Origin of the sequence: Vibrio sp. 1151_11 (assembly GCF_029478525.1) — a bacterium.
Classification (GTDB): Bacteria; Pseudomonadota; Gammaproteobacteria; order Enterobacterales; family Vibrionaceae; genus Vibrio; species Vibrio anguillarum.
Map to the genome: position 1 here is coordinate 1 of NZ_SHMN01000019.1, position 57,671 is coordinate 57,671.

Annotated in this window: 49 protein-coding genes (1 of these 49 running past the window's edge); 34 read left to right on the top strand and 15 right to left on the bottom strand. The window is 43.9% G+C overall.

What is annotated here, in order from left to right:
• From EXZ60_RS13650 to nagE, 3 genes are all read right to left on the bottom strand, one after another.
• The coding region (locus EXZ60_RS13650; protein WP_277435849.1) for a FimV/HubP family polar landmark protein at positions 1-3,337 on the bottom strand (3,337 nt) is incomplete at its 3' end.
• Positions 3,338-3,563: 226 nt separating this feature from the next.
• Entirely contained in the window at positions 3,564-5,234 is a 1,671-nt protein-coding gene (gene glnS, locus EXZ60_RS13655; RefSeq protein WP_088732089.1) for a glutamine--tRNA ligase, read from the bottom strand.
• A 328-nt stretch (positions 5,235-5,562) separates the two neighbouring features.
• The gene (gene nagE, locus EXZ60_RS13660; protein ID WP_277435850.1) at positions 5,563-7,050 is read right to left on the bottom strand and encodes an N-acetylglucosamine-specific PTS transporter subunit IIBC; all 1,488 of its coding nucleotides are present in this window, start codon (positions 7,048-7,050) and stop codon (positions 5,563-5,565) included.
• Positions 7,051-7,539: 489 nt separating this feature from the next.
• Here nagE and nagA point away from each other — a divergent pair, with 489 nt between their 5' ends.
• From nagA to asnB, 4 genes are all read left to right on the top strand, one after another.
• Complete coding sequence (gene nagA, locus EXZ60_RS13665) at positions 7,540-8,676, top strand: N-acetylglucosamine-6-phosphate deacetylase (protein WP_277435851.1); 1,137 nt, start codon at positions 7,540-7,542, stop codon at positions 8,674-8,676.
• A gap of 2 nt (positions 8,677-8,678) precedes the next feature.
• Positions 8,679-9,893, top strand: coding sequence for an ROK family protein (locus EXZ60_RS13670; RefSeq protein ID WP_026028126.1), 1,215 nt, complete (start codon positions 8,679-8,681; stop codon positions 9,891-9,893).
• 99 nt (positions 9,894-9,992) lie between these two features.
• Positions 9,993-11,579: a cation:proton antiporter family protein gene (locus EXZ60_RS13675; protein ID WP_019282279.1), complete on the top strand. Its 1,587-nt coding sequence runs from the start codon at positions 9,993-9,995 to the stop codon at positions 11,577-11,579.
• 272 nt (positions 11,580-11,851) lie between these two features.
• Positions 11,852-13,516: an asparagine synthase B gene (asnB, locus tag EXZ60_RS13680; RefSeq protein ID WP_017045499.1), complete on the top strand. Its 1,665-nt coding sequence runs from the start codon at positions 11,852-11,854 to the stop codon at positions 13,514-13,516.
• Positions 13,517-13,597: 81 nt separating this feature from the next.
• On the opposite strand, the gene rfaH is transcribed toward asnB, so the two are convergent.
• On the bottom strand, positions 13,598-14,098 hold the full coding sequence (gene rfaH, locus EXZ60_RS13685; RefSeq protein ID WP_013857303.1) for a transcription/translation regulatory transformer protein RfaH: 501 nt from the start codon (positions 14,096-14,098) through the stop codon (positions 13,598-13,600).
• 307 nt (positions 14,099-14,405) lie between these two features.
• On the opposite strand from rfaH, the gene EXZ60_RS13690 reads away from it, so the two are divergent.
• The gene (locus tag EXZ60_RS13690) at positions 14,406-15,794 is read left to right on the top strand and encodes a peptide MFS transporter (protein ID WP_094150907.1); all 1,389 of its coding nucleotides are present in this window, start codon (positions 14,406-14,408) and stop codon (positions 15,792-15,794) included.
• A 91-nt stretch (positions 15,795-15,885) separates the two neighbouring features.
• On the opposite strand, the gene hemH is transcribed toward EXZ60_RS13690, so the two are convergent.
• The 3 genes from hemH to htpG form a co-directional block, all read right to left on the bottom strand.
• Positions 15,886-16,851 carry a ferrochelatase gene (gene hemH / locus EXZ60_RS13695; RefSeq protein ID WP_094146926.1) on the bottom strand — a complete coding sequence of 322 codons (966 nt, stop codon included), beginning with the start codon at positions 16,849-16,851 and terminating at the stop codon, positions 15,886-15,888.
• 115 nt (positions 16,852-16,966) lie between these two features.
• A complete protein-coding gene (gene adk, locus EXZ60_RS13700) occupies positions 16,967-17,611 on the bottom strand; it encodes an adenylate kinase (protein WP_208891630.1) in 645 nt (214 codons plus the stop codon).
• Positions 17,612-17,929: 318 nt separating this feature from the next.
• Complete coding sequence (htpG, locus tag EXZ60_RS13705; RefSeq protein WP_013857307.1) at positions 17,930-19,837, bottom strand: molecular chaperone HtpG; 1,908 nt, start codon at positions 19,835-19,837, stop codon at positions 17,930-17,932.
• 258 nt (positions 19,838-20,095) lie between these two features.
• Here htpG and EXZ60_RS13710 point away from each other — a divergent pair, with 258 nt between their 5' ends.
• From EXZ60_RS13710 to EXZ60_RS13720, 3 genes are all read left to right on the top strand, one after another.
• Positions 20,096-20,962 (top strand): transcriptional regulator, encoded by an 867-nt coding sequence (locus EXZ60_RS13710; RefSeq protein WP_096036207.1) that lies wholly within the window; start codon positions 20,096-20,098, stop codon positions 20,960-20,962.
• Positions 20,937-21,488 (top strand): regulatory protein ToxS, encoded by a 552-nt coding sequence (locus EXZ60_RS13715; protein ID WP_013857309.1) that lies wholly within the window; start codon positions 20,937-20,939, stop codon positions 21,486-21,488. Before EXZ60_RS13710 ends, EXZ60_RS13715 begins: the two co-directional genes overlap by 26 nt.
• Before the next feature lie 83 nt (positions 21,489-21,571).
• Positions 21,572-21,850 (top strand): SelT/SelW/SelH family protein, encoded by a 279-nt coding sequence (locus EXZ60_RS13720; protein WP_017045494.1) that lies wholly within the window; start codon positions 21,572-21,574, stop codon positions 21,848-21,850.
• Positions 21,851-21,867: 17 nt separating this feature from the next.
• On the opposite strand, the gene yfcE is transcribed toward EXZ60_RS13720, so the two are convergent.
• The gene (gene yfcE / locus EXZ60_RS13725) at positions 21,868-22,425 is read right to left on the bottom strand and encodes a phosphodiesterase (protein ID WP_208891632.1); all 558 of its coding nucleotides are present in this window, start codon (positions 22,423-22,425) and stop codon (positions 21,868-21,870) included.
• 228 nt (positions 22,426-22,653) lie between these two features.
• Here yfcE and EXZ60_RS13730 point away from each other — a divergent pair, with 228 nt between their 5' ends.
• The 4 genes from EXZ60_RS13730 to EXZ60_RS13745 all read left to right on the top strand — a co-directional run bounded on the left by EXZ60_RS13730 (position 22,654) and on the right by EXZ60_RS13745 (position 26,520).
• Entirely contained in the window at positions 22,654-23,568 is a 915-nt protein-coding gene (locus tag EXZ60_RS13730; protein ID WP_088728727.1) for a TIGR01777 family oxidoreductase, read from the top strand.
• A gap of 399 nt (positions 23,569-23,967) precedes the next feature.
• Positions 23,968-24,822, top strand: coding sequence for a co-chaperone YbbN (locus EXZ60_RS13735; protein WP_170888609.1), 855 nt, complete (start codon positions 23,968-23,970; stop codon positions 24,820-24,822).
• A 308-nt stretch (positions 24,823-25,130) separates the two neighbouring features.
• Positions 25,131-26,054, top strand: a complete 924-nt coding sequence (locus tag EXZ60_RS13740; protein WP_013857314.1) for an SPFH domain-containing protein — start codon at positions 25,131-25,133, stop codon at positions 26,052-26,054.
• A gap of 7 nt (positions 26,055-26,061) precedes the next feature.
• Positions 26,062-26,520 carry an NfeD family protein gene (locus EXZ60_RS13745; RefSeq protein WP_064624783.1) on the top strand — a complete coding sequence of 153 codons (459 nt, stop codon included), beginning with the start codon at positions 26,062-26,064 and terminating at the stop codon, positions 26,518-26,520.
• Between the two features lie 130 nt (positions 26,521-26,650).
• Here the strand turns inward: EXZ60_RS13745 and cueR are convergent, their stop codons facing one another.
• The 5 genes from cueR to zipA all read right to left on the bottom strand — a co-directional run bounded on the left by cueR (position 26,651) and on the right by zipA (position 32,464).
• Positions 26,651-27,070 (bottom strand): Cu(I)-responsive transcriptional regulator, encoded by a 420-nt coding sequence (gene cueR, locus EXZ60_RS13750; protein ID WP_222715753.1) that lies wholly within the window; start codon positions 27,068-27,070, stop codon positions 26,651-26,653.
• A 66-nt stretch (positions 27,071-27,136) separates the two neighbouring features.
• Positions 27,137-27,940 carry a hypothetical protein gene (locus tag EXZ60_RS13755; protein WP_026028953.1) on the bottom strand — a complete coding sequence of 268 codons (804 nt, stop codon included), beginning with the start codon at positions 27,938-27,940 and terminating at the stop codon, positions 27,137-27,139.
• 75 nt (positions 27,941-28,015) lie between these two features.
• A complete protein-coding gene (gene chiP / locus EXZ60_RS13760) occupies positions 28,016-29,059 on the bottom strand; it encodes a chitoporin (protein ID WP_017045465.1) in 1,044 nt (347 codons plus the stop codon).
• Positions 29,060-29,563: 504 nt separating this feature from the next.
• Complete coding sequence (gene ligA / locus EXZ60_RS13765; protein WP_277435852.1) at positions 29,564-31,579, bottom strand: NAD-dependent DNA ligase LigA; 2,016 nt, start codon at positions 31,577-31,579, stop codon at positions 29,564-29,566.
• Positions 31,580-31,639: 60 nt separating this feature from the next.
• Complete coding sequence (zipA, locus tag EXZ60_RS13770; protein ID WP_019282600.1) at positions 31,640-32,464, bottom strand: cell division protein ZipA; 825 nt, start codon at positions 32,462-32,464, stop codon at positions 31,640-31,642.
• Between the two features lie 230 nt (positions 32,465-32,694).
• Here zipA and cysZ point away from each other — a divergent pair, with 230 nt between their 5' ends.
• The 5 genes from cysZ (at position 32,695) to crr (ending at position 37,608) form a co-directional block, all read left to right on the top strand.
• Complete coding sequence (gene cysZ / locus EXZ60_RS13775) at positions 32,695-33,447, top strand: sulfate transporter CysZ (protein ID WP_013857322.1); 753 nt, start codon at positions 32,695-32,697, stop codon at positions 33,445-33,447.
• Positions 33,448-33,604: 157 nt separating this feature from the next.
• Positions 33,605-34,573 (top strand): cysteine synthase A, encoded by a 969-nt coding sequence (gene cysK, locus EXZ60_RS13780; protein WP_194574526.1) that lies wholly within the window; start codon positions 33,605-33,607, stop codon positions 34,571-34,573.
• Positions 34,574-34,871: 298 nt separating this feature from the next.
• Positions 34,872-35,129: an HPr family phosphocarrier protein gene (locus tag EXZ60_RS13785; RefSeq protein WP_026027491.1), complete on the top strand. Its 258-nt coding sequence runs from the start codon at positions 34,872-34,874 to the stop codon at positions 35,127-35,129.
• Between the two features lie 138 nt (positions 35,130-35,267).
• On the top strand, positions 35,268-36,992 hold the full coding sequence (gene ptsI / locus EXZ60_RS13790) for a phosphoenolpyruvate-protein phosphotransferase PtsI (protein ID WP_013857325.1): 1,725 nt from the start codon (positions 35,268-35,270) through the stop codon (positions 36,990-36,992).
• 106 nt (positions 36,993-37,098) lie between these two features.
• Positions 37,099-37,608, top strand: a complete 510-nt coding sequence (crr, locus tag EXZ60_RS13795) for a PTS glucose transporter subunit IIA (RefSeq protein ID WP_010317358.1) — start codon at positions 37,099-37,101, stop codon at positions 37,606-37,608.
• A gap of 79 nt (positions 37,609-37,687) precedes the next feature.
• Here the strand turns inward: crr and EXZ60_RS13800 are convergent, their stop codons facing one another.
• Entirely contained in the window at positions 37,688-38,839 is a 1,152-nt protein-coding gene (locus EXZ60_RS13800) for a 2-octaprenyl-3-methyl-6-methoxy-1,4-benzoquinol hydroxylase (RefSeq protein WP_277435853.1), read from the bottom strand.
• Between the two features lie 257 nt (positions 38,840-39,096).
• Between EXZ60_RS13800 and miaB the strand changes: the two genes are divergently transcribed.
• From miaB to lnt, 5 genes are all read left to right on the top strand, one after another.
• Complete coding sequence (gene miaB / locus EXZ60_RS13805) at positions 39,097-40,521, top strand: tRNA (N6-isopentenyl adenosine(37)-C2)-methylthiotransferase MiaB (RefSeq protein ID WP_013857327.1); 1,425 nt, start codon at positions 39,097-39,099, stop codon at positions 40,519-40,521.
• Between the two features lie 70 nt (positions 40,522-40,591).
• Positions 40,592-41,692 (top strand): PhoH family protein, encoded by a 1,101-nt coding sequence (locus EXZ60_RS13810; RefSeq protein ID WP_017045820.1) that lies wholly within the window; start codon positions 40,592-40,594, stop codon positions 41,690-41,692.
• A complete protein-coding gene (gene ybeY / locus EXZ60_RS13815; RefSeq protein ID WP_017043445.1) occupies positions 41,692-42,156 on the top strand; it encodes an rRNA maturation RNase YbeY in 465 nt (154 codons plus the stop codon). The genes EXZ60_RS13810 and ybeY overlap by 1 nt, the downstream gene beginning before the upstream one ends.
• 85 nt (positions 42,157-42,241) lie before the next feature.
• On the top strand, positions 42,242-43,117 hold the full coding sequence (gene corC / locus EXZ60_RS13820; protein ID WP_010317353.1) for a CNNM family magnesium/cobalt transport protein CorC: 876 nt from the start codon (positions 42,242-42,244) through the stop codon (positions 43,115-43,117).
• 33 nt (positions 43,118-43,150) lie between these two features.
• On the top strand, positions 43,151-44,671 hold the full coding sequence (lnt, locus tag EXZ60_RS13825; protein ID WP_277435854.1) for an apolipoprotein N-acyltransferase: 1,521 nt from the start codon (positions 43,151-43,153) through the stop codon (positions 44,669-44,671).
• 51 nt (positions 44,672-44,722) lie between these two features.
• Here the strand turns inward: lnt and EXZ60_RS13830 are convergent, their stop codons facing one another.
• Entirely contained in the window at positions 44,723-45,193 is a 471-nt protein-coding gene (locus tag EXZ60_RS13830; protein ID WP_029388304.1) for a zinc ribbon-containing protein, read from the bottom strand.
• Between the two features lie 122 nt (positions 45,194-45,315).
• On the opposite strand from EXZ60_RS13830, the gene leuS reads away from it, so the two are divergent.
• The 12 genes from leuS to lipA form a co-directional block, all read left to right on the top strand.
• A complete protein-coding gene (leuS, locus tag EXZ60_RS13835; protein ID WP_277435855.1) occupies positions 45,316-47,889 on the top strand; it encodes a leucine--tRNA ligase in 2,574 nt (857 codons plus the stop codon).
• A gap of 136 nt (positions 47,890-48,025) precedes the next feature.
• Positions 48,026-48,652, top strand: a complete 627-nt coding sequence (lptE, locus tag EXZ60_RS13840; protein WP_277435856.1) for an LPS assembly lipoprotein LptE — start codon at positions 48,026-48,028, stop codon at positions 48,650-48,652.
• Positions 48,653-48,661: 9 nt separating this feature from the next.
• Positions 48,662-49,687, top strand: a complete 1,026-nt coding sequence (gene holA / locus EXZ60_RS13845; protein WP_017045824.1) for a DNA polymerase III subunit delta — start codon at positions 48,662-48,664, stop codon at positions 49,685-49,687.
• Between the two features lie 62 nt (positions 49,688-49,749).
• Positions 49,750-50,067, top strand: a complete 318-nt coding sequence (rsfS, locus tag EXZ60_RS13850; protein WP_013857335.1) for a ribosome silencing factor — start codon at positions 49,750-49,752, stop codon at positions 50,065-50,067.
• 3 nt (positions 50,068-50,070) lie between these two features.
• On the top strand, positions 50,071-50,541 hold the full coding sequence (gene rlmH / locus EXZ60_RS13855) for a 23S rRNA (pseudouridine(1915)-N(3))-methyltransferase RlmH (protein WP_013857336.1): 471 nt from the start codon (positions 50,071-50,073) through the stop codon (positions 50,539-50,541).
• A 6-nt stretch (positions 50,542-50,547) separates the two neighbouring features.
• Entirely contained in the window at positions 50,548-52,428 is a 1,881-nt protein-coding gene (mrdA, locus tag EXZ60_RS13860) for a penicillin-binding protein 2 (RefSeq protein ID WP_013857337.1), read from the top strand.
• On the top strand, positions 52,428-53,549 hold the full coding sequence (gene rodA / locus EXZ60_RS13865; RefSeq protein ID WP_013857338.1) for a rod shape-determining protein RodA: 1,122 nt from the start codon (positions 52,428-52,430) through the stop codon (positions 53,547-53,549). Before mrdA ends, rodA begins: the two co-directional genes overlap by 1 nt.
• A 2-nt stretch (positions 53,550-53,551) precedes the next feature.
• Entirely contained in the window at positions 53,552-54,334 is a 783-nt protein-coding gene (locus EXZ60_RS13870) for a septal ring lytic transglycosylase RlpA family protein (protein WP_017045827.1), read from the top strand.
• A 92-nt stretch (positions 54,335-54,426) separates the two neighbouring features.
• Positions 54,427-55,605, top strand: coding sequence for a serine hydrolase (locus tag EXZ60_RS13875; RefSeq protein WP_088728720.1), 1,179 nt, complete (start codon positions 54,427-54,429; stop codon positions 55,603-55,605).
• 119 nt (positions 55,606-55,724) lie between these two features.
• Complete coding sequence (gene ybeD, locus EXZ60_RS13880; protein WP_010317329.1) at positions 55,725-56,003, top strand: DUF493 family protein YbeD; 279 nt, start codon at positions 55,725-55,727, stop codon at positions 56,001-56,003.
• A gap of 213 nt (positions 56,004-56,216) precedes the next feature.
• Positions 56,217-56,870, top strand: coding sequence for a lipoyl(octanoyl) transferase LipB (lipB, locus tag EXZ60_RS13885; protein ID WP_094124943.1), 654 nt, complete (start codon positions 56,217-56,219; stop codon positions 56,868-56,870).
• Between the two features lie 5 nt (positions 56,871-56,875).
• Positions 56,876-57,671: the 5' portion of a lipoyl synthase gene (gene lipA, locus EXZ60_RS13890; RefSeq protein ID WP_013857343.1), read on the top strand. Its footprint extends 173 nt past the window's final position; 796 of the gene's 969 nt are visible here — the first part of the coding sequence; the start codon lies at positions 56,876-56,878; its stop codon lies beyond the right edge, outside the window.

The window sequence follows — 57,671 nt, forward strand, 5'->3', positions numbered from 1 at the left end:
CGGCTATCGCATCCGCTAGCGCGTCTTCTTCTGTGTACTCTGGCAGCTCAAGATCCGTAAGGTCGCTCTCGTCTTCCTTTTCTTCTAGAGAAGGCTCACTAATTGAAGCAAGTGCATCTTCTTCACTGAATTCAGGTAAGGATTGCTCGTCAATCGCTTCAAAACTTTCTTGAGCAACAGGCTCTGACGCCGCTTCTTGAGGCTCGGCTATCGCATCCGCTAGCGCGTCTTCTTCTGTGTACTCTGGCAGCTCAAGATCCGTAAGGTCGCTCTCGTCTTCCTTTTCTTCTAGAGAAGGCTCACTAATTGAAGCAAGTGCATCTTCTTCACTAAATTCAGGTAAGGCTTGCTCGTCAATCGCTTCAAAACTTTCTTGAGCAACAGGCTCTGACGCTGCTTCTTGAGGCTCGGCTATCGCATCCACCAGCGCGTCTTCTTCTGTGTACTCTGGCAGCTCAAGATCCGTAAGGTCGCTCTCGTCTTCCTTTTCTTCTAGGGGAGGCTCGTTGATTGAAGCAAGTGCATCTTCTTCACTAAATTCAGGTAAGGCTTGCTCGTCAATCGCTTCAAAACTTTCTTGAGCAACAGGCTCTGACGCCGCTTCTTGAGGCTCGGCTATCGCATCCGCCAGCGCGTCTTCTTCTGACGGCTCTGGCAGTTGGACTTCGGAAAGCTCGCTCTGTGACTGTTCTTCTAGCGATGGCTCATTAAAGGAAGCAAGGAGATCTTCTTCTTCTAACTCCACTAACTTGTCATCGTGGAGCTCCTCAACATGGTCCTTTGCCGATGATTCTGCTGAATTGGTTTGAAGCGGCTCAACATCAGCTTGGCTTGGTTCTTCCTCTTCTAGCTCACCAATGTCCCAGTCTTCATCTTGTGGAACTCCAAATTCGTTAGGGCTGACTTCTGGTTTGCTAACCTGTGCGGGTTCTATTTTTTCCGGGGATGTCGAGCTGTTTAGAGGTTGCTCCTCATTCGGCTTCAGATCCGGATAACTTGCCCCTTCAATTTCTGGGTTAAAATCAAATGAGTCGTCGATAAATTCTTCATCGATGTCGCCATCAACCACTCCCATCTGTTCATCATCCAGTAGAGGATCTTTTTCAGGAGCGGCACTTAGCAGATCGTCAATGAAGATGTCGCTGTTAAACTCGGAATCTTCAACGCTATCGTTTTCATTATCCAAAAACTCGCTATTTTGCTGTTCGGTCTCTTCGATATTCTGAGCATGCTGCTCGATTTCCAGCAACTCTTCAAATAATGCCGTACCATCTTCTTCAGCGAGACTATCCTTATCTTCAGCACCTTCTTGCTCTTGGCCTGCCTTTTCAAACTCAAGTGATTCAGAACCATTGTCAGTAAATAGTTCGTCCAATAGCTCTGTACTATTCTCATCCAGCTCGGTTTCAATGTCGGATTCCGTAGTTTCTTCACCCAATAACTCATACAGAGTTTGATCACCAGTGAAGTCAACATCATCAATATCTTCTTCGCTCGAAGCGATGTCTTTATCGGGCTGCACAAGTTCTTCAAGTAAGTCGGTGCTTTCCGATAAGTCTGTCTCGCTCTCTTCATCATCACCGAGTAGCTCATCGAGCAATTCGACACTGTCGCTATCAATTGTTAGGACGTCTTCATCTTGCTCTTCTAATAATTCATCCAGCAGCGCTGTTTCAGTGGAGGAATCAGTTTCTATTGAGGTGAGGTCAGATTGCGCTTCAATCGTTGCGAATAGATCATCAAGTTCACTATCCGACGCTAGCTCTGCTTCTTTTAAATCGAAGTTACCGCCGGTTTTTGCTAGCTCGGGCTCTTCTGAATCCAAGTTGAAATCATCTTCGGACTCATCCAATAATGAATCAAAGTCAAAACTATCATGATGATCGTCATCACTATTGGCGGCAAACAAATCGTCAAGTAGCGATTGATCTAAAGTATCGCTTCCGAGATCTTCAGCTTTATCATCTCCAGCCAATAACGCGTCAATGTCGTCTTCAGAAATGGAATCATCATCATCGGATAAATCAAATTCTGTTTCGCCGTCATCTTCATCTAATAACGCTTCGTCTAAAGCTCGCGCCATCTCATCGAGACCGACAGCTTTTTCGTCAGCACCAACACTGATGCCGTTACTGCTAGCGGTCAAATCTTCTAAATCCGCAGCAAGATCACCATCATCGCCGATACTCGCAAATGGGTCTTCGCCATCTTCACCTTCGAGGTTGAAGTCTAAATCTGTATCGTCTAAATCGGCAAAAATGTCCGATTCTTGCTCAGCATTGTCATCGATTTCATCATCCAGTGTGATGTCGTCACCAAATAACTTCTCACTATCATCAGACTCACCAAACAAGTCATCATCCAGCATTAAATCATCGTCAATATCTTCAAGGCTGCCAGCAGCCATTGGCGTTATGGGCTCTTGATTACCTTGAGTGACAACAGGCTGCTCCGTTGGCTTGGATCGGCGGCCAAGCAACATCACAACCAGTAAACCAATTAACAGGCCAGGAATAAGGGCGAGAGCGGCGACCAACCAAGAGTTGGAAAGCAGTTGATCAAGTGCACTTGGTGCAAGCTTTTGCGCCTCTAATGCTTTTCTACGTTCTTCATCAAGTAGCTTTTCAACTTCAGAGCGAATGCGGTTTTCGTCACCGAGTTCTCCTTTGAGTGCATCGACTTCAGATTGAACATCTGCCAGCATCAAACGTAACTTATGATTTTTCTCTTCAAGCGCCAGTAATTCAGTATCAGATTTCGCAACTTGTGTGCCAATATCTTTTAGCACAGGCTCACTCTTCGTCTTTTCAACAACTGGTTGAGCGGCAGTAGAGGCAATTGTTTTTTCAGGCAAAGCTGTAGAAGCAGCAGTAACAGGCGCTGTTGGCTGCGCCGTATTAGCATTCAATTTGGCTTGATGCGCGGCCATGATATTGACCGCTTCTTGTGTGGGCGCACTATTTACCTGTGCCAATGATGGAACACGTAAGTTGCTACCCGGAATCAAACTGTGAATATTTTGATTTTCGAACGCCTGAGGGTTTAGCCGATAAATGGCCAGCAGGGTTTGTTGTACAGTGACGTTATTCGATGGGCGTAGTCGAGTGGCAATAGACCACAAAGTGTCGCTGTCTAAGGTTGGCCCAAAAAACGTCGATGGTTGGCTATTAGCCTGCTGAAGATTACGAGTTTGAGTGAGATTTTCTGAAAATTGAGGAGAAGACTGGATCTCACCATTCGGCCCAACCAGGCGAATGCTCTCGGCACTAACGATAGAAGTCTGAGTCACGGCAACCATTGCTATCGGCAACAGTAGACGCTGAAAAATTTGACGCATATAAGGCTCAGCTATGTGCTTGGAATAAATAAATACGATGATCTGTTTAATATATCGGATAACGCTAGCAAAACTATAGGACGCAAGGTAAAAAATGTGTCACGACTACGATAATCGCAGGAATCTCACACATTTTTCCCCGCTAAGTGAGCTTGCTCAGACAAAAACAGTACCATAATAAAAAGAAAGGCCAGCATTGGCTGACCTTTTTAAATAGTACTTAAGCTTACTCTGCGTCTATTTTTGCCCAAGTGTCACGTAGACCCACTGTGCGGTTAAAAACCAACGCTTCTGGTTTAGAATCTTTCGAGTCAGCACAGAAATAACCCATGCGCTCAAACTGATAACCTTGCTCCGCGTGTGCCGACACCAAACTAGGCTCAACAAAACCATTAATTTTAACCAATGAATCTGGGTTAATGGTTTCGGCAAAGTTGTCAGCCGCCGCCGGGTTGGGAACGGTAAATAGGCGATCATACAAACGAATTTCAGCTGGCAAGGCTTTATCGGCGGATACCCAATGAATAACACCTTTTACTTTGCGTCCATCAGCCGGGTTTTTACCCAGAGTATCCACATCGTAAGTGCAGAATATTGTCGTAATATTGCCTTGTGCATCTTTTTCAATGCGCTCTGCTTTTATTACGTAAGCGCCGCGTAAGCGAACTTCTTTGCCTAGCACTAAACGTTTGTATTTCTTGTTGCCTTCTTCACGGAAATCTTCACGTTCAATCCACAATTCGCGAGTAAATGGAACTTCACGTTCGCCCATTTCAGGCTTGTTTGGATGATTTGCCAGCGTTAACGTCTCGACTTTACCCGCCTCAAAGTTTTCTATCACCACTTTTACAGGGTCAAGAACCGCCATGGCGCGAGGCGCATGTTCGTTTAAGTCTTCACGGATACAAGACTCTAACGAACTGAATTCGATCATATTTTCCTGTTTTGTCACACCTATGCGTTTGCAAAACTCACGAATCGATGCTGGTGTGAATCCACGGCGGCGTAAACCTGAAATCGTCGGCATACGTGGGTCATCCCAACCATCCACTAATTTTTCCGTAACCAGCTGGTTTAGTTTACGCTTAGACATTACCGTGTATTCAAGGTTTAAACGGCTAAACTCATACTGATGTGGTCGACAATCAATCGTGATATTTTCCAACACCCAATCGTACAGACGGCGGTTATCTTGAAACTCTAGGGTACAAATTGAGTGCGTGATCCCTTCCAAGGCATCCGAGATACAGTGGGTAAAATCGTACATTGGATAAATGCACCATTTATTACCCGTTTGGTGATGCTCTGCGAAACGAACACGGTAAAGCACAGGATCGCGCATCACCATAAAGGATGATGCCATGTCAATCTTGGCACGTAGGCACGCTTTGCCTTCTTCGAAACCACCAGCGCGCATTTTCTCAAATAGGGCTAGGTTTTCTTCAATGCTGCGATCGCGGTACGGACTTGGCTTACCTGCTTGAGTCAATGTACCTCGATATTCACGGATCTCTTCTGGACTGAGCTCTTCAACATAAGCCAGACCTTTTTGGATCAGCTCAACCGCGTATTGGTATAGTTTGTCAAAATAATCTGACGAATAACAAACATCACCAGACCATTGGAAGCCGAGCCATTTCACGTCGGCTTTGATTGACTCAACGTACTCCATATCTTCTTTTTCAGGGTTTGTATCGTCAAAACGTAAATTACACTGTCCCTGATAGTCCTGAGCAATACCAAAGTTTAAGCAGATAGATTTAGCATGACCGATGTGCAGGTAACCATTTGGCTCGGGCGGAAAACGAGTATGCACACTTGTGTGTTTGCCATCCGCTAAATCTTTATCAATGATTTGGCGAATAAAATTCGATGGACGAGCCTCAGCTTCACTCATCTATAGCACCTCAAAATTATTTAGTATCGTCAGAAGATTTTTCTGTATGTAAGAGCAGTAATGCTTGCAGAAACAGAAAGTTTGTCGCTAATGATCCACAATTATCCGCTCTTGCACAATAAAAAGTGGGCATTTCCTGCGATTATTTCAAGACATTGCCTTTTGTCTGGCTAGGCTAAGCAAAATTTCAGGCAAAGGGCGTAAGAAATAGGCAAAAGCTACCGTTGTGGGCAGCCTTAAATTTGAATAGCGCTCATTTGATGAATAAGAAAAACCTCTGCATAAAGCAGAGGCTTTAAAATAACCTAATCATCCGTTGCGATTAAGACTAAGGAAGTTTCACGCTAGAAAGATCTTCGTTTGCATTGATAGACTTCATCTCACCAGCAACGATTTCAGCAAGAGGGCCTAAGATAACTTGTAGGTTATTAGTACCCAGTTTCACCACACCCATGGCACCCAATGCTTTTAATGTTTTCTCGTCGATAATACTCATGTCATTGACAGATAAACGTAAGCGAGTGATACAAGCATCGATGTTAGATAGGTTGCTGTGACCGCCTAGAGCTTTAAGGTATTGTTTAGCGAGCTCAGAAGACTCTTTCGCGCCTGATACTTTGCAATCGCTGTCGTCATCTTCGCGACCTGGTGTTTTAAGGCCAAATTTCAAAATAACGGTACGGAAAATCACATAGTAGAGAGCAAAGAACACAATACCTTGAACTATTAGCATGTACCAATTAACCGCCAGTGGGTTACGTGATGACAATACCATATCCACAAGGCCTGCAGAGAAACCGAAACCCGCAATCCACTGCATTGAAGCAGCAATGAATACTGATAGACCCGTCAATGCTGCATGCAATACATATAGTGCAGGAGCAAGGAACATGAACGAGAATTCTAGAGGTTCAGTTACACCGGTAAAGAATGAAGCAAAACCAGCTGCAATCATGATAGAAGCAACTTTTTCTTTATTCTTCGCTGTAGATGTGTGGTAAATAGCCAATGCCGCACCAGGTAGACCAAACATCATAATAGGGAAGAAGCCTGCTTGGTACATACCCGTTACGCCTGGGATACCTGTACCCTCAGCGATAGATTTTGCACCACCTAAGAAGTTAGGAATGTCGTTAATACCCGCAACGTCAAACCAGAATACTGAGTTCAGTGCGTGATGAAGACCAACAGGGATTAGCAAACGGTTAAAGAACGCATAGATACCTGCACCCGCAGAACCTAGACCTTGAATCGATTCACCAAACGATACTAGACCACCATAAACATGCGGCCATACATACATCAGAACGAAGGCGATAAAAATACCAGCAAACGACGTCAAAATAGGTACTAGGCGTTTGCCAGAGAAGAAGGCTAATGCTTTATGCAATTCTACAGTAGAGAAGCGATTGTAGATTTCAGCAGAAACAATACCTACTAAAATACCAACAAACTGGTTGTTGATTTTACCAAAAGCAGCAGGAACTGCGCTTGGATCAATACCTTGGATCTGTGCAACGGCTCCTGGAGAAAGCAAAGTCGTCACGACTAAGAAACCAACAAACCCCGACAATGCAGCAGCACCGTCTTTATCTTTAGACATACCGTAAGCCACACCAACAGCAAACAGTACAGACATGTTATCAATGATTGCAGCACCTGCTTTAATCAGGAATGCAGCCAAGGCACTGTTTGAACCCCACCCATTTGGGTCGATCCAATAACCAATACCCATTAGTATCGCGGCAGCTGGCAATGTGGCAACTGGTACCATCAACGCCTTGCCTACTTTTTGAAAGTATCCAAGAATATTCACCTTAAGTTCCCCCTATAGGATTTAGGATTTTTTGTATTTGGTTGAGCCACTTATTTTAGTCGCTCAATTTAGTCAAACTCAGTTTATGATATTAATTTTGCTCCGCAAATTAAAACCTTATCATTTGTGATCATAATCACCACAATCTGCCAAATACCAAGGTTTTTGCTAGCGAGATCATAAAACTTATTTTACAATTAAAAAAAATGGAAATTAGGCGATAATATTTGCCTGTTTCATCGTCGAATAGCATGTAAGCTAAACAACCCCGACTGGCTTTTTTCGTATAAAATGCAAACTATAACCATCAAATAACCCAGTCAAAACGAGCACTTAATTTTAATGTCATCCAGCATTGGCTGTTTGCTAGCAAGATAATTCGCGACCTAATTGAAGTAAGAAAAGAAAGCACCGTACTGGCACATTCCACCTTTCATTTCGTCGCCTCGCCAAATTTATAAAATATTGATAGATAAGGATTTGATGATTATGTACGCACTAACTAACTGTAAAATCTACACTGGCAGTGATGTGCTAGTTGACCATGCTGTGATTATCAACAACGAGTTGATTGAAGCGGTCTGTCCTATTGCGGATTTACCACAAGATATAGCGACACAAGATTTAAATGGTGCAAACCTAAGCCCAGGCTTTATCGACCTGCAATTGAATGGTTGTGGCGGTGTGATGCTGAATGATGAAGTAACCGCGACTACGATGCAGATCATGCATAAAGCCAACCTAAAATCAGGATGCACAAGCTTTTTGCCAACGTTAATCACCTCTTCAGACGAAGACATGTGCAAAGCGATTTCTGCCGCACGTGAATATCACTCTAAATATAAAAACCAATCACTGGGTTTACACCTTGAAGGGCCATATCTTAATGTGATGAAAAAGGGCATTCACAGTGTGGATTTCATCCGCCCTTCAGATGACAACATGATCGCCACTATGTGTGAAAATAGCGATGTGATTGCTAAAGTGACATTGGCGCCAGAGCACAACAATCCAGAACACATTGAACGTCTGGTGAAAGCTGGCATTGTGGTATCGATTGGTCACACTAACGCAACTTATACTGAAGCACGTAAAAGCTTTGAATCAGGCATCACCTTTGCCACACACTTATTTAATGCCATGACGCCGATGGTTGGACGTGAACCCGGTGTCGTTGGTGCAATTTATGACACCCCAGAAGTTTATGCTGGCATTATTGCTGATGGCTTTCATGTTGATTATGCTAACATCAGAATTGCTCACAAAATCAAAGGCGAAAAGCTTGTATTAGTGACCGATGCCACAGCTCCTGCAGGCGCTAACATGGATTACTTTATTTTTGTCGGTAAGAAAGTATATTACCGTGATGGTAAGTGTGTTGATGAAAACGGCACACTGGGCGGCTCAGCACTCACTATGATTGAGGCAGTGCAAAACACTGTTGAGCACGTTGGTATCGCATTGGACGAAGCTCTGCGGATGGCAACTCTGTATCCGGCAAAAGCAATTGGTGTGGATCACAAACTAGGCCGAGTTAAAAAAGGCATGGTGGCGAACCTCACTGCATTTGATAGAGACTTCAATGTTCAGGCGACGGTTGTTAACGGACAATACGAGCACAATTGATAATGAATGGCGGACAAATAGGTAACGTAGATTTAGTCAAACAACTCAACAGCGCAGCAGTGTACCGATTGATCGACCTACAAGGTCCGATATCTCGTATTCAAGTTGCCGATGTGAGCCAACTTGCTCCAGCAAGTGTTACAAAAATAACCCGCCAACTTCTAGAACGCGGCCTCATTAAAGAGGTCGCACAACAAGCCTCTACTGGCGGACGTAGAGCCATCTCCTTAACAACCGAAGTCGCCCCTTTTCACTCTGTCGCCGTACGTTTAGGCCGAGATTACATTCAGCTCAGCCTGTATAATTTAGGGGGTAAAGAACTCGCGTCGGACTATCACGAGTTTCACTATTCTCACCAAACACAATTAATTGAGGGGCTCCTTTTCCACCTCAATACCTTTATCAAACAACAGCAAGAGCGAATCGAACAGTTCATTGCCATTGGTATTGCCCTACCCGGCTTAGTCAACCCAGAAACGGGTGTCGTAGAATACATGCCCAACATTGCTATTGATGCACTCGCTTTAGGTGACATCATTCGTGATAATTTTCATGTTGAATGTTTTGTTGGCAACGACGTGCGCGGTATGGCGCTTGCCGAACATTATTTTGGTGCCAGCAAAGACTGTCAAGACTCTATCCTAGTCAGCGTTCACCGAGGAACTGGGGCTGGCATTATCGTCAATGGTCAAGTATTCCTAGGCTATAACCGTAACGTAGGTGAAATTGGTCATATCCAAATCGACCCACTCGGCGAACAGTGTCAATGCGGAAATTTCGGCTGTTTAGAAACGGTAGCCGCAAACCCGGCTATTATATCTCGTGTTAAAAAACTGATTGCTCAGGGCTATGAATCTAGCCTAGCGAATATAGAGAGCATTACCATCAATGATGTATGTGAGCACGCCAATCTCGGTGATGAGCTAGCAAAACAGAGCTTAATTCGAGTGGGTAATCAACTCGGTAAAGCCATTGCGATGACCATTAACTTGTTCAACCCACAAAAAGTGGTAATTGCAGGTCAAATTACAGCCGCTCAAGAGATCGTATTCCCCGCGATTCAACGAAATGTAGAGAATCAATCACTCAAAACTTTCCACACCAATTTACCCATAGTCGCGTCGCAGATTGATAAACAACCAACCATAGGTGCATTTGCTATGATTAAACGGGCAATGTTAAATGGTGTTTTACTTCAAAAATTACTTGGCGATTAAGCAACCGATTGAATTATAATAAAAGGCTGTGTCGTCATGACACAGCCTTTTTTACAACCAAAACATTATTTTTAAACCAAAGCATTACTAAAGGAATTTATGGAACTTATCCTAATTTCAACGGCTTTTTTCGCAGGGTTTATTGCCTTGAAATGCAATTTACCTCCGTTGGTTGGCTTTTTAGTTGCTGGGTTTGGCCTTAATGCTGCTGGCTACCACAGCAGCGATACCATTCTGACCCTAGCCGATCTAGGGGTTACCTTATTGCTGTTCACAATTGGACTTAAGCTAGAGATTAAAACCTTATTTGCGAGAGAGATTTGGGCTGGTGCCACGGTTCATAACCTCCTTTCGACAGGGATTTTCAGCATTGCTTTATTGATATTCAAATATTTAGGGGTTAGCTCTCTGGCCTCGATGTCAATTGAACAATTAGTTCTGCTTGGTTTTGCTTTGTCATTCTCCAGTACTGTTTTTGCGGTGAAATCACTGCAAGAGAAAGGAGAAATGAACGCGACATACGCCACTATCGCCATCGGTATTCTTGTGATGCAAGATATCTTTGCTGTCATATTTTTAACCGTCTCGACAGGAAAACTTCCTCATTGGTACGCTGCCACTTTATTGATCCTACCCTTTATGCGGCCACTATTTTACAAACTGCTCGACTGGGTTGGTCACGGTGAAATGCTTGTTCTGTTTGGTATATTTTTTGCCTTAGTGGTCGGAGCAGGATCATTTGAATTGGTTGGGATGAAACCCGATCTTGGTGCTCTGATTTTAGGCATGCTGCTAGCAGGCCATCGCAAAGCATCTGAGCTGTCAAAATCACTCTTTAATCTAAAAGAGCTGTTTCTCGTCTGCTTTTTCCTCAATATTGGACTATCAGAACAGCCCACAATGACTGGGTTTGCGCTCGCATTGTTGCTCTTACTGCTGCTTCCCATCAAAGGTATCCTCTATTTTTGGGTACTCAACCGCTTTAAATTCCGAGTGAGAACCTCACTGTTAGCCACCTTGTCTTTATTCAATTTCAGTGAATTCGGGCTGATTGTGGGAGGACTTGCTTTCAAAATGGGATGGATGTCGGGTGATATATTGGTCGCACTGGCCATTGCGGTATCCATTTCATTTGTAATCGCAGCCCCAATAAGCCGTAAAGGCCATGAACTCTATCAACATTCACGGCAATGGCTCAAAGAACATGCCGCTGAAAAACTCAACACCAAAGATCAATTAATTAATCCAGGTCATGCTCAGGTACTCATATTAGGGATGGGCCGCATCGGTACCGGTGCATATGATGAGTTGCGCTCTCGTTATGGCAAAATAAGTTTAGGCATAGAAGTCCGAGAAGAGGTTGCTCATGATCACCGCTCACAAGGGCGCAATGTTATTGCTGGTGATGCAACCGACCCTGATTTTTGGGAGCGTATTCTAGACACTGGTAATGTAAAACTCGTACTACTTGCTATGCCGCATCATCAGGGTAACCAAATCGCACTATCGCAGTTACAACACCGTAATTTTAAAGGACAAATCGCAGCCATCGCCGAATACCCAGACCAATTGGAATCACTATTGGAAAGTGGTGTTGATGCAGCATTCAACATCTATAGCGAAGCGGGTAGCGGTTTTGCCCGTCACGTATGTAAACAACTCCAACCTAATTTTACTAAACCGTAATAATGTCTAGGTAAGCCATCGCAATTTTTAGGTAAAACATTGTCATTTCTATGCCCAACTCAATACGGCCCCAGAGCTTAGTTGGGCATAATTTACCCACCATCGCTCAAAAATAGAAAACAAATAGAAAAAATTCATATAAAGTGAGCATTATTTAAATTACATTCACCAAGATACGTCTTATGTGATATTAACGACACCATATGGTTGCTTTTTTTAACCAGAATGGCAAATTAGGTCCAACAGATTAAAAATCATCAAAAGGAAGTTGTATGTGTTCTATATTTGGCATTCTTGATATTAAAAGTGATGCAACAGCGTTACGCCCAATAGCGCTAGAGATGTCTAAAAAAATGCGGCACCGCGGCCCTGACTGGTCTGGCATCTATGCTTCAGAAAAAGCAATCTTGGCTCATGAGCGCCTTTCTATTGTCGGTTTAAACAGCGGCGCACAACCACTTTACAGCCCAAATAAAAAGCACATATTAGCGGTCAATGGTGAGATTTATAACCACAAAGAAATTCGTGCTCGTTACCAAGGTAAATACGATTTTCAAACCGACTCTGACTGCGAAGTGATATTAGCGCTTTATGCAGACATGGGTGCCGCGCTACTTGAAGAACTCAACGGCATCTTTGCCTTTGTGCTCTATGATGAAGAAAAAGATGAGTACCTCATCGGGCGTGACCATATTGGTATCATTCCTCTTTACCAAGGCCATGACGAACACGGTAACTACTACATTGCATCCGAAATGAAAGCTTTGGTAAGCATTTGCAAAACTATCAGTGAATTTCCTCCTGGTAGTTACTACAGCTCGAAAGAGGCAGGCGCACAGCGCTACTATATTCGAGATTGGAATGAATATGCGGCAGTCCAAGGCAATAGCAGCAGTAAAGAAGAGCTAAAACAAGCATTAGAAGCGGCCGTTAAGCGCCAACTGATGACAGATGTACCTTACGGTGTTTTGCTTTCTGGAGGATTGGACTCTTCAATTACGTCAGCCATTGCGAAACGTTACGCCGCAATGCGAATTGAAGATGATGAACAATCAGAAGCATGGTGGCCACAGCTTCACTCTTTTGCGGTGGGTTTAGACGGTGCTCCAGACCTTAAAGCGGCTCGTGAAGTGGCTGAAAAAATTGGCACTGTACACCACGAAATGACTTATACCATCCAAGAGGGTTTAGATGCTATTCGTGATGTTATTTACCATATTGAAACGTATGACGTGACGACAATTCGAGCCTCTACTCCGATGTATTTGATGGGGCGGAAAATCAAAGCTATGGGTATCAAAATGGTACTTTCCGGCGAAGGAGCGGATGAGATCTTCGGTGGTTACTTATACTTCCACAAAGCACCAAACGCGCAAGAATTCCACGAAGAAACTGTGCGTAAACTGCTGGCGTTGAACTTGTTTGACTGTGCTCGCGCTAATAAATCTTTAGCGGCTTGGGGAGTGGAAGGACGCGTTCCTTTCCTAGACAAAGAGTTTATTGATGTTGCAATGAGGCTTAACCCTGCTGACAAAATGTGTGGCAATGGCAAGATGGAAAAACACATTCTACGTGAGTGCTTTGAAGATTATCTGCCAGCCTCGATTGCTTGGCGTCAAAAAGAGCAATTTTCCGATGGTGTGGGCTATAGCTGGATTGACACACTAAAGAGTGTTGCTGAAGAAAAAGTTACCGATCAACAGATGGAAACAGCAAAATACCGCTTCCCATATAATACTCCAGCGACAAAAGAAGGGTATGTTTACCGCGAGATCTTCGAAGAGCTGTTCCCGTTAGAGTCTGCTGCACAATGCGTTCCTGGAGGTCCTTCTGTAGCTTGTTCTTCCGCCAAAGCAATTGAGTGGGATGAATCCTTTAAAAATTGTATTGACCCGTCAGGCCGAGCTGTCAAAGCGGTGCATAATGAAGCGTACTAACCAAAACGCTGGCTAATAAAGTAAATAAAAGGCGCAAAATGCGCCTTTTATTTGTCTAAAGAGCTTACCGTAGAGAGTCAATCACGAATCTAATTCTAAATGCTTATTATCAATGCTCATCGGTATCACTTGGCTGATCATTTTAACCAGCATAATCGATCGCGTCTCACCATCGGGCTCTTGGTAAATGGCATCAATTCCTGAGAACTGCCCACCCTTAAGTCGAACTACCTGCCCTTTTTCTGGAATATTGAACGATGCTACCGGTAATTTTAACTGGTCGAGTAACTTCAATTCCTCGATCAAATCACTGTCCAACTCCTTCGGATGTGAACCAAATCGGATGAAATCAACCACACCGCGAGTAGAGCGCACACTAGTAAAGGTTGGGCCAATTTCAAAATCAAAGTAAATGAACATATAGGAGGGAAAAAGTGGCTCTTTGACAACTTGCCGCTTACCCCGAAGAATTCTCTCTAGTTCAATTTCTGGGTAGAAACATTCGACACCTTGGTTTTCAAGGTGTGCTTTAGCACGCCTCTGATCGCCACGTTTACAATACAACAAATACCAACGTTTCATTTTATTCCTAGCTACTGCTTTTCTTTTTCTTGAATCCTAACACCATCCTCCTCCTCAATAAACGGCTAATAAACTGAACACAAAAATAAACCCTTAATGTCCGAACAAGGCAAATTCAAATAATCAGTAATGAAAGATAAGTTTTCATAACGCAACAAAACTTTGAGCATTGATAGACATGCATTTTAAAAACAATGAGTTAGTTAATAATACCAGAATAAAACACTGATTTTGCTCATTGCGATACGCTAAAAGCCCATGTATATCTAAAGCACAATTTTTCTCATCTCAAATACTAATAATTCTTATGACAAACCAACATCAATACTTTGGGCACCCAAGGGGCCTATTTTTACTTTTTGGCACAGAGCTATGGGAGCGTTTTTCGTATTATGCGATGCGCGCCATTTTGGTACTTTATCTTACAGACGCAACGATGAATGGCGGTCTAGGTTGGTCGACTAAAGATGCTCTCGATCTTTACGGCACCTATACAGGGCTAGTCTACATCACACCGCTTATTGGTGGTTACCTTGCAGATAACTACCTTGGGCAACGCCGTTCTATTTTATTGGGTGGAGCGTTAATGGCCATTGGTCAATTTACGCTAGCACTGCCTGCAGATGTGCTAGGCATTGGCTCTCTACACACTTTCTATTTAGGCCTTGCACTGCTTATCTGTGGTAACGGTCTATTTAAGCCCAATATCTCAACAATGGTTGGTGACCTATATAATGAAGGTGATAACCGTCGTGATGGCGCGTTCACCATCTTCTACATGGGGATCAATTTAGGTGCGCTACTTGCTGGTGTGATCTCTGGTTCAGTTACTAACTCATTTGGTTGGAAAGCCGGTTTTGTGGCCGCTGGTATTGGTATGCTGATCAGCCTTGTGATGCAAATGGCAATGGCTCAATCATGGCTTGGTAATATTGGCCGCGAACCAGCAGCTAAGCGCGATCTAAAACTGAAAAAATCAGCAAATAAAGAACCACTAACGAAAGCAGAAGTAGATCGTATCAAAGTTATCCTTGTGATGAGTTTGTTTACTATTGTTTTCTGGGCGGGTTTCGAACAGGCTGGTGGTTTAATGAACATTTACACGCAGCAATACACTGATCGTATGATGGGTGGTTTTGAGATACCTGCGGCTTGGTTCCAATCGTTAAATCCATTTTTCATTATTACTCTTGCCCCTGTATTAGCCGTATTATGGGTAAAATTAGGTAAGCGTGAACCAAACTCGCCAATGAAGTTTGCATTAGCGATGTTCTTCTTAGCCCTAGGCTTCCTATGTATGGTTGGTGCGGTTATGGAACAAGGTGGTGACACTACCGTAAAAACATCAATGCTATGGCTTGTCGGTGCCTTCTTCTTCCATACCTTGGGTGAACTGTGTCTATCACCAATTGGTCTATCGCTTGTCACTAAACTAGCCCCACTACGCCTTGCTTCATTAATGATGGGAGCATGGTTCGGTTGTAACGCAATCGCGAATTATGTAGCAGGCCATGTAGGTTCTCATGTGGGAGAGCTTGGTGCGATGGCTATCTTCAGCGGTATTGCAGTAACAGCAACCATTGGCGGCGTCATTTTACTGTTGTGCTCTAACACGCTCGTCCGTTGGATGCACGGTGCAGAAAGAGCGACAAGCTACGCTGAAGAAATTGAAGAGCAACAAACTCAGTTGGTTTAGCTTCAAATATACCTAGTAGTAATTCAAGAATAATAATGACAAACGGTCACGCTATAGTGACCGTTTTTGTACTAGAAAAGAATTCAACTCATCAGCGCTTAACTAAGGAAGCCATCATTTCTATATGCATTGCCGAATCATTTAGGCACTCAATGTAGGTAAACAATTCTCCACCAGCGTGAATAAAAGTTTCTTTACCTTGCTCAGCTATCTCTTCTAGGGTTTCTAAACAATCCACCGAGAAGGCGGGAGTGATGATATCCAACTTTTTAATACCGCGGCTTGGCAGAGCCTCTAATGTTTTATCCGTATAAGGCTGTAGCCACTCTTCACGTCCAAAAATAGACTGATAGGTCAGGCCGATTTGGTCAGCATTCAAACCAAGTTCTTGTGCCAAAAGTTCTGTGGTTTTTTGGCAATGCTGTGGGTAGATATCACCGTTATCGGCGTATCGCTTAGGGATACCGTGGTAGGAACAAAGCAAATAGTCACCTTGCCCGTTACGTTGCCAAGAGTCACGGACTTTACTCGCCAAAGATCGTATATAAGCAGGGTGATTATGATAATCACGAATAAAACGTAAATTGGGCGTCACAGGCATACGTTTCATCGCTTTGGCAAGGCCATCAAACACGGCAGCCGTAGTAGTACCAGAATATTGAGGGTACAGAGGCAGCACCACAATCTCTTCAACGCCACGCTCCAATAATGTGTTGATACCCTCTAAAAGGCTTGGTGAACCATAGGTCATACCAAGTTCCACTGGTGTACCGAGATACTGTTCTAACGCTTGCACTTGGCGTTTAGAGTACACCATCAAAGGAGAGCCTTCTTCCATCCAAACAGATTGATATAACTTAGCAACCTTGGGGGCTCGCAGCGGAAGAATCACACCATGTAATAATGGACACCAGATCCAACGACTCATATCAACCACACGTTGGTCATGTAAAAATTGGCTTAAAAATCGTTTTACTGCCGATGCCGTCGGTTCACTCGGCGTTCCCAAGTTAACCAATAGCACACCCTGTTTTTGATTATTTTGCATTACTTCCATTCATCCATTTCATTGTTAATTATTGAGTACGAATTTGCGGTAGGAAAGTTCATAAAAAAAGCGACCTTTCGGTCGCTTTCACTATAACAAAGTTAACAAGCCTATACTGAGCCAATTATGCTAATGCTTTCTCAATATCAGCGCTAACTTGAGCAACTGGCTTAGTGCCATCAAATTTTAGGTATTTCGTATTACCCATTTGTGCTTCTTTACCGTAGTAAGTGATCAGTGGCGCTGTTTGCTCGTGGTAAACACCTAAACGAGCACGAACGGTTTCTTCTTTGTCATCATCACGAACGACAAGATCTTCACCTGTTACGTCATCTTTACCTTCCACTTTTGGCGGGTTGTAAGTGGCGTGGTAGGTACGACCAGAAGCCAAGTGAGCACGACGTCCCGCCATACGCTCAACAATAACGTCATCGGCAACATCAAACTCAATCACATAGTCAACATTTATGCCCATTGCTTTTAAGCCATCAGCTTGAGGAATCGTGCGAGGAAAACCATCGAGTAAAAAGCCCTTTTCACAATCGGCTTGGGTGATGCGTTCTTTGATTAAGCCAAGGATGATTTCATCAGAAACGAGTTGACCAGCATCAATCACTGATTTCGCTTTTTTGCCAAGTTCAGTACCTGCTTTAATCGCAGCACGTAACATATCACCAGTAGAGATTTGTGGAATACCGTACTTCTCCATGATGAATTGAGCTTGAGTGCCTTTACCTGCACCGGGAGCACCTAGAAGAATGATGCGCATGTTTAATCCTCTTTAGAAAATTATGATTTATACCGAAGCTCACAACCAGATGAGACTTAAAACCAACGGTAAGTTTCGGTATAACGGTAATGAGATGAGTGAATAATAATTCGGCGAGCAACATACACAGCTTACCGATCGCATTCAAGCGATGCATTCTAACATACAAATTTAAGCGACTAACCAGATTAAGACTAAAGAATATAATCTTAGCCGGATGTTCGCTGCAAGTTTGCCTAAAATATCGCTCGTTCTCAGCAGAGAATCGCTATTCAAAGCAAAAAGCTCGCAGTTGCGAGCTTTTTGTTAGCCAGTTAGCTATTCAACCTTAGTCAAAAGCTGATTAATTGCGGTTAGGAATTGTGACGGATCTTCCATCGAACCACGCTCAGCAAGCGTCGCTTGACCTAGTAAAACTTCAACCCAGCGACCAAATACTTGCTCATCCGCTTCATCGGCCATCCGTTTCACTAACGCATGTTCAGGGTTAAGTTCCAAAATATACTTCACCTCTGGTACCGGTTGACCAGCCGCAGCAAGCAATTTTGCCATCTGCGTACCCATCTCATAATCGTCGGTCACAACAACCGCTGGAGTACTTGCCAGTTTAAAAGTAGTTCGAACCTCTTTGACACGATCGCCAAGGTACTGCTTCGTACGTTCAACCACCGATTTAAACTCTTCTTCAGTCTCTTTATGCTTCTCTTTTTCCGCTTCATCTTCGAACTGGCTCAGATCTAGCCCTGCTTTGGTGATGGATTGGAACATTTTTCCATCAAACTCAGTGAGGTAGTTCATCAACCACTCATCAATGCGATCAAACATTAAAATAACTTCGATACCTTTGGCTTTAAACTGCTCTAGGTGTGGGCTATTTTTGGCCGCTGCATAGCTATCAGCGGTGAGGTAGTAGATTTTATCCTGCCCCTCTTTCATCCGTTCAACATAAGCCGCTAAACTAACCGTTTGCTCTGCTGAGTCAACCTCGGTCGAGGCGAAGCGCAATAGGCTGGCGATCTTCTCTTTATTAGCAAAATCTTCTGCAGGCCCCTCTTTGAGTACCAAACCAAACTCTTTCCAGAAGGTTTGATATTTATCAGCATCATTGCTCGCCATACGTTCAAGCATGGTCAATACACGCTTGGTACAAGCATTACGCAATGATTGAGTCACCTTGTTATCTTGTAAAATCTCGCGTGAAACATTAAGCGGTAAATCGTTTGAGTCGATTAAACCACGGACAAAGCGCAAGTAGGACGGCATAAATTGCGCAGCATCATCCATGATAAATACACGCTGAACATAAAGTTTCAAGCCTGATTTATGATCACGATTCATCATATCCCAAGGTGCTTTCGCTGGAATATAAAGTAGGCTGGTATAATCGTTTTTACCTTCTACACGGTTATGGCTCCACACCAGTGGGTCAGCATAATCATGGGAAACGTGTTTATAGAACTCTTGATACTCTTCATCACTGATTTCTGACTTAGAACGCGTCCACAACGCCTGTGCTTTGTTGATTTGTTCCCACTGGGTCTCTTCAGTCTCATTACCTTCGTCATCACGAACCTTGGTTTGGATAGAAACTGGAATTCCAATGTGGTCTGAATATTTAGAAATCACATCACGCAGACGCCATTCAGAAAGGAACTCTTTGCCTTCCTCTCGCATGTGCAAAATGATATCGGTTCCACGAGACTCTTTATTAATGCTTTCTACTGTATATTCACCTTCACCTTGTGAATACCATTGAACCGCTTCGTTAGCAGGTAAACCCGCAGCGCGAGTTCTTACAGTGACCGCATCAGCGACGATGAAGGCCGAGTAAAAACCCACCCCAAACTGACCGATAAGCTGAGAGTCTTTAGATTGATCTTGGGATAGCTTAGAGAAAAACTCCGCTGTGCCGGATTTTGCAATCGTACCGAGATGTTCAATGACATCTTCGCGGCTCATACCAATACCGTTATCTGAAATGGTCAGCGTATTCGCTTGGGTATCAAACGATAATTTAACGCCTAAGTTGGCATCACCTTGATATAAATCGGCATTAGACAACGCTTGAAAACGAAGTTTATCCGCAGCATCAGAGGCATTTGAAATTAATTCGCGAAGGAAGATCTCTTTATTGGAATAAAGAGAGTGAATCATAAGATGAAGTAACTGTTTGACTTCAGATTGAAAACCACGAGTTTCTTTATTGGTAGTAGCCGTTTCGCTCATACTAGCTCCATAACATCTGAGTTATTTTCATTCACACACAGAGTGTGCAACCAAGGATGATTTGCTAGTAAGATGAGGCTGGCAATTGTAAATTCAAGGTCAATAATCATAAAAACACTGTTTTTTTCATTTATTTTGATTATGCTTGCCGTAATTTTTATCAAAGAAAATAAAAACTAGCATAATGTTTCATCAATTGCTTCCCCAAGCAGGCTAGGTTGATGGACGGTTAAACATGCCAACAATAAGAAGATTATCATGAGTAACATAGGCACAAAATTCATCCTTGCTAACCGATTCACGTTTGATCCCAATAGTAACTCTTTGCTTGAACAAGAAAACGAACAAGAGGCTGTTCGCCTTGGTAGTAACGAAAGTCGAATTTTACTTCTACTTTGTGAACGCCCAAATGAAGTCATTACACGCCATGAACTGCATGAGTTTGTGTGGCGTGAACAAGGTTTTGAAGTTGATGACTCAAGCTTAACTCAAGCGATTTCAACACTTCGTAAGATGTTGAAAGATCAAACCAAATCACCAGAATTCGTCAAAACCGTGCCGAAACGAGGTTATCAAATGATCGCCTCGGTGACTCGAGCAACCCCCTACTCACAAAAAAACACCACCAACGAGCCTGAAGAGGAACCGTTACTGGCCAGTGAGTCTATCCAAGACATTGACGCGGATACCACTTCGCTACCCGAAGAGACAACATCCCGAACCGTGACGACAGATCCACTCGCGAAAGTAAAAATAGGGAGAGAAAAGTTAACACTGCAAAGCAAATTGATGTTGGTTGTGGCTCTTTTCTTACCTATCCTGGCTCTCCTATTAACTAGCCCTGCACAATCAAAATTTAAACAGATTGCGGTTTATAACAATATAGTTGTGAATACGCCCATAAATCATCCAGACCTAAACAAATGGTTACCTTCTATTGAAAAATGCGTAAAAAAATACAATGAATCACATACTGGAGAACTGGCACCTAAGCAGGTGATTGCGACTGGTGGTCAAAATAATCAGCTCGTATTGAATTACATCCATAGTTCTGAGTTCTCGGGTGAAAATGTCACTTTACGAATTTTAGCTAACCAAGATGATTTGGCCAACGTGTGTAAATAAGGGCATAAATATGAATCCAAAAGTGGCAACCCTCATCTTAGCTATCTCTGCACTATTCAGTAGTTGGTTATACTGGGGCAGTGATTTAAAAATAGAACAAATCCTAACGGCGCAAGAATGGCAATCTAAAATGGTCACTGTGGTAAAACGCAGTCAACAGAATGATTCTGTTGGGCCAATCCGTCGGGTTGATGTCAATTCGAATGTAAAATATTTACCTAACGGTACTTATATTAGAATGTCAAATGTGAAGTTATTCGCCGTGGGTGGTGAAAGTGAAAGTTTCATTAATATCTCAGAAACCGGCACCTGGGATATCAGTGATAGCTACTTATTGATATCGCCTAGCGAATTTAAAAACATTAGTTCTAGTCAAAGTAAGGACTTTACCCCTGAGCAATTAGAACTGATTACTCAATTTTTCAAGATGGATGCTCAACAAAGCCGACGTATTGATGTCGTCAATGAAAAAACATTATTGCTCACCAGCCTAAGCCATGGTTCGACAGTGCTGTTTATCAATTAGCCATCGAGTAATCTGTAACTTTACTGAAGGGTCGAAAGGTCCTTTGTTGCGAATGGCCCTTACTTCTTCACAAAAGGTACACCATGGAAAAAGCCAATATTGAGATCTACTATTGCCGCCAGTGTAATTGGATGCTTCGAGCCACTTGGCTAAGCCAAGAGTTACTGCATACTTTTAGTGAAGAAATTGAATCTGTGCGTCTCTACCCTGATACAGGGGGACGATTTGAAATCATGTGCAATGGGCAACGTATTTGGGAACGTAAACATGATGGTGGTTTCCCTGAAGCAAAAGTTCTTAAGCAACGAGTCAGAGATATCATTGACCCAGAGCGAGATCTGGGTCATTCAGACAACAGGTAAATCAGATAGCGACCAGTTTAAGAGCTAGTCGCTAAACGATATTGTGCCAGTCGTTGCCCCTCTAGCCCCATTACTTGAAATAATCCATCCGTATAAATAGCGTAGCTTGGGGGAAATTCATTACGTGGAAAGGTCGCGGACCCCGGGTTGACAATAATGACATCATCTTGACCTTGCGCCATAGGGATGTGCGAGTGGCCATGGATCAAAACATCACCTTTTTTTAATGGTGGCCTATTTTGAGCATTATATTGATGGCCATGCGTTAAGAAAAAACGAGTTCCTGGCTCCAAAACTACCCAACAAAAATCCATCATCATCGGAAAGTCGAGCAGCATTTGGTCGACTTCGCTATCACAATTGCCTCTGACCGCCACAATATGCGGCGCCCATCGATTCAAGCACTCCGCCACTGCGGTCGGATTATACCCATCAGGTATAGGATTACGCGGACCATGATTTAAAAGGTCTCCTAGCAGTACTAAAGTGTCTGCACCTGACTGTTCAAATAGACTGAGCACTTTTTCAGTAGCAGGCAGTGAACCGTGTAAATCCGAAGCAAAAAACAACTTCATACTTTTATCTCCGTATTTTAGAGCTATAGATTGTACGAATTTCAGCACACTTCGCCATCTCGAGTTATGAATAAACATTGTCATTTATCACCACGAACAATTCACGTATGCTAAATAAGTTTCCTATATTAGGTTAGATGGCAAACAAGCATCGCCACTTAACTAACATGGCTATCGTTCTCATCACCACCATTTAGGTGATATCGCACAGACCAATGAGGTAGAAACATGAAAATACTATTAACGGGAGGGACTGGCTTTATCGGTAAAGAGCTGATGAAACAGATTTTCACGCACAATATCTACCTCCTCACGCGCGATATAGAGCGAGCTAAGCAGCAGCTCGCCCATGTAGACAAAGGTAGTATCACCTACCTGACTTCCCTAGCGAGTTTAAAAGACGCGAATCAATTTGACGCCATTATCAATCTTGCAGGAGAACCGATCGCCGACAAACGTTGGAGCAAACAGCAAAAAGCGATCATTTGCGCTAGTCGATGGGAAATAACAGAGCGGTTAGTTGAACTCATCCATGCCAGTACTGAACCCCCCTCCGTTTTCATCAGTGGCTCGGCCGTCGGCTATTATGGTGACCAACAGTCTCATCCGTTTGATGAAACATTACATGTGCACCAACAAAGTTTTCCTCATCACGTTTGCGAAAAATGGGAGCGCATCGCCCTCCAAGCGCAATCAGAAAAAACTCGAGTGTGCCTATTGCGTACGGGGATCGTGCTCGCTAGCGATGGTGGTGCTTTAAAGAAAATGCTGCCACCTTACCGTTTAGGCTTGGGCGGCCCTCTTGGTAAGGGTGAACAGTATATGCCATGGATCCACTTATTAGATATGGCACGAGCGATAGCCTATTTATTAGACATGCCACATGCACAAGGTGCTTTTAACCTCTGTGCTCCACATCCCGTACCTAATAAGCATTTTAGCCAGCTATTGGCGAAAACATTACGTCGACCACACATACTATTCACTCCCAAATGGGTTCTAAACCTTGCAATGGGTGAAGCGGCTGTTTTACTGTTTGACAGTATTAGAGCAAAACCTAAAAAGCTAACCGAGCTAGGATTTCACTTCCAGTTTTCACACCTAGAACCTGCGTTGAAAAATATATTACAACATCGTGCTTAACCAAAACTGGCCTATATTTTTTGTGAATAGCAAGGTATGCGATAATGACAAAAGCGATACTTATCAGTGGATAAACCGACGGTTGCATAAAGTAGCACAACCAACTTAATTGTCATTAATTCGTAACATTCATGTGACATGATACAACTCTGGATATCCCAGTTAATCCAATACAAAGCGTTACATGTGGTACGACGAATATGACATTACACCAATTAAATTGGCTCAGTGTCGGTGTTGCGCTGACACTATTTTTAATATTATAGACACCTTTGCTTGCCCTCTCTTTGAGAGATAAAAAACGCTACTTTAACGGTAGCGTTTTTCATTTGCCCTTGATATTCCAATTTTCACCCCTATTTCTAAGACTATAAACTTGATTATCGCAAGGAAAATATCATGCAATCACCTTACATCGTTGAGGTCAATCAGCACAACTTTCGAGAGGTGTTCGAACGCTCAGTTGAGACTCCTATTCTCTTTTATTTTTGGGCACCCATGAATCAAGAGAGCGTACAGCTCATTCCTGAATTACAAAGCGTAGCGCAACAACACAGTGGCGCATTCACATTGGCTCTTCTCAACTGCCAGCAAGAACAGCAAGTGGCAGCGCAATTTGGTGTTCAAACCCTGCCAACAATCGCTCTGTTTATTAATGGTCAAGCGGTCGACGGTTTAGCTGGTGCTCAGACCATAGAAACAGTGAATGCAATGTTAAACAAACATTTGCCAAGCCACGATGAAGTCGCGCTACAGCAAGCCTTAACACTGATAGAGCAAACACAACATTCGCAAGCACTCCCCTTACTACTAAGTCTACCTGACGATATGAAAGCAAAAGCAGAGGTCAAACTGGCCCTCGCTGATGTGTTTCTGGAAACTCAGCAGTATGAAGCGGCAGAAACAGAACTGGAACGCATCCCACTAGAGTATCAAGATGGTTACTACAAAGGCTTAATCGCCAAACTGGAGCTGCATAAGCAAGCCGCTGACAGCCCAGAGATTCAGGCATTAGAAGAGATTTTTTCCGCTGAGCCAAACAACGCTCACATAGCAAGTGAGTTAGCGCTTCAATATCATCAAGTTAACCGTAATGAAGAAGCTCTCGAGCTGTTATGGTCATTTTTACAAAGCGACCTCAATTGCCTCGATGGTGGGCTCAAAAAAGTGTTTATGGACATTTTAAGTGCTCTTGGACAAGGAAATAGTGTGGCAAATCTTTATCGCAGAAAGCTGTATTCATTATTATATTAATAATATCAAGCAATTAAACTGGAAACGTTCTGCTTTGATTGTTTAAAAAACCAGTATCAAATCTCATTATTTCATTTGTTCCATATCGATAACTGATAGAGAATGATCAATAGCAAAGCTCAAACGTTGATGAGAATCGCTCCTATATCCAAATGACTTGGAGATACTGGCAGTCGGCAAGTGAGTTCATCCCTATGAGCACAATAAGCTCTATGATTGGGGTGAACGAACTTAGCTAACACAGCGGCCGATTCAATAGAGAAAGGAACATCAACATTAGGATTATTTAATACTTAAAAGGAACCGTTATGGCTATTGATTCACTCGTCGCCGTTGGCATATTTGTATTCGTCGTTATTTCATTTATCTTTTCTGCAGTGAAAACCGTTTCACAAGGGAGCAATTGGACAGTAGAGCGTTTTGGACGTTACACACACACCCTACGCCCCGGTTTAAATATCATTATTCCATTCATTGATCGCGTCGGACAAAAAATCAATATGATGGAACAGGTGCTTGATATCCCAGCACAAGAAGTGATATCCAAAGATAACGCCAATGTTGTTATCGACGCGGTTTGCTTCGTGCAAGTGATTGATGCTGCAAAAGCCGCCTATGAAGTTAGCGAACTACAACACGCCATTCGCAACTTAACTCTAACCAATATGCGTACCGTACTGGGCTCGATGGAACTGGATGAAATGCTCAGCCAGCGTGACATGATCAACACTAAATTGTTATCGATAGTCGATCAGGCGACTAACCCTTGGGGTGTAAAAGTCACTCGCATCGAAATTAAAGATGTACAACCACCAGCGGATTTAACCGCAGCGATGAATGCGCAAATGAAAGCGGAGAGAAATAAACGTGCTGAAGTGTTAGAAGCCGAAGGCGTACGTCAAGCACAAATTTTACGCGCCGAAGGCCAAAAGCAGTCTGAAATACTTAAAGCTGAAGGTGAAAAGCAGGCGGCTATTCTTCAAGCAGAAGCACGTGAACGCGCTGCCGAAGCGGAAGCTAAAGCGACAGAGATGGTTTCTAATGCGATTGCGCAAGGTGACATGCAAGCAGTTAACTACTTTATCGCTCAAGGATATACCGAAGCACTTAAAGCCATTGGTCAAGCAGAGAACAGCAAAATCATCATGCTGCCATTAGAAGCAACTGGGTTGATGGGTTCGGTTGCTGGCATTGCTGAAATGTTCAACCTGAAATCCTCACAAGATAAGTAGGCCTAACGTGATAGAGCTAATACAACAAATGAATTATTGGCACTGGCTCGCATTAGGCTTAGTGCTTGTTGCATTGGAACTGCTTGGAACTGCTGGGTATTTTCTTTGGTTAGGTATTTCCGCACTCATCGTTGGCCTTATCTTTGCGATGCTCCCCATCAGTTGGCAACTGCAGTGGATGGCTTTTGCAAGTTTATCACTCGTCACGACTTGGTTATGGTGGCGTAAACAATTTAAATCAGACCACGATGGTGACGAGACTCGTGATCTGAACCAGAAACAGAAACAGCTGATCGGACAAACAGCTCGTCTTAAAGAGAGCGTTCAAGAAGGGGCAACTTTTCGATTGCAGCTCGGCGATACAACGTGGATAGCAAAATGCCAGCAAAACCTAGAAGCCGATGTTGTGGTTAAAGTCGTGGATGTCGAAGGAATTGTGTTGATTGTTGAGCCTAAAGAGAGCTAGCCTCATTGAGTAAACATCAGTAAGAAAGTACATAAAAACCAAAAGTGATGAATTGCTTTTGGTTTTTTCATTTATGGGCAGCCCAATTGTAGTGTGTGCCTCGACAGCTCATTAGCTAATGAGCTCATTTTCACACTGACTTGTTCAAGTCGTTATGGCAACACTGCCCCTTCAAATTATCTATGATTGGGCATTCACTACCGCCGTCGCCTGGACATTCGGTAATCCACTCTTCTAGTTGCAACTTAATCAATGAAAGCTCTGCCAGCTTCTGTGATACTTGTTTCAACTTCTCTTGCGCTTTCTCTTTGACTGCAAAACTGGTCCGGTACGGATCGTTGGCAAGGGCGAGTAAGGATTTACATTCCTCTAAACTAAAACCAACGCGCTTGCATCGCGCAATAAGTAAAAGATCATCAATATGCGCTTGTTGATAATGACGGTAACCATTCTCTGAACGAAGGGGCGTCGATATCAGCCCCTTCTCTTCATAAAGACGAATGGACTTAGCGGTAAGTGCTGTTAACTGAGAAACTTGGCTAATATTCATAGTAAGTGTAATACTTAAAAGGCATGGTTTAACCATGCCTTTTATAACGATAAATCGCAAGCTTGATTATTGATTTAGTAACCAGCTCAGAATCTGAGACTTCTCAGCTTTATTCGCTTTCTCATACCAGTACCCTAGCATATCTAATGGCTTATTTTCTGCCGTCAGAGGTTGGCTAATGTTATCTCGATTACTAAATGCCCAGTTTTCAAATATTTTCCGATCGTTAACATCAGCTTCAGTAAACCAATATTGAACCATTTCAATAGGTTTAGTCGCTTGCTCTTGCACTGAGTGAGTGATACTGGAAGGTATCGTTGAACTGCCTAAGGTGAAATTCGCCTCGTCAATCACGGCTAAGAAGTAGGCTTTAGGCACCGAAAATTCTACTTGGCTTTTGCCTGTTGATGAAGTCAGAGTAAACACAACCGAATCCGAGCTCAGCTGATGAATATATTCTTGAGATAATGGAAACTTAAACCATTGCGTAGTCGTACAATGCTCGGTACAAGTCTCAGCCAATGGACGATATGTTTCTACTTGAAACTTCTGTGATGAGTAAGTAACTGTGTCAAATTGGTCATAATTTTTAAAATAAGTGGCATTCATATCAACATATGAATATTCAATATTTACCCCTTCAGATTTAGGGAAATTGCCGACATAGCTTAGCTCAGATTTTACAATATCAGGTCCTAAAATTGCCTTAGCTCCTGGTGTAATGTCTTTTGCTACAACTTGAACATAGCTGTGCCTTTCTTTGACATTCTTCGCCACATCATTGAACACACTAGAACTGTCTAAATTACTGCATCCAACGGCCATTGTGATGGTTGAAAATAATATGGTCGTTTTAAATAAATTCATCATTTATGTCCTTGTTTATGGAGTAAAAACACCGGCACAAGGCCGGCGTTTTATTAAAGAAAGGCAAGGTTTGTCAAATTAGAAGCCGTATTCCAAGCCTACACGTACAAATCCTTTCTTATCATCAGAGTTGTATGCATCGTGCTGACCAACACGAATGTATGGCACGAAACCATTTTTCACGTACATCAGCTGTGCAGACAATACTTCATCATCATCATTTTGATCTACACCGTTCACTTCAGAATCAAGGTTAGCTGCATAGCCTACTTTGAAGCCCCATGGACCATTCCAGTATTGGCCGATCAGAGAGTATTGACCTTGCTCACCTTCTTTACCAGCATTGCTATAGTGTTTAGAAACACCTTCCGTATACTTATAAGCCCCTGCTAAGCCAAAGCCTGCTGGCAGTGGAAGTTCAAAACCTACGATATACGCTGTTGCGTCAGCAGCAGCTTTAATATCATCTTTTTTGTCTTCTGTTAAAGTTAATTGGTATTTTGAGTTATTTTCGTAACCGACATGGAAAGTTACGATATCAGCTGCATTATAGTGAACAGCTGCACCAAAGTGATTTGAACCTTTAGTGCCTACATCACCACGACCAGCAGAAATGTTAAATGTTAGACCACCGAAGGCTGGTGAGTCGTAGCGAGCAATATCACCTTTACGATCATAATGGCCTGCAACATCGCCACCCCAATCGAATACACGACCTAAACCTGGGTTAGAGTATGGCCAGTCAACGATTTCATATAGAGGGGTTAGCATACGACCAAAACGAATTTTACCCCAATCTCCTTGCAAACCAAGAAAAGTATCACGGGCACCTAAAGTGTTACCTTTACCATCTTCGCCAACATAGCCGGATTCAATTTGCATAAATACGTTGACATTATCAAACATATCTTTGCTAGCACGAAAACCTATGCGTGATTCATTTTCATAATCATAGCCATTACTGTCTTCTTGATAAAAAGCAGAAATAGCAGCAACACCGTACGCTTGCACGTTAAAATCAGACAGCACACCAATTGCACCTGTTTCAGACGCTGCGAATGCACCAGTTGACGCCATAGCAACTGCAGCGCCTAAAAGAGTACGTTTAAACATTTTGTCCATGGAAAAACTCCTAAAAATAGATATAGCTGTTTTTTATTTCCCCCTTAAGTTGGCCGCCGAAGGGAGAAATCATTTCCTATGTTGAAAACCTAAATTAGTCATTAATTTTCTGATTTTCTCTTTTCCTGCATACACATCGTGTATCCATGTTCACTAGACTAACTTCGCAACAGAAAACATCAATGAGAACTTAATTTTTATCTAAAAAAATATGAGCTACGGCAAACTTTGACCAAGTAAGTGATCAAGATCTAATAAGTCATAAAACAAAATATAAAAACAAAAAACTCATTAATTTTCAAAGCGATGAAAAAACAATTACACTAATAGCTTGAAGTGCATCGCAATAATAAATTGAAAGAGAGTAAAGTTCTGCTTGATTGGCATCGAAGAAAATGAGGGCTTTTTTTCTAATTACTGGACATTTTAATGTGGCGGTTTGAGATAAAAATAAAGCCTCAAAATTAATTTTGAGGCTTTATGAAGGAAGGGATGCTTAAAAAATTAGCTTTTCATTAACTCAAGCAAATCTTGTTCGCTGCGAATTTCGATCCCTAGTTCTTGCGCTTTTACTAATTTTGAACCGGCCGCTTCTCCGGCAAATAGTATATCGGTGTTTTTAGAGACGCTTCCCGTTACTTTTGCGCCAAGCTCTTGTAGCGCCGCTTTCGCATCACTTCTAGAGAGTTTCGACAAGCTCCCCGTCAAAACCACCACTTTACCAAGTAAAGGGAGAATCGCATCTTGGCTCGGCTTTTCGATATTAGGCCACTGGATACCGAGTTCGATCAATTCATTAATCACCCGTTGGTTTTTATCTTGCTCAAAAAAAGATGTGATATGACTCGCAACGATAACTCCAACATCTTGAACTTCAAGTAGTTCCTCATGGGTCGCTTGGCGAATTTTGTCTAATGACCCGAAATGGAGCGCAAGATTCGCCGCCGTCGCTTCCCCGACTTCACGTATGCCCAATGAATACAAAAAACGGGGTAATGTGGTCATTTTGGCGGCATTCAGTGCATGAACGATATTTTGTGCTGATTTTGGTCCCATACGCTCTAACACCGTTAGCTGCCCTGCTTTTAGACGGAAGAGGTCCGCGGGCGTGCTCACCATCTCTTTATCAACAAGCTGCTCAATCACTTTTTCGCCTAAACCATCCACGTCTAACGCTTTGCGAGAGACAAAGTGCTTTAATGCTTCTTTGCGCTGAGCTTGACACACTAACCCCCCTGTACAACGGGCGACAGCTTCACCTTCAACACGCTCAATGTCAGAGTTGCACACCGGGCAGTACTGCGGGAAAACAATATCGACCACGGTATCAGAGCGTCTGTCTAACAACACAGAAACAATCTGTGGGATAACGTCGCCTGCTCGACGAATAATAACGCTATCACCAATTTTCACGCCTAGGCGCTCAATTTCATCAGCGTTGTGTAATGTCGCATTGCTGACGGTGACTCCCCCCACAAATACAGGTTCTAACTTCGCAACAGGTGTAATAGCCCCGGTACGACCCACTTGAAATTCAACATCGTTCAGGAGCGTTATTTCTTCTTGGGCAGGAAATTTATAAGCAATCGCCCAGCGAGGCGCCCGTGCGACAAAACCGAGCTTTTGTTGCAATTCAATATCATCAACTTTAATCACCACGCCATCAATCTCATACGCGAGTTGGGCGCGACGAGTTAAGATACTTTGGTAGTACTCTTTCACTTCATCCATTGAAGAGACTAGACGTGTTTCAGGGCACATCGGCAGCCCCCACCCTTTTAACTGCAAAAAGCGCTGATAATGACTGCTTGCTAACTCAGCGCCTTCAATCACACCAACACTGTAAGCATAAAAATTCAACGGCCTTTGAGCTGTGATTTTTGAGTCGAGCTGTCTCAAGCTCCCTGCGGCCGCATTTCTTGGGTTAACAAAGGTTTTTTCACCTTTTTTGAGTGCTTGTTGGTTCAATCGCTCAAAACCGGCTTTAGGCATGAACACTTCACCACGAACTTCTAAACGAACGGGCCACCCTTTTCCCTGTAACTTCAGTGGAATAGCACTGATCGTTCGCACGTTTTCCGTAATATTTTCACCGACCGCGCCATCCCCACGCGTGGCGGCTTGTACTAACACACCATTTTCGTAAAGCAAACTCACGGCTAAACCATCAAGCTTAGGTTCGCAGCAAAAAGCGTTAAAGTGGGCACTCGGTATCCGGTCTTGCATCCGCTTGTGAAAGGCATCAAGCTCTTTCTCATCAAACACATTATCTAAAGAGAGCATTGGAATTTCATGAGTCACCTGAGCAAAACCCTCTAAAGGCTTACCTCCAACACGCAAGCTGGGTGAATCCGCTGTGACTAACTCCGGATACTGCGATTCCAACTCAAGCAGCTCACGCATCAAACGATCATACTCAGCGTCAGGAATTTCAGGGTTATCTTCTACATAATAACGTACAGCATGATAATGCAGCGTCTCACGAAGTTGGCTTAATTTGTGTTCTATTGTTTGCATCATAATTCTCTCGGATCATGAAAAAAGGCTCCGACTAGGAGCCCTTAATGGTCGATGTTTATTCTACGCGTTGCGTGCGCTTTTAAACTCTTGGATTTGGCGTCGGTAGGCAGCCAATCGATCTGGCGTCATTAAATTACGCGCATCATCCAATACATTACCACCTAAATCATCGGCGATTTGCTGAGCGGTTTTAAGCATTAATTTGAAATTTTGATCAGGCTCGCCGTAGCAAGGCAGTGTCATGAAGAATGAGATACCGCGAGTAGTAAACTCCGCAGGATCATGATGTGCCAATGTACCGGGTTGCATCATGTTAGCAACACTAAACAGCACTTTCCCAGTACCTGACAGATCGGCATGCCGGTGGAAAATATCCATCTCACCATAAAGAAGGCCGTTTTGCTGCATACTGTCAAAAAGCTTAGTGCCGACAAAGGGATCATTTCCCGCACAATGCACATTCAGCACAATAACTTCCATTTCGGCTTCTTGAACGTCGGATTTTTGATTATCGTCAGCAACGACATCATCTTGTTCACTGAGACTTGAGGATTCGGTTTTCATCGATATTGAGGGCACATCATCGAGTTCATCAAGCACATTTTCAGGTTCAAAGCTTGGTGAATAACCGTCAATGAGAGGGTCAACCGCTTCACTAAAATCTGGCTCTTTACGTACTTTGCGAATAATTTCGAAATCATCTTCCGGAGCAAATGAACGCTGGGTCGCAGATTGTGTATCATCGTGATCAACATCAATTTTACCAAGAGGCTTATCCTCAAACTTGGACTTCCCTTCTTTCTTACTGGTCCAAAGACCATGAAATAGCAACGCGGCTATCGCTAGCGCGCCAACAATTATGAGTACGAATCGCAATTCCTGCATGTTTCACTCTCAGTTTCTCGATGCATGGTTATTCTCAGCTTTACCAGCTTGAATTGAACGTGTCACCAACGTGGGTTATATCGGTCTATCGGGGTACTTTACCAAAAGTTTGTACCGATTTAGAACAACTTAATGTGAGAAGTTCAATACATGATGTGATTTTCACCACGCTTTTCTTCTTCGGCAGGTTGAGTAGAATAGCTTTTTAGCATTGATTAACAGATATTCACATGGATAACGGTATGACACTTAAGCAACGTTCAGGTTTTGGATACTTCTTTTTTGGTCTAGAGCTAGCACTGACCCCCGGCATTCGACGCTTTGTGATTCTGCCATTACTCATCAACATCATTCTCGTCGGCAGCGCTCTTTTTTACTTATTCAATCATCTCAATACGTGGATAGAACAGTTTATTGGTCAAATCCCTGATTTTTTATCTTGGCTAAGTTACGTTTTATGGCCATTGCTCGCGATCACTATCTTAGCCACGTTCTCCTATTTCTTCAGTACGCTGGCTAACTTCGTCGCTGCACCATTTAATGGGCTACTCGCAGAAAAAGTGGAAGAAAGATTAATTGGCGCTCCAATCAACAGCGATGGCATCTGGTCTATGGTCAAAGACATCCCACGTATCCTCGCAAGAGAGTGGCGAAAATTAATCTATACCTTACCCAAAGCAATCGGTTTGTTCTTATTGCTCCTAATTCCTGCCTTAGGACAAACCTTAGGCCCTTTGCTATGGTTCATTTTCACTGCATGGATGTTAGCCATCCAATACTGTGACTACCCATTTGACAACCACAAAGTGAGCTTTAACCAGATGAGACACAATTTGAAACAAAAACAGACCAAGGCGTATAGCTTTGGTGTTTTAGTGTCGATTTTTACCACCATACCCATTGTTAACTTAATCGTCATGCCGGTTGCTGTATGCGGTGCAACAGCCATGTGGGTTGGTGAATTTAAAAACAAACTGCAGTGATGGTGCGAGGGAGATTCAACCTGCATATCCCTCTATAAGTTATAACTTTTTAATCCTTTTACGTTTTAAGGTTAACACCTATTCTGCATCTGTATCCACTCACGTGTCTTATCAGACCGCCAGGCACATATAACGTGTGTAATAAAGGAATATCGCAATGAGCAAAATTTACGAAGACAACTCTCTGACTATTGGTAACACTCCTCTTGTTCGCTTAAACAAAGTCAGCAAAGGTAAGGTACTGGCGAAAATTGAAGCGCGCAACCCAAGCTTTAGCGTGAAGTGCCGTATCGGTGCCAACATGATTTGGGAAGCAGAAAAAGCTGGCACACTGAAACCTGGCGTTGAACTTGTAGAGCCAACCAGCGGTAACACCGGTGTTGCTCTTGCGTTTGTTGCAGCAGCTCGTGGCTATAAGTTGACGCTTACTATGCCTGAATCAATGAGTTTAGAGCGCCGTAAACTGCTTAAAGCTTTAGGAGCCAACCTTGAACTCACCGAAGCGGCGAAAGGCATGAAAGGCGCAATTGCTAAAGCAGAAGAAATTGTTGCCAGCAACCCTGAAAAATACTTGTTGCTGCAGCAATTCAATAACCCAGCCAACCCACAAATCCACGAAAAAACAACAGGGCCGGAAATATGGGATGCAACTGATGGTGAGATTGACGTGTTCGTTGCAGGTGTCGGAACAGGTGGTACTTTAACGGGCACAAGTCGCTACATTAAGGGCCAAAAAGGCAAGGCTATCATCTCAGTTGCGGTTGAACCTGCGGAGTCGCCAGTCATTGCTCAAGCACTTGCTGGAGATGAAATCAAACCTGCGCCACACAAAATCCAAGGTATAGGAGCGGGATTTATTCCTGGCAACCTCGATTTATCCCTCATTGACCGTGTTGAAGCCGTCACTTCAGAAGAAGCGATTGAAATGGCAAGACGCCTCATGGAAGAGGAAGGTATTTTGGCTGGAATTTCATCAGGTGCAGCTATTGTAGCAGCGAATAGATTAGCAGAACTACCTGAATTTGAAGGAAAAATAATTGTAGCGGTACTACCAAGTTCAGGTGAGCGTTATCTGAGCACCGCACTATTTTCTGGCCTATTTACCGAGAAAGAGAACCAACAGTAATAGGTGGTTAAATCAAATTTTCGTTTAAAAAAGCCCCATGCAGGGGCTTTTTTGTTGATCCTTGCCTCACCTTTGGTAATATCACCTCGTTTTATTTTAAGCTTCAAAATAAAGAAATCAGAAACGTATTAACTATAATGACGAATGACAACATAGATTGAAATCGTGATTATGAAATTTAAATCAGTATCAGCTATGACACTAAAACAGCGTTACTCTGCTAGCAGAACCGTTGATTAGCAGTTAAGCTGTTCTGGTGAAGAAACTAACAAAAAATAAATCAATTGGGGTATATAACATGTACGAGAAGCAAGTAGAAATCACTGCAGAAAATGGCCTTCACACTCGTCCTGCTGCGCAGTTCGTTAAAGAAGCAAAAGTATTCGATGCAGACATCACAGTGACTTCTAACGGCAAAAGCGCAAGTGCTAAGAGCCTATTCAAACTTCAAACTCTTGGCCTAGTAAAAGGTACCGTTGTGACTATTTCTGCTGAAGGCCCTCAAGCTAAGCAAGCGGTAGATCACCTAGTTGCTCTCATGGACCAACTACATTAATCCGGTCCACTATTTCAAAGCCATTTTGTGAAAACAAAATGGCTTTGTTGGAAATAGTCTACATTTTGAGCTACTAATTACCGTTAGCGCAATAGTCCACATTCTCCCGTTTACAGTTGACCAATTTAAGGTAACGCTATGATTTCAGGCATCCTAGCATCTCCAGGCATTGCTTTTGGTAAAGCACTGCTACTTCAAGAAGATGAAATTGTCCTAAATACTCACTCTATTTCAGATGACCAAGTAGAAGCAGAAGTTCAGTGTTTTTATGACGCTCGTAACAAATCTTCTGCTCAGCTAGAAGTGATCAAACAAAAAGCACTTGAAACATTTGGTGAAGAAAAAGAAGCCATCTTTGAAGGCCACATCATGTTGCTTGAAGATGAAGAGCTAGAAGAGGAAATTTTAGCACTCATCAAAAATGACAAAATGCATGCAGACAACGCGATCTATACCGTGATCGAAGAGCAGGCTGCTGCCCTAGAATCTCTTGATGATGAATATCTAAAAGAACGCGCGACAGACATCCGCGATATCGGTACGCGCTTTGTTAAAAATGCTCTCGGCATCAATATCGTTTCACTGAGTGATATTAACGAACGGGTGATTCTTGTTGCTTACGATTTAACGCCTTCTGAAACTGCACAAATCAATCTTGATTACGTGCTGGGTTTTGCTTGTGATATCGGTGGTCGTACATCTCATACTTCAATCATGGCACGTTCACTTGAGCTTCCAGCGATTGTTGGTACTAACGACATCACTAAGAAAGTAAAGAATGGCGACATGCTTATTCTTGACGCTATGAACAACAAAATCATCATTAATCCTTCAGAAGCACAGCTTGAAGAAGCGAAAAAAATTCGTGATGATTTTGCTGCGGAAAAAGAAGAGCTCGCAAAACTAAAAGACCTACCTGCTATCACACTCGATGGCCACCAAGTTGAAGTATGCGGTAACATCGGCACAGTAAAAGACTGCGATGGTATTTTACGCAACGGTGGTGAAGGCGTTGGCTTATATCGTACTGAATTTTTATTCATGGACCGTAGCGCGCTACCAACTGAAGATGAGCAATACCAAGCGTATAAAGAAGTTGCAGAAGCGATGAGTGGTGAAGCGGTGATTATCCGTACCATGGATATCGGTGGTGATAAAGATCTTCCGTACATGGATCTACCAAAAGAGATGAACCCATTCTTGGGCTGGCGCGCGATTCGCATCAGCTTAGACCGTCGTGACATCTTACGAGATCAGCTTCGTGGCATTCTGCGTGCATCTGCGCATGGTAAACTGCGTATCATGTTCCCGATGATCATCTCTGTAGAAGAAATTCGTGAGCTTAAAAACGCCATTGAAGAATACAAAGAAGAACTTCGCACTGAAGGCTTAGCGTTCGATGAAAATATCGAAATCGGCGTTATGGTTGAAACACCTGCGGCAGCGGCAATTGCGCACCACTTGGCAAAAGAAGTGTCATTTTTCTCTATCGGTACCAATGATTTAACCCAATACACTCTTGCGGTTGACCGTGGTAACGAAATGATTTCACACCTGTATAACCCACTTTCTCCAGCGGTTTTAACCGTGATTAAGCAAGTGATTGATGCTTCACACGCTGAAGGTAAATGGACGGGTATGTGTGGCGAGTTAGCGGGTGATGAACGTGCAACGCTACTTCTACTTGGTATGGGACTCGATGAATTCTCTATGAGTGGTATCTCTATCCCTAAAGTGAAGAAAGTGATCCGCAACTCAAACTTTGCCGAAGTTAAAGCGATGGCAGAAGAAGCACTCTCTTTCCCAACCGCAGCTGAAATCGAAGCTTGTGTGGAAAAATTCATCGCAGAGAAAACGCAATAATTCGCTAATACCAATGAGATAGACGACTAAAAATAGGTCGTCTATTGTTGGCGATTGGTATACTATAATTCGACAGAATAAAATTAAACGTTAGGAGCATGACACAATGGGTCTGTTTGATAAACTTAAGAAGCTAGTATCTGACGACAGCTCAGATGCAGGTGCGATTGAAATTATTGCCCCTCTTTCTGGTGAAATCGTCAATATCGAAGATGTGCCAGATGTTGTTTTCGCTGAGAAAATTGTTGGTGATGGTATTGCGATTAAACCATCAGGTAACAAAATGGTAGCTCCAGTTAACGGCACTATCGGTAAGATTTTCGAAACTAACCATGCGTTTTCAATCGAGTCTGATGACGGTGTTGAGTTATTCGTTCACTTTGGTATCGACACAGTTGAGCTAAAAGGTGAAGGTTTCACTCGTATCGCTCAAGAAGGCCAAGCGGTTAAAGCAGGCGATACTGTTATCGAATTCGACCTAGCGCTTCTTGAAGAGAAAGCAAAATCAACACTAACACCTGTTGTTATCTCTAACATGGACGAAATCAAAGAGCTGAACAAGCTTTCTGGCACCGTCGTTGTTGGTGAAACACCGGTTCTACGTGTAACTAAGTAATTCGTTAAAATTTTTATTACGTAAAAAACGCTGCTGATTTGCAGCGTTTTTTGTTTCTACAAAAACAGCTCAAATCGCACTACAAACCTAACGCGTATTTTAACAGTTTTTCCTTCACTGGGCCTGAATGTTCGGCCAACTTCAATACCGCGTTGCGCACCAACTTTGCTGGCAAAACCTCGTTGCTGAACGTTTTATAAAACAGATCCATTCCTGATTGCATCACTAAGTTATCCGGCCTTCTGCATGTTTGATAATTCCGTAATTGCGCTTGTGTTAAAGCTTCTTGATTTTGTGTCACAGCTAATAACGCTTTTACATCTTTAAACCCTAAATTCACCCCTTGCCCAGCCAGAGGGTTAATCGTGTGTGCTGAATCGCCAACCAAAACACATTGCCGTTTCGCATACGTCTGAGCATGACGACGAGTGAGGGGAAATGCCCCACACTGCAACACGTTAATATCGCCTAGTTCCTCAGGAAAAGAGGCCAACACTTGCTCCCTTAACTGCTGCTTGTTCATCGCACACAATTGGCGAATTCGTTTTGGTGAGTCATACCATACCAAAGAAGCTTGATTACCCGGCAAAGGAAGAAACGAGCGCGGGCCGGATGGAAAAAATTGCTGCCAAGTAATATCTTGCTGAGGTTGATGAGTTTCGACATTGATCAACATGCAATGGTGCCGATAATCCCACGCGGTAATACCAATTCCCGCCAGCTGCCGCACAAGAGAATTTGCACCATCCGCACCAATCACCCAAGTTGCAGTAAGAGTTGCGCCTGACTCTAAAAGCACGCTATTTTGTTGGCCAAACACAATGTGCTTGAGCTTATCAGGACAAAAAACCTGCAAATTCGGATAGTGCACAAATTGCCCCCACAATCCGATCTGAATAAGACGATTTTCGACCATATAACCCAGCTGAGGGAGGCCCAGTGCATCGCTATGAAAACGAGTACGGCACTCTGGGTGCTCCCAGGTTTCTAGGCGGCGATAAGGGCAAACACGCATTTGCATAATTTCATCCCATGCGCCTAAGTCAGTAAGTAACTGAACCGAAGTTTGCGAAATGGCAGAAACGCGCAGATCCATTGCTTGGTCTATTGTAAATGCTTCAGGCTCTATACCTTCGACCATAGCAACCGTGCGACCTTGCTTAGCAAAGCCTATAGCCACTGCCGCCCCAACCATGCCACCGCCAATCACCACCACGTCAAAATTGTTCATTGTTTACACTTAATCGTCTGAGTTTTGAGTCGATTTTCATTGTACGTTTTCAGCTCTTTTTTGCGAATTTTTTTACACAAAAACCCTGCACTTTCTATGGTGAAAATCTAGAGATGACGGAACATGCGAGAGATTTTATTGGATGACTAGTCAGTGACTTTTTAAAGCAGTACAATACGCGGCTTACCGCCGAGATGGCGGCTACAATTTGAGCATTAGTTCAACCAATTTAGACCAATAAGACGAGCGAAAGTGAGATGAGTAAGAAACTGCTAATTAAAACCTGGGGCTGCCAGATGAACGAATACGATTCATCAAAAATGGCCGACCTGCTTAACGCTGCAAACGGCTACGAGCTAACGGAAGAGCCAGAGGAAGCAGATGTATTATTACTTAACACCTGTTCGATCCGAGAAAAAGCACAAGAGAAAGTCTTTCACCAACTGGGTCGTTGGAAAACATTGAAAGATAAAAAACCAGGCGTCGTGATTGGCGTTGGCGGCTGTGTTGCAACCCAAGAAGGTGATCACATCCGTGAACGCGCTCCCTTTGTTGATGTTATTTTTGGCCCGCAAACCCTACACCGCTTGCCAGAAATGATAAAACAATCGCAAACCAACGATGCGCCAGTCATGGACATTTCGTTCCCTGAGATTGAAAAATTCGACCGTTTACCAGAACCAAAAGCAGACGGCGCAACCGCATTCGTCTCTATTATGGAAGGGTGTTCAAAATACTGCACTTACTGCGTAGTACCTTACACTCGTGGTGAAGAAGTCAGTCGCCCGATGGATGATGTGTTGTATGAAATCGCGCAACTCGCGGCGCAAGGTGTGCGCGAAGTCAATCTTTTGGGGCAAAATGTTAACGCATACCGTGGCCCTATGCACGATGGTGAAATCTGTTCATTTGCCAATCTGCTGCGCTTAGTAGCCTCTATTGATGGTATTGATCGCATTCGATTCACCACCAGCCACCCACTCGAATTTACCGACGATATTATTGCCGTTTATGAAGACACACCTGAACTGGTGAGTTTCTTGCATCTTCCGGTACAAAGTGGTTCAGACCGAATCTTAACCATGATGAAGCGCCCACACACCGCGATTGAGTACAAATCCATTATTCGCAAACTGCGTAAGGCGCGCCCAGAGATCCAAATTAGTTCTGACTTTATTGTCGGTTTCCCCGGTGAAACAGATAAAGACTTTCAAGATACAATGAAGCTAATTAAAGACGTTGATTTTGATATGAGCTTCAGCTTTATCTTCTCCCCTCGCCCGGGTACGCCAGCCGCTGATTACCCATGTGATTTATCAGAAGACGCCAAAAAAGAGCGTTTATATGAACTGCAGCAAACAATCAACGCACAAGCGATGCGTTACTCACGTTTGATGTTAGGTACAGAACAACGCGTATTAGTCGAAGGCCCATCTAAGAAAAATCTAATGGAGCTTCGCGCCCGTACCGAAAATAACCGTGTCGTTAACTTTGAAGGCTCCGCCGATCTGATTGGCCAATTTGTCGATGTGAAAATTGTCGATGTGTTTGCCAACTCACTGCGTGGTGAACTCGTTCGCACTGAACAAGAGATGGATCTTCGCACCGTGATTTCACCAACGCAAATGATGGCGAAAACACGTCGAGAAAATGAGCTAGGGGTAGCCACTTTTACACCTTAGGTTTAAGCATAATGTCATACAGTGCCCGGTCGTAATCGGGCACTGTACCATGGCAAACTGAGAGGCAACATTGAGCAATAAAATTGTTACGCTAGAGATAGATCTAGAACCTTCAGACAACCGCCGTCTTGCTAGCCTGTGCGGTCCATTCGATGACAACATCAAACAATTAGAACGCCGTCTTGGTGTTGAAATTAATCACCGCAGCCAGTTTTTCACCATAGTCGGTAAACCACACACTGCCGCTGCTGCGTTGGATATTATCAAATCTTTGTACGTTAATACCTCACCCATACGTGGTCAAATTCCTGATATCGAACCAGAGCAAATTCATCTAGCCATCAAAGATTCAGGGATCCTTGAGCAGCCGTCTGAATCAAGTATTCAACATGGCAAAGAAGTCTTCATTAAAACCAAGAAAGGGCTGATAAAGCCGCGTACGCCTAACCAAGCTCAGTATCTCGTTAACATGGTGACGCACGACATCAGCTTTGGTATCGGCCCAGCAGGGACAGGTAAAACCTACTTAGCCGTTGCCGCTGCAGTTGATGCGCTAGAGCGCCAAGAAGTTCGTCGAATTTTGTTAACACGCCCGGCGGTTGAAGCAGGTGAAAAATTGGGCTTTCTACCCGGTGATTTAAGCCAAAAAGTCGACCCATACCTACGACCGCTTTATGACGCGTTGTTTGAAATGCTTGGCTTTGAGCGAGTAGAAAAGCTCATTGAACGCAATGTGATTGAAGTTGCGCCACTCGCTTACATGCGCGGACGTACGCTCAACGATGCTTTTATTATTTTAGATGAAAGCCAAAACACTACCGTTGAACAAATGAAAATGTTCCTGACACGGATTGGGTTTAATTCAAGAGCCGTAATTACGGGTGATGTGACACAAATCGATTTGCCGCGTGGCGCTCGTTCAGGTCTTCGCCATGCCATTGAAGTGCTCAATGAAGTTGACGAAATCAGCTTCAACTTCTTTTTGTCTGATGATGTCGTACGTCATCCAGTGGTTGCTCGTATCGTCAACGCTTACGAAAAATGGGAAGCTCAGGACCAAAAAGAGCGTAAAGCTCAAGAGCAACGTCGTCGTGAAGAGCGAGAAGTAAAGTCTGTGGATGTTTCTACTGAAGTGAATACAGTAACCGCAACAAAAAACGTTGGTGAATAATGAGTATCGAACTAGATTTACAATTAGCGGTCAAAAATGAGCAAGGGTTACCTACTTTTGATGAGTTCAGCCATTGGTTAACTCACGCGGTGACCCCATTTCAGGAACAAGCGGAAGTCACTGTGCGAATTGTTGATTCCGAAGAGAGTCAACAGCTCAATCGCGATTATCGAGGAAAAGATAAGCCGACCAACGTGCTATCCTTCCCTTTTGAGATGCCTCCGGGCATAGAGTTGGACCTACTCGGTGACCTTGTCATTTGCCGCCAAGTGGTGGAACAAGAAGCCGATGAGCAACAAAAACCGTTGATGGCACACTGGGCTCATATGGTTGTACACGGCAGTCTACATCTGCTAGGTTATGATCATATCGATGATGATGAAGCCGAAGAGATGGAATCTCTTGAAACTGAAATTCTGCAAAAAATGGGCTTTGAAGACCCGTATATTGCTGAGAAGGAATAGCTCCAGAAAATGAAGCTAGTACCGCTAAAGTCGGTACGATACGTGTGCTATCACACATCTGATAGCGAGGAAAATTAGAGAAACAATGAACGAAGATAACCCCCAGAATTCTGAAGGTCCGAGTAGAAAGTCCTTCTTTGAACGCCTAGGCCAATTATTTCAAGGTGATCCGAGAGATCGCCAAGAGCTTGTAGATGTGATCCGCGACTCTGAAATCAATGACCTTATCGACCATGACACAAGAGATATGCTTGAAGGTGTGATGGAGATTTCTGAGATGCGCGTGCGTGATATTATGATCCCACGCTCACAAATGGTCACTATCGATAAAAACGATGACTTGGATACCTTAATTGCGCTGATCACCGATGCTCAGCACTCACGTTATCCAGTGATCAGTGAAGATAAAGACCATGTTGAAGGCATTCTACTAGCGAAGGACTTACTCAAATATTTAGGTTCAGACAGTGCACCTTTTAACATTTTAGAAGTGATCCGCCCGGCAGTCGTGGTACCAGAAAGTAAACGGGTTGATCGCTTATTGAAGGAGTTCCGAGAGGAGCGTTACCACATGGCGATCGTCGTGGATGAATTCGGTGGCGTGTCTGGCTTAGTGACCATTGAAGATATTTTGGAAGAGATCGTTGGCGACATTGAAGACGAGTTCGATGATGAAGAACAATTGGATATCCGTAAGCTCAGCAAACATACTTTTGCAGTTAAAGCGCTGACCACCATCGAAGAGTTTAACGAAACCTTTGGTACTAAGTTCAGCGATGAAGAAGTGGATACTGTAGGGGGATTGGTGATGACGGCCTTTGGCCACCTGCCAAGCCGTGGCGAAGTTGTAGAAATCGACAAATACAGCTTTAAAGTCACCGCAGCAGATAACCGCCGAGTGGTTCAACTGCAAGTCACTATTCCTGATCTTGAATCACTTCCAGTGATAGCAGAAGAGTGACATAACCCCATTCACATCAGCAGAATGAGATAGATGATTAAAGCACTTTTTCATCGCCTAATGCGGCCGCTTGCGGCCGCTTTTGTTGGCGCATTAACCCCACTCGCTTTTGCTCCTTATCAGTTTTGGCCGCTGGCCATACTCACCCCCATGTTGCTATTGTTGCTCATTAATCAGCAACCAGCTAAAAAAGCAGCATGGATAGGTTACTGCTGGGGCTTAGGTTATTTTGCTTTTGGCATCAGTTGGGTGCACGTCAGTATTGATACCTTTGGTGGTATGCCCAAAATTGCCAGCCTGTTCCTGATGTCATTACTGGTCGGTTATTTAGCCCTTTATTCTGGGCTTTTCGCTGGCTTACTCAACCGTTTTTTCCGTCATGACACCATCAGCCATTTTTTATTAGCCACCCCTGCGCTTTGGCTAATTACCGATTGGCTTCGAGGCTGGGTAATGACCGGCTTTCCTTGGTTATGGCTTGGTTATAGTCAAATTGATAGCCCGCTTGCCAGTTTTGCACCACTGGGAGGCGTTGAGCTGGTCACCTTCTTCACGCTCCTCTGTTCTAGCGCTCTAGCCATGGCGTGGCTTAAGCGCTCTTGGATACTCGTGCTCATTCCTCTGACCATATTGGCGACGGGGTTTGGACTACGCAATTTCGATTGGGTCACTCCCGATCCCAGCACACAAACTCGCGTCGCACTGATTCAAGGTAATATTAAGCAAGCGGAAAAATGGCTTCCCAATCAGCGCTGGCCAACCATTATGGCCTACACCGATCTCAGTCGAGAAAACTGGGACGCAGATATTATCGTATGGCCAGAAGCGGCGATTCCCGCATTTGAATTCGAGATCCCTTCCTATTTGAGTAACTTAGATACTGCGGCAAAAATGAACGACAGTGCGATTGTCACAGGCGTGCTCAACCAAAGCCCAGAGCGATCTTTTTACAACAGCATTCTGGTACTTGGCACCAACCCTTATGGCGACTACCGTTATGACTCTGACGCTCGCTACCATAAGCATCATTTATTGCCATTTGGTGAGTTTGTGCCATTTGAAGATTGGCTCAGGCCCATCGCACCCTTTTTCAACTTGCCGATGTCTTCATTTAGCCGTGGTGACTATATTCAACCGAATCTGATTGCCAAGGGTAGACACCTAGCCGCGGCACTGTGCTATGAAATCATCTTCAATGAACAAGTCAGAGCAAATGTCACTGATGAAACAGATTTTATCTTAACCCTCTCTAACGATGCGTGGTTTGGGCATTCAAATGGCCCATTGCAACATATGGAGATTGCTCGGATGAGAGCTTTAGAGCTGGGTAAACCGCTCATTCGTTCAACCAACAATGGTGTCACCGCTGTGACGGATCACAAAGGTAAAATAACGCAGCAGATCCCACAATTTGAAACAGCCGTATTGAAAGCAACCATCACGTCGACCAAAGGAGAGACGCCGTATCACGCTGTCGGCACTTGGCCGCTCTACGTCTGGGGGTTACTCAGTTTGATCGTCGGATGGACAAGACGTCACTCACCTCATTCTTAACCTCAAAAAGGCGCATTTCAGCGCCTTTTTGAGGTTTTCTATCAGCAACACTTAAGGTTTTAATGGCTGACGAGTAAAAGCCGTTTGCCCACATTGAATACAAGGCATAATTTCAGTTGGATGATTATACTGTGTTTTATGCCCACAATGGTCACACACTAACATCCCAAGGCCTATCATCTCCCCCGCTTGATACAAACCTTGTCGTTCTAAATCTTGAAACAATTCCACCCATTCCACTTTTGTTTTATCGGTGATTTCAAAAAGCCCCTGCCAAATTGAATTGGTAATCATCAATGAAAATGGGCTGCTTCTACTCTCTTCAAAACTATCCGCGAATTCTTTGAGATCCGCTTTTACATAGGCAGAAATAAGCGCCAATTCATCTTTGGTGAGATTATTGGCAGCATCAACAACCTTACCTGATGTCTGCAAAACTTGGGACATTTCATCAGGACTATGTTTGAGCGTTTCAATCACGTCATCCACAATCTCTTCGTAACTTGTTTTACGTTTTGGCATCACCCACCTTCATCAAACCAGATTGGCTATTGTTGTGTACCCCTGCTTTAGGTATTCTATGTCGATCTATTAGACTCTGTTCTAACCGAACTCACAAATTCCAAGATAACCGGATATCATCGATGCAAGAGCAATATAACCCGCAAGATATTGAACAAAAAGTTCAACAGCACTGGGATGACAACAAGACCTTTGTTGTAAGTGAAGACCCAAATAAAGAAAAATTCTACTGTCTTTCTATGTTCCCATACCCAAGTGGCCGACTGCACATGGGTCACGTGCGTAACTATACTATCGGTGATGTAGTCTCTCGTTTTCAACGTCTGCAAGGCAAGAACGTCATGCAACCCATTGGTTGGGACGCATTTGGCCTACCCGCTGAAAATGCGGCTGTAAAAAACAAAACGGCACCAGCGCCTTGGACCTACGAAAACATTCAGTACATGAAAAACCAGTTAAAACTGCTGGGTTTTGGCTACGATTGGAGCCGTGAATTCGCCACTTGCACGCCAGAATATTACCGCTGGGAACAAGAGTTCTTCACTAAGCTGTATCAAAAAGGCTTAGTCTACAAGAAAACCTCTTCCGTTAACTGGTGTCCAAACGACCAAACCGTTCTCGCTAACGAGCAAGTTGAAGATGGCTGCTGCTGGCGTTGTGATACACCAGTAGAACAAAAAGAGATCCCACAATGGTTTATTAAGATCACCGCGTACGCACAAGAACTGTTGGACGATTTAGAGAACTTAGAAGGTTGGCCTGAAATGGTCAAAACCATGCAGCGTAACTGGATTGGTCGCTCAGAAGGCGTAGAGCTCAAGTTTGGTGTCAACGGTCATTCAGATCTCGACGTCTATACCACTCGCCCTGATACCTTGATGGGTGTCACTTATGTGGGCATTGCGGCTGGTCATCCATTAGCGACCATTGCAGCGCAAAATAACCCTGCTTTAGCTTCTTTTATTGACGAATGTAAGAACACCAAAGTTGCAGAAGCTGAACTGGCGACCATGGAAAAGAAAGGTATGGATACGGGCTTAACGGCCATTCATCCTTTAAATGGTCGTGAAGTGCCTATTTATATCGCCAACTTTGTGCTGATGGATTACGGTACAGGCGCGGTGATGGCCGTTCCTGCGCACGACCAACGTGACTACGAGTTCGCCACCAAATATGGCCTAGACATCATTCCAGTCATCAAACCAGAAGATGGCTCTGAAGTCGATGTGTCTAGCGCTGCGTACACTGAAAAAGGAGTCCTGTTTGGCTCTGGCGAATTTGATGGTTTAGCCTTCCAAGCAGCATTTGATGCTATTGCAGCCAAGCTGGAGGCTGAAGGTAAAGGCAAGAAAACCGTTAATTTCCGTCTACGTGACTGGGGGGTTTCTCGCCAACGTTACTGGGGCGCGCCGATTCCTATGGTGACCACTGAAGATGGCCAAGTTCACCCAGTGCCAATTGATCAACTGCCCGTCATTCTACCAGAAGATGTTGTGATGGATGGTGTAACTAGCCCAATCAAAGCTGACAAAGAATGGGCCAAAACCACCTTTAATGGCGAGCCTGCACTACGTGAAACCGATACCTTCGATACGTTTATGGAGTCGTCTTGGTATTACGCTCGTTACTGTTCACCACAAGCGGACGATATTTTAGACCCAGCGAAGGCAAACTACTGGTTACCAGTAGACCAATACATCGGTGGTATTGAGCATGCTTGTATGCACCTGCTCTACTCACGCTTCTTCCATAAGCTATTGCGTGATGCAGGCTATGTCACTTCAGATGAACCTTTCAAGCAACTACTTTGCCAAGGCATGGTATTGGCAGATGCGTTCTACCACACGAACGAGAAAGGCACCAAAGAGTGGGTAGCGCCAACTGACGTAAAAGTGGAACGCGACGGTAAAGGCCGCATCACTCAAGCCGTGGACAACCAAGGCCGCAACGTTGAGCACTCAGGCATGATCAAAATGTCTAAGTCGAAAAACAACGGTATCGACCCGCAAGAGATGGTTGATAAGTATGGCGCCGATACGGTTCGTCTATTCATGATGTTTGCCTCTCCGGCTGACATGACACTTGAATGGCAAGAGTCTGGTGTAGAAGGTGCTAACCGCTTCCTAAAACGAGTCTGGAAACTGGTTGCAGAACATAGCGCTAAAGGTGTGGCTGAAGCGGTAGATAGCGCCTCTCTTACTGGTGAACAAAAAGCGCTGCGTCGTGATGTGCATAAAACCATCGCCAAAGTGACTGACGATATTGCACGCCGCCAGACGTTCAATACCGCCATTGCTGCGATTATGGAGTTGATGAATAAACTCACTAAAGCGTCACAAGAATCCGTGCAAGATCGGGCTATTCTCGACGAGGCTTTAAAAGCGGTTGTCAGCATGCTTTACCCAATCACTCCTCATATCAGCTTTGAACTGTGGAATGCACTGGGTGAGAGTGATGTAGATAATACCGTGTGGCCGACCTACGACGAATCCGCCCTAGTGGAAGATGAAAAACTGATCGTCCTACAAGTTAACGGAAAACTTCGTGGTAAGCTGACCGTAGCCGCTGATGCAAGTAAAGATCAGGTTGAAGCACTCGGTTTAGCGGACGAGAACGTCATGAAATTTACGGATGGCTTAACCGTTCGTAAAGTTATCTATGTACCAGGTAAGTTACTGAACATCGTTGCGAACTAATATCGCAGCCTAATGTCGTAATAACTGGTTTATCAACAGGGTAGCTCGCTGCCCTGTTGATTTATCTTAGCGTTCTTACCCACAGAGCTATAGAGCGCTAAGATAAGTCACCTAAATATATGAGAACTTAACCCCAATGCGCCAAATTTCGTCTTACTCTCTGAAATTATCGTTAATTGTTATTATGAGCAGCCTACTCTCCGCTTGCGGCTTTCATCTTCGTGGCGATTACTCCGTTCCTGAAGAGCTCAATCGAGTCTCTGTCACCAGCTACGACCAATACAGTACCTTCACTCGTATGGTAAAAAATCAATTACGAATGAGTGACATTGAGATTGTTTCCCCCTCAGAGACGGTGCCAAACATCTATCTCATAGGCGAGAGTGTTGGTGAACGGACGCTTTCGCTTTATCAAAATACTCGTGCTGCTGAATTGGAATTGACGTTCAACGCCTCCTATAGCGTCACCCTACCTGAAGTGGGGATAAAAACGTTTTCAACCAGTGTGACTCGTAGCTATCTTGATAACCCATTAACTGCTCTCGCTAAATCGGTAGAGAGAGACATGATTGAAGATGAGATGCGCAAACTAGCCGCGACTCAAATTTTACGCCAAATGGCACGTCTAAAAGCCGATATTGCAGCGAATGAACATCAACTTGAACAACAAGAAAATGAACAGCAGCGAACAGACCAGCAGGCCTATGAGATAAATACCGTGGAAAGTGAACCGTCACAATTCACGGCTCCTGCGGCAAACTAAAGGCGAGTAATGAGAATATTTGCTGACAAGCTGGCCGATCACTTAAACAAGCCCTTGATGGGGCTTTACTTACTGTTTGGCAACGAACCGCTATTGCTGCAAGAATCACGCGTGGCGATAGAGAAAAAAGCGTTAGAACAAGGATTTGAAGAACGCCATCGTTTCAGTGCCGATGCCCATTTAAACTGGGATCAAGTCTATGACTGCTGCCAAGCTTTAAGTTTATTTTCCAGCAAAAAAATCATTGAAATTGAATTACCTGAAACGGGTGCAAATGCGGCAACAGCAAAAGAGCTCGTCGCCCTAGGTCAATCGCTTCATCCTGACGTACTACTTGTGATCATCGGTGAGAAATTGACCAAAGCACAAGAAAGCACTAAATGGTTTAAGACACTCTCAAGCCTAGGATGTTGGGTGAGTTGCTTAACCCCGGATATCAGCAAACTGCCACAATTTGTCATGATGCGCTGCCGCACATTGGGACTAAAACCTGATCAAGAAGCAGTGCAGATGCTGGCACAATGGCATGAAGGCAATCTGTTCGCGCTCTCTCAGAGCTTAGAAAAACTCGCACTACTCTATCCAGATGGCTTACTGACGCTGATCCGCTTAGAAGAGTCATTAAGCCGACATAACCACTTCACCGTCTTTCACTGGGTCGATGCGCTGCTCGAAGGGCAAGCGAATCGGTCACAACGTATTTTACGCCAGCTCATTACCGAAGGCACTGAGCCTGTGATTCTGATACGTAGCCTACAAAAAGAGCTGCTACTGCTGCTGCAAATGCATCAAGATTTAACCCAGATGCCGATTGGCTCAATCTTTGATAAGTACCGAATTTGGCAATCCAAGCGACCTTGGTACGCGGCAAGCTTAAAAAGACTATCGAGAGATAAACTCAAACAGCTGATTGCATTACTCACCCAAGCCGAAAGAGTAACTAAAACTCAGTATGAAACCTCAACTTGGCCAATATTGCAGCAAATCAGTGTCGAATTTTGCTTGCCACAGTCCGTTGTATCAAAGTTGGCTTGAAGGCGTGTTATACTCCGCGCCATTTTGTCAGTAACCAGACCAATTTTTAAAGGAGATGACGCTTGCAACACCACGAATTGAAAGACTTTCTTGCCGATAAAGCCGACGATATGAAAGCCATTGATATCAAAACCTTAGATGTTAAGGGAAAATCTAGCATCACCGATTACATGATCATTTGCACAGGCACATCAAAACGACATGTAGCCTCGATTGCCGAACATGTCGCAACTGAAGTCAAAAAAGTGGGCATGGAACCACTGGGTATGGATGGCGAAAGTGAAGGCGAATGGGTCGTGCTAGACATGGGCAGCAGCATGTTGCATGTTATGCAAGAAGAGCACCGTGATCTGTACCAGCTTGAAAAACTTTGGAGTTAAGTTTTGAAAATTCAGTTGATTGCCGTTGGTACCAAAATGCCGAAATGGGTAGAAGAAGGCTTTCAAGAGTACCGCCGACGTTTTCCACACGATATGCCGCTTGAATTAGTGGAGATACAAGCGGGCAAACGTGGCAAAAATGCGGATATTGCAAGAATTTTGCAAAAAGAAGGCGAAGCTATGCTCGCGGCCGTGCCAAAAAGCAATCGAATTGTTACTCTCGATATTCCAGGTAAACGTTGGGATACCGAACAACTGGCGGAACAACTTGAAAGTTGGAAGCTCGATGCCCGTGATGTATCGATTTTAATTGGTGGCCCTGAAGGGCTTTCTCCTGCATGCAAAGCCGCCGCAGAGCAGAGCTGGTCGCTTTCGCCGTTGACACTTCCTCACCCTTTGGTTCGAGTGGTCATGGCAGAGAGTTTGTACCGCGCTTGGAGTATTACGGCTAATCACCCTTATCACCGAGAATAACTATTCATGTTACGTAAGCGTAGCCAAATTCGTGACTACCAATCAGAAGCTCGGCTGTTTCGCAACCGAGCAATTGTCTCTTTTATTGCGATCATCATGCTGGTGGGCGTTCTGCTTACCAATTTGTACCATATTCAAATTAACCAATATCAAGATTACAAAACGCGATCCAACGATAACCGAATCAAAATCGTCCCGATTGCGCCTAATCGAGGGTTAATTTATGACCGCAATGGTGTGCTACTAGCGGAAAACCGCCCAGTATTCAACTTAGAGATCACACCTGAGCAAGTGCGCGATATGGATGATACGATCACGCGCTTACAGCAATACCTGACCATCTCACCAGAAAAAATTGCCACCTTTGAAAAAGAGCGTCGTCAGACACGCCGGTTTAATTCAGTGCCGCTTTTGACACAGTTAACACCGGAAGAAGTGGCTATTTTTTCGGTCAATCAGCACAAGTTTCCCGGTGTATCAGTAAGCGCAAGCTTAAAGCGCTACTACCCCTATGGTGAAGTTCTCACTCATGTTATCGGTTATGTATCCAGAATCAATGACCGAGATATGGAACGTCTAGAACGCGAAGAGCGCTCAGCCAATTACCAAGCCACTCGTGATATTGGCAAACTGGGGATTGAACGCTTTTATGAGGATGTGCTGCACGGTACGGCTGGCTACCAAGAAGTTGAGGTCAATAGCCGAGGACGCATCATTCGCACCTTAAAATACGTCCCTCCCGTGGCAGGGAAAGACATTGTATTAAGCTTGGACATTGATCTGCAGCTTTATGTGCACAAGTTGTTGGATGGCCGTCGAGGTTCAATTGTAGTGCTCGATCCAAAAGATAACGGTGTCCTTACCATGGCATCAAGTCCAAGCTACGATCCAAACCCATTCGTACATGGTATTTCTAGCGCCGCCTACAACGAACTTCTCAATGACCCAGACCGCCCGTTAGTCAATCGAGCAACACTTGGTATTTACCCTCCCGGCTCAACGATTAAACCTTTTATTGCCGTCGCTGCACTTCAAGAAGGGGTTATAACCCCAACAACAACACGTAATGATCCTGGTTATTGGGTGATACCAAACTCCAAAACGCGGCCCTTCCGAGACTGGTTGCGCTGGGGGCATGGTCGAGTGGACATTAATAAGGCGCTCGAAGAGTCTGTCGATACCTTCTTTTACCAAATCGCCTACGACTTGGGTATTGATCGTCTCTCTAGTTGGATGATGAAATTTGGCTTTGGTGACTATACAGGTTTAGACATTTACGAAGAAGGCAAAGCGAACATGCCAACGCGTGAGTGGAAAATGGCACGTCACCGAACCCCTTGGTATCAAGGTGATACGATTCCGGTCGGCATTGGCCAAGGGTATTGGACATCAACACCGATGCAAATTGCCAAAGCGACTTCCGTGCTGGTTAATCACGGCAAAGTGATTGCGCCGCATTTATTGCGTTCGACGCTCAAAAATGGTGAAGAGTTTAGCAGGCAAGAGCTTTCAGAATTAGAAACTTCGCCACCGATCGAAGGGGTGCCGAAACGCTACTGGGACATCGCAATCAATGGCATGCGTCTTGTAAACCACGGCAAAAAAGGAACCGCACGGCGTTCATTTACCAATATGAAATATGTCAGCGCTGGAAAATCTGGAACTGCGCAAGTGTTTGGCTTGGCAGAAAACCAAGTGTATAAGGCCGATGAATTAGCCGAACACCTCCGTGACCATGCCCTATTCACAGGCTTTGCGCCTGTAGATGACCCGCAGCTTATTGTCACTCTGGTACTCGAAAACGCAGGGGGAGGTTCTGGCAATGGTGGACCCGTTGTTAGGAAAATATTTGACCGCGCCATTCTAGGTAAAGAGGCTGAAAAATAATGGAACTGGATCCTTCAACAGGACAAAATCGAGCGCTTTTTGAGCGTTTGCACATCGACTTGCCATTACTGCTGGGTATTTTGTTATTGATGGGGTTTGGGCTGGTCGTGATGTACAGCGCCAGCGGTCAGAGCTTAACTATGATGGATCGCCAAGCCATGCGCATGGTACTGGCTCTCGGTGTGATGATCTTTCTTGCTCAAATTTCCCCAAGAACTTATGAGTCTCTTGCACCCTTTATGTTTTTCTGTGGCGTACTGTTGTTGCTCGGCGTGCTGTTTTTTGGCGAATCGTCCAAGGGAGCTCAGCGCTGGTTAAATTTAGGCTTTGTTCGTTTTCAGCCCTCAGAATTGCTTAAACTCGCAGTGCCTCTCATGGTTGCTCGCTACATAGGGAAACGTTCTCTTCCACCCACCTTTAAAACTCTAGTCGTTTCGCTGTTAATGGTGTTTATCCCTACCGTGCTAATCGCGAAGCAGCCCGATCTTGGCACTTCAATATTGATTGCAGCCTCCGGCATTTTTGTCATTTTCTTATCTGGAATAAGCTGGCGAATCATTTTTTCTGCCGCCGTGGCTTTGGGTGGCTTCATACCAGTGCTTTGGTTCTTTCTGATGCGTGAATATCAAAAAACCCGAGTCAGAACACTTTTCAATCCGGAATCCGATCCTCTCGGTGCAGGTTATCATATCATTCAGAGTAAAATAGCCATTGGGTCTGGAGGGTTGTCAGGAAAAGGATGGCTACACGGCACACAGTCGCAACTTGAATTCTTACCTGAGCGGCACACCGACTTCATTTTTGCCGTTATTGCTGAAGAGTGGGGCATGATTGGCATCTTGTGTTTACTCGCTATTTATCTCTTTATCATCGGACGTGGTCTATACCTCGCGAGCAACGCGCAAACGGCTTTTGGGCGAATGATGGCAGGAAGTATTGTGCTCAGCTTCTTTGTTTACGTTTTTGTAAACATAGGTATGGTCAGTGGTATTTTACCCGTGGTTGGTGTTCCCTTAGCCCTCATCAGCTATGGTGGTACTTCCATGGTCACTCTCATGGCTGGCTTTGGCATACTGATGTCTATCCACACTCACCGAAAAGCATTTTCTAAGGCAACCTAAGCATGAGAAACTCCCTATTTATCTTTATATTAACGAGTCTATTTCTCATCGGTTGTAGCTCTTCAAGCCGCTATTCAATAACAGACGACGTGGCCCCTAACACGCCACTCTCGGTTGAGCATATTGAAGATGCACATCCGCAATACGAACCCTATAGTTTGGGCGGCAACAAGAATTACACTTTGAGAGGCATAAACTACACCATTGTCAAAGAGGCCAAAGGATTTACAGAGAAAGGCCAAGCCTCGTGGTATGGAAAAAAGTTTCATGGACATCTGACATCCAACGGTGAAATCTACGACATGTATTCGATGACGGCCGCCCATAAAACGTTGCCGTTACCCAGCTACGTTAAAGTAACAAATTTAGATAACAAAAAAACCGCGATCGTTCGGGTAAACGATCGCGGTCCCTTTCATGAGGGACGAATTATTGATTTAAGCTACGCTGCCGCTTACAAATTAGGTGTAGTTCAAACCGGGACTGCGAATGTGGCTATCGAAGTCATCACCATCGATAAACCCATCACGACGTCACCACAGAAAAAGAAGGTTCAATATCTCATCCAAGTTGCCTCTGCAAAATCAGAGCAAAGAATACGAACTTTATCCGAACAATTGAGTCAAACATTGACGGTTGAAAGCTTTGTAGACAGTGTGAATGGCAGTCATCGCGTATTTTTAGGGCCATTTAATGACGATGCCCTGACTCAACAAACGCTAGAAAAAGTTAAATTACTCGGTTACGAGACCGCCTTCATCAAAGCGCAACCCGTCACTCAGTGACTTATCAAATCCAGTGATCTTGATTCAAGCTCTGGTTTGATAGGTCGTTTCTGTTAAGATATGGACAGTTAATAAGATAATTTGCATTCCTCATGAAAAAACACACATTCTTAAAACCGATTCTAGCGTCTTCTATTGCGCTTTCTGCAACCTTTACTAGCTCAGTATTTTCTGCGCCTATCGTGATACCTGATGCTCCTCAGATTGCCGCTAAAGGCTATGTGTTGATGGACTACCATTCAGGTAAAGTGCTGGCAGAAAAAGAGATGAACACCAAACTTTCACCTGCAAGTTTGACGAAAATGATGACCAGCTACGTGATTGGCCAAGAACTTAAACGTGGCAATATCTCTCCACAAGATAAAGTGGTGGTCAGTAAAAATGCGTGGGCTAAAAACTTCCCTGACTCTTCTAAAATGTTTATTGAAGTCGGCACTACAGTTACCGTAGAAGAACTGAACAAAGGTATCATCATTCAGTCTGGTAATGACGCTTGCGTGGCGATGGCTGAACACATTGCTGGCTCAGAAGACGCTTTTGTTGACCTAATGAATGCGTGGGCAAGTTCACTAAAAATGAGCAATACGCACTTTGCTAACGTACACGGTCTAGATAACCCAAATCTCTATTCAACTCCATATGACATGGCGCTACTAGGTCAAGCGTTGATTCGTGATGTACCAAACGAGTACCGTATTTATTCAGAGCAGAAATATACCTATAACGGGATTACCCAGTACAACCGAAATGGTTTGCTGTGGGATAAAAGTATGAACGTAGATGGTATTAAAACCGGTCATACGAGTAATGCTGGGTACAGTTTAGTTAGCTCTGCAACGGAAGGGAAAATGCGCCTCGTTGCTGTGGTTATGGGGACCAAAGATGAAAATGCTCGTAAATCAGAAAGTAAAAAACTTCTGAGCTATGGCTTTAGATTCTTCGAAACCGTTGCGCCACACAAAGCAGGTGAAACATTCGTCGAAGAAAAAATCTGGATGGGTGACAAGGATAAAGTGGCGCTTGGTGTCAATGAAGATACTTACGTTACACTCCCTCGCGGTCAAGCGAAGGATCTCAGCGCAAGCTTTGTTCTTGAAAAAGAGCTCAGAGCGCCAATAAGCCAAGGCGATGTGGTCGGTAAGCTTTACTACCAGCTTGATGGCAAAGACGTGGCTGAATACCCTCTTTTGGCATTAGAAAATGTTGATGAAGGCAGCATATTTAGCCGTCTTTGGGACTACATTGTATTACTTTTCAAAGGATTATTCTGATATCCCTTGTAGAAGATAAAACAAAGCCGCCTTACCGCGGCTTTGTGATTATTGAGTTCCATCAACATTCGCTGTAGTATTCGCCACCGCTAATCGAATTATCAACGGGAGTTTCCATTATGCTGACTATCAACTCTGATGCAAAACTCAAAGACTTACTCGAGTTTCCTTGTTCATTTACCTACAAGGTGATGGGCCACGCAAAGCCCGAACTTCCAGAGAAGGTTCTTGAAGTTATCCAACGTCACGCTCCAGGTGATTACAGCCCACGAGTTAAACCCAGTGCAAAAGGGACTTATCACTCCTTATCGATTAACATTACCGCCACCTCTATCGAGCAAGTTGAAATACTGTACAAAGAGCTAGGCGAGATCGATATCGTACGTATGGTTCTGTAGCTCAAAAACCGTGATTGAGATGCCTAGCCTCTCATTTTTTGATTTATTCAATTTTTTTTGAAAGCAGCTTAGGCTGCTTTTTTAATATAAATCATATAGATAGCATATACCCCATCACACTAAGGACAAATTTATCGTCCTCATTAGTAGTCCATTCGCTGGAAGAAGTTTATAATCCAAAAACTTTATTTATACGGTAGATGAGTCACGCTGATGTTAAATTCGCTTGTTGTAAAACGTCTGGGTCGCCAAGAATACCTTCCTGTATGGGAAGCTATGCATGAATTTACCGATACAAGAATCGAAAGTACACCGGATCAGGTTTGGCTTGTCGAGCATCAACCAGTTTTTACCCAAGGCCAAGCAGGTAAAGCTGAGCATCTTCTCAATACTGGCGATATTCCAGTGGTACAAAGTGACCGAGGCGGCCAAGTTACCTACCATGGTCCAGGCCAACTGGTGGCTTATTTCTTGATCGATTTGCGCCGCAAAAAATTAGGTGTAAGAGAGTTAGTGACCAAAATTGAACAGATCGTGATCAATACCTTGCAAGCATACCGTATTGACTCAGCCGCAAGACCAGATGCCCCTGGTGTCTATGTCAAAGGGAAAAAAATCTGCTCTCTTGGGTTACGGATCCGTAAAGGTTGTTCGTTTCATGGTTTAGCGCTAAACGTCAACATGGATCTCTCCCCTTTCCTACGCATTAACCCTTGTGGCTATCAGGGTTTAGAAATGGCCCAAGTCAGTGAACTGGGCGGCCCGACAGAACTACAAACCGTAGAAAAACAACTTATAATAGAACTCGTTAACATATTGGCTTACGAGCAAGTAGAATTCAGCACAGAAGCACCTCTTCAAAGGTAAAAAGCATGAGCAAACCGATCCAAATGGAAAAAGGCGTTAAATACCGCGACGCTGATAAGATGGCATTAATTCCTGTAAAAAATATGCCAGCCGCCGAACAAAAAGAAGTTTTGCGTAAGCCCGAGTGGATGAAAATTAAGCTGCCGAGTGATAGCCAACGCATCCAAGAGATCAAATCGGCAATGCGTAAAAATAATCTCCATTCGGTGTGTGAAGAAGCGTCTTGCCCTAACCTAGCAGAATGCTTTAACCACGGAACCGCCACCTTTATGATTTTAGGCGCCATCTGTACAAGACGGTGCCCATTTTGTGATGTTGCTCATGGACGGCCAAATGCCCCAGAGACAAACGAACCACAAAAACTGGCGCAAACCATTAAGGATATGAAGTTGAAATACGTGGTTATCACCTCAGTTGACCGTGATGACCTACGTGATGGTGGTGCCCAACATTTTGCCGACTGTAATCGTGAAATTAGAGCATTAAACCCAGAGATCCGTATCGAAACGTTAGTACCGGATTTTCGTGGCCGAATGGATATCGCCCTTGAACTACTCAAAGATAACCCACCGGATGTGTTTAACCACAACTTAGAAACCGCACCACGTCTATATCGTAAGGCGCGTCCCGGGGCAAACTATAAATGGTCACTGGAACTGTTGAAGAAATTCAAGCAACAACATCCAAGTATCCCTACCAAATCAGGCATCATGATGGGGCTTGGTGAAACAAAAGAAGAGATCGTGGAAGTATTGAAAGATCTTCGAGCTCACGACGTCACAATGCTTACTCTTGGTCAAT

Coding starts and splice junctions, on each gene's coding strand:
- glnS (WP_088732089.1), bottom strand. CDS start 5,234: ATGAGTGAAGCTGAGGCTCGTCCATCGAATTTTATTCGCCAAATCATT.
- nagA (WP_277435851.1), top strand. CDS start 7,540: ATGTACGCACTAACTAACTGTAAAATCTACACTGGCAGTGATGTGCTA.
- EXZ60_RS13670 (WP_026028126.1), top strand. CDS start 8,679: ATGAATGGCGGACAAATAGGTAACGTAGATTTAGTCAAACAACTCAAC.
- EXZ60_RS13675 (WP_019282279.1), top strand. CDS start 9,993: ATGGAACTTATCCTAATTTCAACGGCTTTTTTCGCAGGGTTTATTGCC.
- asnB (WP_017045499.1), top strand. CDS start 11,852: ATGTGTTCTATATTTGGCATTCTTGATATTAAAAGTGATGCAACAGCG.
- rfaH (WP_013857303.1), bottom strand. CDS start 14,098: ATGAAACGTTGGTATTTGTTGTATTGTAAACGTGGCGATCAGAGGCGT.
- EXZ60_RS13690 (WP_094150907.1), top strand. CDS start 14,406: ATGACAAACCAACATCAATACTTTGGGCACCCAAGGGGCCTATTTTTA.
- hemH (WP_094146926.1), bottom strand. CDS start 16,851: ATGGAAGTAATGCAAAATAATCAAAAACAGGGTGTGCTATTGGTTAAC.
- adk (WP_208891630.1), bottom strand. CDS start 17,611: ATGCGCATCATTCTTCTAGGTGCTCCCGGTGCAGGTAAAGGCACTCAA.
- htpG (WP_013857307.1), bottom strand. CDS start 19,837: ATGAGCGAAACGGCTACTACCAATAAAGAAACTCGTGGTTTTCAATCT.
- EXZ60_RS13710 (WP_096036207.1), top strand. CDS start 20,096: ATGAGTAACATAGGCACAAAATTCATCCTTGCTAACCGATTCACGTTT.
- EXZ60_RS13715 (WP_013857309.1), top strand. CDS start 20,937: ATGATTTGGCCAACGTGTGTAAATAAGGGCATAAATATGAATCCAAAA.
- EXZ60_RS13720 (WP_017045494.1), top strand. CDS start 21,572: ATGGAAAAAGCCAATATTGAGATCTACTATTGCCGCCAGTGTAATTGG.
- yfcE (WP_208891632.1), bottom strand. CDS start 22,425: ATGAAGTTGTTTTTTGCTTCGGATTTACACGGTTCACTGCCTGCTACT.
- EXZ60_RS13730 (WP_088728727.1), top strand. CDS start 22,654: ATGAAAATACTATTAACGGGAGGGACTGGCTTTATCGGTAAAGAGCTG.
- EXZ60_RS13735 (WP_170888609.1), top strand. CDS start 23,968: ATGCAATCACCTTACATCGTTGAGGTCAATCAGCACAACTTTCGAGAG.
- EXZ60_RS13740 (WP_013857314.1), top strand. CDS start 25,131: ATGGCTATTGATTCACTCGTCGCCGTTGGCATATTTGTATTCGTCGTT.
- cueR (WP_222715753.1), bottom strand. CDS start 27,070: ATGAATATTAGCCAAGTTTCTCAGTTAACAGCACTTACCGCTAAGTCC.
- EXZ60_RS13755 (WP_026028953.1), bottom strand. CDS start 27,940: ATGATGAATTTATTTAAAACGACCATATTATTTTCAACCATCACAATG.
- chiP (WP_017045465.1), bottom strand. CDS start 29,059: ATGGACAAAATGTTTAAACGTACTCTTTTAGGCGCTGCAGTTGCTATG.
- ligA (WP_277435852.1), bottom strand. CDS start 31,579: ATGATGCAAACAATAGAACACAAATTAAGCCAACTTCGTGAGACGCTG.
- zipA (WP_019282600.1), bottom strand. CDS start 32,464: ATGCAGGAATTGCGATTCGTACTCATAATTGTTGGCGCGCTAGCGATA.
- cysZ (WP_013857322.1), top strand. CDS start 32,695: ATGGATAACGGTATGACACTTAAGCAACGTTCAGGTTTTGGATACTTC.
- cysK (WP_194574526.1), top strand. CDS start 33,605: ATGAGCAAAATTTACGAAGACAACTCTCTGACTATTGGTAACACTCCT.
- EXZ60_RS13785 (WP_026027491.1), top strand. CDS start 34,872: ATGTACGAGAAGCAAGTAGAAATCACTGCAGAAAATGGCCTTCACACT.
- ptsI (WP_013857325.1), top strand. CDS start 35,268: ATGATTTCAGGCATCCTAGCATCTCCAGGCATTGCTTTTGGTAAAGCA.
- crr (WP_010317358.1), top strand. CDS start 37,099: ATGGGTCTGTTTGATAAACTTAAGAAGCTAGTATCTGACGACAGCTCA.
- EXZ60_RS13800 (WP_277435853.1), bottom strand. CDS start 38,839: ATGAACAATTTTGACGTGGTGGTGATTGGCGGTGGCATGGTTGGGGCG.
- miaB (WP_013857327.1), top strand. CDS start 39,097: ATGAGTAAGAAACTGCTAATTAAAACCTGGGGCTGCCAGATGAACGAA.
- ybeY (WP_017043445.1), top strand. CDS start 41,692: ATGAGTATCGAACTAGATTTACAATTAGCGGTCAAAAATGAGCAAGGG.
- corC (WP_010317353.1), top strand. CDS start 42,242: ATGAACGAAGATAACCCCCAGAATTCTGAAGGTCCGAGTAGAAAGTCC.
- lnt (WP_277435854.1), top strand. CDS start 43,151: ATGATTAAAGCACTTTTTCATCGCCTAATGCGGCCGCTTGCGGCCGCT.
- EXZ60_RS13830 (WP_029388304.1), bottom strand. CDS start 45,193: ATGCCAAAACGTAAAACAAGTTACGAAGAGATTGTGGATGACGTGATT.
- leuS (WP_277435855.1), top strand. CDS start 45,316: ATGCAAGAGCAATATAACCCGCAAGATATTGAACAAAAAGTTCAACAG.
- lptE (WP_277435856.1), top strand. CDS start 48,026: ATGCGCCAAATTTCGTCTTACTCTCTGAAATTATCGTTAATTGTTATT.
- holA (WP_017045824.1), top strand. CDS start 48,662: ATGAGAATATTTGCTGACAAGCTGGCCGATCACTTAAACAAGCCCTTG.
- mrdA (WP_013857337.1), top strand. CDS start 50,548: ATGTTACGTAAGCGTAGCCAAATTCGTGACTACCAATCAGAAGCTCGG.
- rodA (WP_013857338.1), top strand. CDS start 52,428: ATGGAACTGGATCCTTCAACAGGACAAAATCGAGCGCTTTTTGAGCGT.
- EXZ60_RS13870 (WP_017045827.1), top strand. CDS start 53,552: ATGAGAAACTCCCTATTTATCTTTATATTAACGAGTCTATTTCTCATC.
- EXZ60_RS13875 (WP_088728720.1), top strand. CDS start 54,427: ATGAAAAAACACACATTCTTAAAACCGATTCTAGCGTCTTCTATTGCG.
- ybeD (WP_010317329.1), top strand. CDS start 55,725: ATGCTGACTATCAACTCTGATGCAAAACTCAAAGACTTACTCGAGTTT.
- lipB (WP_094124943.1), top strand. CDS start 56,217: ATGTTAAATTCGCTTGTTGTAAAACGTCTGGGTCGCCAAGAATACCTT.